Origin of the sequence: Stenotrophomonas maltophilia, assembly GCF_047497515.2 — a bacterium.
In the GTDB taxonomy this organism is placed as follows: Bacteria; Pseudomonadota; Gammaproteobacteria; order Xanthomonadales; family Xanthomonadaceae; genus Stenotrophomonas.
Map to the genome: position 1 here is coordinate 1 of NZ_JAXAXL020000019.1, position 56,268 is coordinate 56,268.

Consider the following 56,268-nt stretch of genomic DNA (forward strand, 5'->3'; position numbering starts at 1 on the left):
ATGCAGTAGATCCACGCCACGCGTGGATGAGCGCGTCAGATCCACGCAATGCAGTAGATCCACGCCACGCGTGGATGGGCGCGTCAAACCCACGTCACGCGTGGCCGCCGTCCATCAATGCTCGAACAACGTCGGCGTGGCCTCGAACCGGCGCGCATAGGCGCGTTCTTCCGCCACCCGGGCGACCTCGTCGTCAGCCATGTCGGGCGCACCGTACACCGCGTACGCAACGCTGCCGTCGGCGCCATGGCCGACCTGGTGCAGCCGGTAGCGCGAGTGGCCGCCGCCGGTGTCCTCGGGGTAATGCACGGGCGGATGGCTGCCTTCCAGGTCCATTTCACTGTTGTCGACCACGCCACCGACGAACAAGGCTCGCATGCAGGTTCTCCTGGGTTTCCGGGGGGAGCCCCTACCCTGACCGTTTCAATGTTGCTGGCACATCAAGGCCCCGTTCGGGTTTCGCAAAGTGGCCGGCCGGGGCCCGAGCGGCCAAGCCGGTACAATGGACGGCCCTCACGCTTGAAGTACCCGCGCCGATGGCCTCCAGCGACGACGCCCCCCTGCAGACCCTGTTCCTGCCGTTCTCCCAAGGTGCCCTGCGCTGGCCCGAGGGCCCGGTGGCCTTCCTGCGTGCCCGCGATGGCTGGCCGCTGCGCGAAGCCGCCGGCAACCGCGAGGTGCACTGCGAACAGAGCTTCGCCCCGTTCGCGCAGCCGCTGCAGCAGGCCGCCGGCTGGACCGTCAGCGGCCAGCTGGACGACGTGGCCGGCAAGGGCCGCTACCCGCTGGTGCTGGTGCTGCCACCCCGCCAGCGCGAAGAGGCCCGTGCGCTGTTCGCCCGCGCGCTGGCGCTGGTCGCCGACGGCGGCCGCATCGTGGCCTGCCAGTCCAACAATGAGGGTGCGCGCTCCGGCGAAGGCGACCTCAAGCAGCTGACCGGCCTCGGTGGCAGCCTGACCAAGAACCACTGCCGCGTGTACTGGACCGCGCCGCTGCAGGGCCAGCACGATGCCGACCTGGCCAAGCGCTGGTCGGCGCTGGATGCGGTGCGCCCGATCGTCGGCGGCCGTTTCCTCAGCCGCCCGGGCGTGTTCGCCTGGGACCGCATCGATCCGGCCTCGGCATTGCTGGCCGAACACCTGCCGGCCGACCTGGCCGGGCGTGCCGCCGATCTCGGCGCCGGCTACGGCTACCTGTCGCGCGAGCTGCTGGAGCGCTGCCCGAAGATCACCGCACTGGACCTGTACGAGGCCGAGCAGCGCGCCCTGGCGCTGGCCGAACTGAACCTAGCGCCGCCGCCGCGCCCGCTGCCGCTGCGCTTCCTGTGGCGTGACGTCACCGCCGGCATCGAGCCGGGCTACGACGTCATCATCAGCAACCCGCCGTTCCACACGCCCTCGCGCGCCGACCGCCCGGATATCGGCCAGCGCTTCATCGCCGTGGCCGCGCAGGCGCTGCGCCCGGGCGGACGCCTGTACGTGGTGGCCAACCGCCACCTGCCGTACGAGTACACCCTCAACGAGAGCTTCGGCGCGGTGCGTGTGATTGCCGAGCGCGACGGTTTCAAGCTGGTTGAAGCGGTAAAGGGGAAGGGCCGATGAAGCTGGTCAAGCACATCGCCAACCTGGGCTATGGCAGCCGCAAGCAGGTGCAGTGGATGTTCCGCGAGGGCCGCGTGACCGATGCCGACGGCGAAGTGCTGTACGCCGACGACCAGGTGCCGCATGAGGCCATCCGCGTTGACGGCGAGCCGCTGGACCCGCCGGTGGGGCTGTCGATCGCGCTGCACAAGCCGGCCGGCTACACCTGTTCGACCAAGGACACCGGCCGCCTGATCTACGACCTGCTGCCGCCGCGCTTCCGCGACCGCGACCCGGTGCTGTCCACGGTCGGCCGCCTCGACCGCGAGACGAGTGGCCTGCTGCTGCTGACCGACGACGGTGGCCTGCTGCACCGGATCATCTCGCCGAAGTCGAAGCTGCCCAAGGTCTACGAGGTCGAGTTGAGCGAGGACCTGCGCGGCGACGAAGTGGCGCTGTTCGCCAGTGGCACGCTGATGCTGGAGTCCGAGAAGACGCCCCTGCTGCCGGCTGAACTCGAGGTGCTGGACGCGCGCCGCGCGCGCCTGGTGCTGCACGAAGGCCGCTACCATCAGGTACGCCGCATGTTCGCCGCCACCGGCAACCACGTGCAGGCCCTGCACCGCAGCCGCGTTGGCGGACTGGACCTGCAGGGGCTGGACGAGGGCCAATGGCGGCAGCTCACTTCCACTGACCTGGATACGTTGTTCGCTCCATGACCACCCTCGCCGCGCTGCCGTTCCTGCCCGACGCTGTCATCTTCGACATGGACGGCCTGATGATCGACAGCGAGCGGGTGGCGCTGGCCTGCTGGAGCGAGGCCGCCGACGAATTCGGGCTGGGCCTGGACGAAGCGGTGTTCCTGCGCATGGTCGGCCTCGGTGACCGTGACACGCACGCACTGCTGCGCGCGCAGGGCATCGAAGACAGCGTGATCGAGGCGGTGGCGGCACGCTGCCATGACCTGTATGAAGCACGCACGCAGACGGGCCTGCCGCTGCGGCCGGGCATCCTGGAGCTGCTGGAACTGCTGAAGGCGCACGCGATTCCGCGCGCGGTGGCGACCACCACGCGGCAGCCGCGCGCCAACCGCAAGCTGGCCGCGGCCGGCCTGCTGGCGTACTTCGATGCGGTGATCACCAGTGGTGACGTGGAGCGGCCGAAGCCGGCGCCGGATATCTACCTGCTGGCCGCGCAGCGGCTGGGCCAGGCACCGGAGCGCTGCCTGGCGCTGGAGGATTCACCGGCCGGTACGCGTGCCGCATTGGCGGCCGGCATGACCGTGATCCAGGTGCCGGACCTGGTGCACCCGGATGAGGAACTGCGCGCGCTCGGCCACCGCATCGTCGGCTCGCTGGTGGACGCACACGCGCTGCTGCTTCCCTTGTTGCCTAAATAAGGTGGGTGCCAACCGCCCCTGACGGTGGGTGCCAACCTTGGTTGGCACACCCCAATGCCCCGGTGGGTGCCGACCGTTGGTCGGCACACCTTCCCCTTACACCCGCCCGAACACCAGCGCGGCGTTGGTGCCACCGAAGCCAAAGCTGTTGGACATCACCGTATCCAGCTTCTGCTCGCGGCTTTCGCGCAGGATCGGGAAGCTCTCCACCTTCGGGTCCAGCTCGGCGATGTTGGCCGAACCGGCAACGAAACCGTCGCGCATCATCAGCAGGCAGTAGATCGCCTCGTGCACGCTGGCCGCGCCCAGCGAGTGGCCGGACAGTGCCTTGGTCGAGGACAGCGGCGGCACCGCATCGCCGAACACTTCCCGGATCGCGTTGAGCTCGGTGACGTCGCCCAGCGGGGTCGAGGTGCCGTGGGTGTTGAGGTAGTCCAGCGGGCGATCGATGCCCTGCAGCGCCATCTTCATGCAGCGCACGGCGCCTTCGCCAGACGGCGCCACCATGTCGGCACCGTCGGAGGTCACGCCGTAGCCGATCAGTTCGGCATGGATGTGCGCACCGCGTGCGACGGCGTGGTCGTAGTCTTCCAGCACCAGCATGCCGCCGCCGCCGGCGATGACGAAGCCGTCGCGGTCCTTGTCATAGGGGCGCGAGGCGCTGGCCGGGGTTTCGTTGAAGCTGGTCGACAGCGCGCCCATCGCATCGAACATCACGCTCATCGACCAGTGCAGGTCTTCGCCGCCACCGGCGAACATGATGTCCTGCGCGCCGTGGCGGATCATGTCCGCGGCTGCGCCGATGCAGTGCGCCGAGGTCGCGCAGGCGGCCGACAGCGAGTAGCTGACGCCCTTGATCTGGTAGGCGGTGGCCAGGCAGGCCGAGACCGTCGAGCACATCGTGCGCGGCACCATGTACGGGCCGACCTTGCGCACGCCACGTTCGCGCAGCAGGTCGACCGCGCCGATCTGCCATTCGCTGGAGCCGCCACCGGAACCGGCGATCAGGCCGGTGCGCAGGTTGCTGACCTGCTCGGGGCTGAGCCCGGCATCGGCGATGGCATCGCGCATGGACAGGTAGGCAAAGGCCGCCGCATCGCTCATGAAGCGCTTCTGCTTGCGGTCGATCAGCGCGTCCAGGTCGAGGTCGACACGGCCACCGACCTGGCTGCGCAGCCCGGCTTCGGCGTGGTCGGCCAGCGCGGTGATGCCCGAGCGGCCTTCGCGCAGCGCGGCCGAAACGGTATCCAGATCATTGCCAAGGCAGGACGTGATGCCCATGCCGGTGATGACGACGCGACGCATCAGAAGCTCCCGGTTTCAGTGAACAGGCCGACGCGCAGGTCGCGCGCGCTGTAGATTTCGCGGTCATCCACGTACATGCGGGCGTCCGACTGGGCCATCACCAGCTTGCGGTTGATGACCCGGCTGATGTCGATCTCGTAGCGCACGAGCTTGGCATCCGGCAGCACCTGGCCGGTGAACTTCACTTCACCGCAGCCCAGCGCGCGGCCCTTGCCGGGCGCGCCCAGCCAGGTCAGGAAGAAGCCGGTCAGCTGCCACATGGCATCCAGCCCCAGGCAGCCGGGCATCACCGGGTCGCCGATGAAATGGCAGCCGAAGAACCACAGGTCCGGGCGGATATCCAGTTCGGCGCGCACCATGCCTTTGCCATGCGGTCCGCCGTCCTCGCGGATTTCGGTGATGCGGTCGAACATCAGCATCGGATCGTTGGGCAGACGGCCGGCGGCGGCGCCGAACAGTTCACCGCGTGCGCTGGCCAGCAGCTGGTCGCGGTTGAACGCGTGGAGACGAGTCATGGAAAGCGCAATCCTGGAAGCGAAAACGGGGCAACAAGTCGCCGAGGATGCACGACGGTTGCAACGGGAATCAAACCGCCGCACCGTACGCGTGCGTAGTGTTTTCCCCCCAAGTCGCGCATCCCGTTGATGCACAACGACCATACTTCGCCGTCTGGACCGGTACGGTGCGGGTATGATGTCGGCCAACCATGAACGCACTGCGCAAGATCATCCACGTCGACATGGACGCCTTCTACGCGTCGGTGGAGCAGCGCGACGATCCGTCACTGCGCGGCAAGCCGGTGGTCGTGGCATGGCGCGGTGCCCGTTCGGTGGTGTGCGCTGCCTCCTACGAGGCCCGCGTATTCGGGGTGCGTTCGGCGATGCCGGCGCTGCGTGCCGAACGCCTGTGTCCGGATGCGATCTTCGTGCCGCCGGACTTCGCACGTTACAAAGCGGTATCACGCCAGGTGCGCGAGATCTTCCTGCGGCATACCGACCTGGTCGAGCCGCTGTCGCTGGACGAGGCCTACCTGGATGTGACCGAACCGAAGAGTGGCATCGAACTGGCCACTGACATCGCCCGCACCATCCGCACGCAGATCCGTGAAGAGACCCAGCTGACTGCTTCAGCCGGGATCGCGCCGAACAAGTTCCTGGCCAAGATCGCGTCGGACTGGCGCAAGCCGGACGGCCAGTTCGTGATTCCACCGCAGCGTGTGGAAGCGTTCCTTACGCCGCTGCCGGTGAACCGGGTGCCCGGCGTGGGCAAGGTGATGGAAGGCAAGCTGGCCGCGCGCGGCATCGTCACCTGCGGCGACCTGCGGCAGTGGGCGCTGATCGATCTGGAAGAGGCGTTCGGCAGCTTCGGCCGCAGCCTGTACAACCGCGCACGCGGTGTGGACGAGCGGCCGGTGGAACCCGACCAGCAGGTGCAGTCGATTTCTTCGGAGGACACCTTCGCCGAGGACCTGCTGCTGGAAGACCTGGGCGAGGCGATCGTGCAGCTGGCGGAAAAGACCTGGAATGCCACGCGCAAGACCGAGCGCGTCGGCCACACCGTGGTGCTGAAACTGAAGACCGCCCAGTTCCGCATCCTCACCCGCAGCTTCACCCCCGAACGGCCGCCCGAGTCGATGCAGGAACTGCGCGACATCGCCCTGGCCCTGCGCGCCCGCGTCGACCTGCCGGCCGAAACCCGCTACCGTCTGGTCGGTGTCGGGCTGGGCGGTTTCCGCGAAAAGGAGCCGGTGGTGCAGGGCGAGTTGTTCGAGCACACCCAGACCGATCATCCCTGATCGTTCATCCACGCATGGCGTGGATCTACGTGTCGACCAAGGTCGACACCCGCCAAGAGCGGGTCATGCCATCCAGACAGGTTGCGGACCCATCCCGCCCACTCTCAGGAAACCAGCTTCTGCTCCGGCTGTTGCCGGCCAGCGGCCGGCACTACCGCGGGTGCAGGGCGAAGCCCTGCAAAAGAAAACCCCCTACCTCATGGCCACTGCATCTCGCCCTTGGCCACTTTCGCACTCAGCTCCAGCGACTCCACGCCGGCCAGCTTCGGGTAACGCGCCTGCATTGCCTTTACCAGCGCTGCACTGTCCTTGGCCTTTGCCGTCTCGGCATCGAAGGCGCGAATGTAATCCGCGGTGAAGCGCAGGGCACTGGTATCCAGCGCCGCACCGGGGGCGTAGTGCCCCGGCACCACCACCTTCGGCTTCAGCGCCTGCAGCCGCCGCAGCATCTGCAACCAATCAGCGTGCGATTCCGGCGTCTGCGTATCGGCCATCCACACATGCTCGCCCGCCACCACCGGAATGCCGCCGACGATCGCGCGCAGCGACGGCACCCACAGCACGCTGCGGTCCGGGGTCGGGCCATCCAGGCCGATCAGCGGCAGGCGTTCACCTTCCAACTGCAGCGCTCCGCCCTCGAGCACCTGCGGCATCACGATGCGCTTGGGCACGTCTGTCCCCATCTTCGGGCCCCAGTAGGCCAGCTTGCCGGCCTGGGTCTGCCGGATGTGGGCCACGGTCTGCGCGGTGGCGACGATGCGCGCCTTCGGGAACGCATCCTGCAGCGTGGCCAGGCCGAAGTAGTAGTCCGGATCGCCATGGCTGATGTAGATCGTGGTCAGCTGCTTGCCGCTGGCGCGGATCAGGTCCACCAGCTTGCGTGCATCGCTGGCGCCGAACTGCGCATCGACCAGGATCGCGTCATGGCGGCCTTCGATCAGCACCGAGGACACCGAAAACATCGCCTGCGGGCCGGGATGGAAGGTCTGCAGGTGCAGCTGGGTTTTCGTTGCCGTGGCCGCCGCCGGGGAGGGGGCCGGTGCAGCCAGCAACGGAGCGCTGGCGAAGCTGGAGGCCAGGGCGAGGGGAAGCAACAGGGCAGCGGTACGCATGGGGGATTCCTTGTGTCGGATGGGGAGCCGAGCGTGGGCTATGCCGGGCGTCCTTGCCCGGCACCTACGGGCCGTCGCAAGCGACGTTGGCAACGGCTCCTGCCGCTGCCTTCGGCTGTACAGGGCAGGCGCGTCGATCAGTACGCTGCCGTGATGATCTGCTTCGGGTACTGGTGCGCTTCCAGCTCGGCGACGAAGGCGGCGCCATAGTCGGCGTAGCTGATGCGGCTGTGGCCGCTGGCGTCGGCCAGGAACGCCTTGGGCTGCACGCGGTACTGGCCGCGCTCTTCACCCGGGCCGATTTCGGCGGCCGGCGAGAAGAAGGTCCAGTCCAGGTCCTCCACCGCCTGCAGGCGCTTGAAGGCTTCGCGGTGGGCCAGCGCGTACGGCTTGTAGGCGTCCGGGAAGTCCGGGGTATCGACCAGCTGCACGCCCGGCGCGACTTCCAGGCTGCCGGCGCCGCCGACCACCACCAGGCGCGGCACGCCGGCCTTGCGCGCGGCCGCGGCCAGCTGCGCGGCGACGTCGCCGACGCGGCCGATGTCATCGCCCGGACGCGGGCCGTAGGCGCTGGCCAGCACGTCGTGGCCGGCGATGGCGGCAACCAGTGCGTGCTGGTCATCCAGCGAAGCGATCACCGGATGGGCGCCGGCCAGCTCGGCCGGAAGATCCTGCGCGCTGCGCACGATGACGGTGAGTTGGTGGCCGTGGGCCAGCGCGTGGCGGGCGATCTGGCGGCCGATATTGCCGGTGGAACCGACGAGGGCGATCTTCATGGCAGGACTCCGTGGAGCGGTGTGGGGTGGGAATGGGGCCACTCTAGGTCGCTGCAGTCGCTCGAAAAACAGCGTATAACGCGCTTGTTTGTTGCAGAAATCGAGCAGATGGACCGATTGACCGCCATGACCGTGTTCGTCGAGGTGGCCGAACGCGGCAGCCTCACCGCCGCCGCCGAGGTGCTGGACATGTCACGGGCGATGGTCACCCGCTACCTGGCCGAGGTTGAGGGCTGGCTGGGCGCGCGCCTGCTGCACCGGACCACCCGCCGGGTCAGCCTGACCGGTCCCGGCGAGGCGGCGCTGGCGCGCTTCCGGCAGATGCTGGCGATCGGCGAGGAACTGCAGGGTGAACTGGCCAGCGATGATCCCGAACCGCACGGCACGCTGCGGGTGACCGCCAGCGTGTCGTTTGGGCAGAGTCACCTGGCGCGCGCGGTGGCCGGCTTCGTCGCGCGCCACCCGGCGGCACGCATCGAGCTGTTGCTGGTCGACCGCACGGTGAACCTGGTGGAAGAGCGCGTCGATCTCGCGGTGCGCATCGCCCGCCAGATCGATCCCAGCCTGATCGCACGGCGGTTGGCCACCTGCCGCTCGGTGCTGTGCGCGACGCCATCGTACCTGCAGGCACGTGGCACGCCGACCGCGCCGGAACACCTGGCGGCACACAACTGCCTGACCCATCACTACGTCGGCAAGAGCCTGTGGCAGCTGCACCGCGATGGCCGTTCGCTGTCGGTGGCGGTGGGCGGCAACATCAGCGCCAACGAAGCCTCGCTGCTGCTGGAAGCGGTGCGTGCCGGCGCCGGCATCGCGATGCTGCCGACCTACCAGGTGGCGCCGCTGCTGCGCAGTGGTGAACTGATCGAGCTGCTGCCCGAATTCGGCCTGGACGAACTCGGCATTCATGCCGTGTACGCATCGCGGCGCCAGCAGCCCGCTATCATGCGGCGATTCCTGGATTTCCTGGGCGAGTGTTTTGCCAGCCCGGCCTTCCAGGATCTGGATTGGCGCCCACCCGGCAAGGAGCACACATGAACCATGGACAGGCTTTGATCGACCACAACCGTGCTGCCTGGAACCGCCAGGCCAGCGAGGTGCGCGAATGGTCGCGCCCGGTTGAAAGCTCAACCATCGCCGCCGCGCGCGAAGGGCGCTGGCAGGTGCATCTGACGCCGCGTGCACTGCCGCTGGACTGGCTGGGCGATGTGCGCGGCCGCCGCATCCTGTGCCTGGCTTCGGGCGGTGGACAGCAGGCGCCGGTGATGGCCGCGGCCGGCGCTGATGTCACCGTGTTCGACCTGTCCGACGGGCAGCTGGAGCAGGACCGCCAGGTCGCGGCGCGCGATGGCCTGCGGCTGCGCACGGTGCAGGGCGACATGCGCGATCTGCACGCCTTCGCCAACGGCAGTTTCGATGTGGTGTTCCAGCCGATCTCGAACCTGTACGTGCCCGACGTGCGCCCGGTGTGGAGCGAGTGCCACCGCGTGCTCGCGCGCGACGGCATGCTGATGGCCAGCTTCTACAACCCGGTGCTGTTTGTCGGTGCGCGCGATCCGCAGCTCGATACGCAGGGTTTGATCCGGCCGCAGTACGCCATTCCCTATTCGGACCTGGAAGACCTGTCGCCGGCCGAACGCGAGGCCAAGCTGGCGCGCGGCGATGCACTCACCTTCGGCCATAGCCTGACCGAACTGATCGGTGGCCAGCTCGACGCCGGCTTCGTCATCGATCGCTTCATGGAAGACTGGCAGCCGCAGCCGCGCTTCCTGATCGACCGCTATCTGCCTACGTTCCTGGCCACCCGCGCGCGCAGGATCGGCTGAGGCGGGCCTGCAGAAAAGCAGGGCGACGTACAATGGACGGCCCCACGTCGCACAGGTGCCGTCCCTTGTCGTATCCCTATCCGCTGGTCGTGTTCGACCTCGATGGCACGCTGGTCGACAGCGCGGCTGATATCGCCGAAGCACTGAACCGCACGCTGGAGGACATCGGTGTCGCGCGGGTGCCGGAAACCACGGTGCTGGGCTGGATCGGCGATGGCGTGCGTCGCTTGGTAGAGCAGGCCGTGCATGCTGCCGGCCGCGAGGTCGACCTGGCTGAAGTGATGCCGGTGTTCATGGTGCACTACCGTGAGTGCCTGCTGCGCAGCCCCCGCCTGTTCGATGGCGTGGCCGAGGCGTTGGCACAGCTGCGTGCGCGCAACGTGCCGCTGGCGATCTGCACCAACAAGCCCGAAGCGCTGGTGCCGCCGCTGCTGCAGCACCTGGGCATCGGTGATGCGTTCGCGCTGGTGCTGGGGGGCGATTCGCTGCCGCAGCGCAAGCCCAGCGGCGAACCACTGCGCCACATCGCCGCGCACTTCGGCCTGGCGGTGGATGCCTGCCTGATGGTCGGTGATTCGCTGACCGACTATCGCGCCGCTGAAGCGGCCGGCATGCCGATCGTGCTGGTGCGCTACGGCTATCCGCGTGGCCTGGACCTGGCCACCGCACATGCGGTGGCCGTGATCGACGACCTGCGTGAACTGCCCGGGTTGCAGCGCTGATGCAACGGATAACGCCGGTCGCCGGGCGGTAGCCCTGGCCGACGCAATGGGTAGTGCCGGCCGCTGGCCGGCAACCTGGGATGCGCAGCCGAAGGTCATGATGCTGCCGGCCAGCGGCCGGCACACCCATGACCGTTGCGGTCATTTCGGCTGGTAACGCATGCTCAGCTGGTACTCGCGGCCGGGCTGGTTGTACCACGCCACGGTCTCGTACCTGCGGTCGAACACGTTGGCCGCACGCGCCAGCAGCGACCAGGACGGCGTCAGCGCGTACTCGGCGCGCAGGTCCAGCGTGCCGTAGCCGCCGATCTTCACCGTGTTGGCGGCATCGTCGTAGCGCTTGCCCGCACCCTGCACGGTCAACCCGGCGCGGAAATCACCGAAGCGACGATCGATGTCCATCCGCGCGGTCTGCTGCGCACGACGTGGCAGTTCGTTGTCGAACTGGCTGCTGCCGCGGGTGCGATTGCGCGGGTCGGTGTAGCTCAGCTGCGCGTTGATGTCGAAGCCGGCCAACAGCACGCCACCGGTCAGCTCGGCGCCACGGATGCGCGCCTTCTCCACCTGCTGCATTTTCATCGTGAGCGCATCGTAGGTGATCAGGTCATCGATGCGGGTTTCGTACACGTCCAGGCCCCAATGCCAGCCCTGGCCCTGCTGCGACACACCGAGGTTGGCGCTCTTGGATTTCTCCGGCTTCAACGTCGGCACGCCGCTCCATGGGTCGTACAGGTCGCTGAAGGTCGGTGCCTTGAACGCGGTGCCGTAGCTGGCGTTGATGCGCAGGCCGTGGTCCAGCTGCATCGCCCAGCCGAGGCTGCCGGTGGCGTGGTTGCCGAATTGCTGGTTGTCGTCGTTGCGCGCGCTGGCCTGCAGCTGGTGGCGGCCGAAGCGGCCCTGGTACTGCACGAACACGCCAGTGTTGCGGCGGCTGTCAACGAGGTAGCCCGCGCTGCTGCCATCCAGGTTGTCTTCACTCCAGTCCACGCCGGCGCTCAGCAGCTGGCCCTCGGCCAGGCCGAAATCACCCTGCAGCGAGGCGCTGTTGCGGTGGGTCTGCGCGCTGCCGCGGGCACCGAAGTCGCCGAAGTTGTCCGACTCGTTGTCGCTGCGGCCGACGTTGGCAGTGAACGCCATGCGTTCGGAGGGGGTGTAGCGCACCTTGCCGGCCAGCACCTGCTGGCGGGTTTCCGAATAGTTGTAGTAACCGTCGTAGTGGTTCTTGCCGTCGGCGCGCAATGCGCTGCCTTCCACGTTCCACTGGTCGTTGAAGGTGTAGCCGCCACGCAGGCTCTTGGACAGGTTGCGGTAGCCGTCACGATCAGGCTCGTCGGCGAAGCAGCCGGCAAACAGCGTGGCCGAGCCGCGGCAGGCATCGATGCCATCGGAATGCTGGTAGGCGATGTCGGCTCCGAACCAGCCGCGTTCGGTACCGCCGCCGATGCCACCGCTGGCCTCACGCAGGCCATTGCTGCCGCCACCGAGCTGGAAGTGCGGAGCAAAATCGCCCTGGTTGCGGCGGGTGAAGATCTGGATCACGCCACCGATGGCGTCGGCGCCGTACAGGCTGGACTGTGGGCCGCGCACGATTTCCACGCGCTCGATCTGCGCCAGCGGCAGATCCTGGTACATGGCCAGGCCGAGGTCGGCGCTGTTGATGCGCACGCCATCGACCAGCACCACGGTGTGGCCGGAGTTGGTGCCGCGCAGGAACAGCGAGCTCTGCTTGCCGAGGCCGCCGGCGTTGGTCAGGTTGATGCCGGCGCGGCCGCGCAGCAGTTCCTGCAGCGAGGTGGCCTGGCTGGCTTCGATCTGCGCATGGTCGATCACCTGGGCCGGTGCGATGCTGTCCTGCAGGGCGATCGGGGTGCGGGTGGCAGTGACCAGGATCTGGTCGAGTGCGGTGGTGTCCTGGTTGGCATGGGCCAACGCGGGCAGGGCGACCAGCACGGCCAGGGACAGCATTCGGGACTGCAGCTTCATCGGGGGACTCCAGGTGCCACGCACGCCCGCGCAGCGAAGGGGAGGAGTCGCGAAGACAGGCAGCGCCGATGCCGCAGGCAGGCCACGGGCATCCAGCGCCATGCCCACCGCATCGCGACCTGAGGCTTCCGGGCCGGTCTCCGGGCTTGCCGCCAGGTGGCGCGAGGCCACCGTCCAGGCGCCTTCCCATGCCTGCGGCACAGTGGCGTTGTTGCCTGGAACTGACGTGCTTACCGTTGCGGGGGCAGCGCCGGCCTGGCGTGGAATCACGCGTCACCGGCTTCCCGTTTCAACCTGCCGGCCAAGGCCGCAGGTCACCTGGAAGTGCGCGCAGTCTACGGCATCGCAGGCACGCGCAGCGTCGAGCCTGCTCGACTGCCCTTAGAATGGCCCCTCAGATCCCGTGGTGCCGTTGCCGATGTCCGCCCGTTTTCCGCTGTTCCCGCGTTGCCTGTACGGGACGCACGCATGATCCTCGACCTGGTCCGCCATGCCGGCAACGGTCGCGATGAGTTCCTCGATGGCCGCACCGATCCACCGCAGCTGGCTCCGCTGCCACAGGAACTGGTCGACGCCTACGCCGCGCAGTCGTGGGAGCGGGTGATCAGTTCGCCGCGGCTGCGATCGCTGCACACCGCGATGGCATTGGCCACGCCGCGCGGGCTGGACGTGGAGGCGGACGAGGAATGGGAAGAACTGGATTTCGGCGACTGGGACGGCCAGTCCCTGTTCGATCTGCCGGAAGACGCGTTGGCGGCGTTCCATGCCGACCCGCATGCGTATCCGCCGCCGAATGGTGAGAGCTGGGGCCACTTCGAGCGGCGCATCGCGCGCGCGATGGATCGCCTGCTTGATGACGATGACCCGCTGCCGACGCTGGTGGTCAGCCACGGCGGCCCGTTGCGCATGGTGCTGTCGCAGGTGTGCGGCCTGCCGATGTCATTGTGCTGGGCGCTGCGCATCGACCACGGCACCCGCCTGCGGGTGCGGCTGGAGCGCGGTGAAGCAGGCCTGGTGGGCGAACTGCTGGAACTGCAGCAGCCCTGAGCGCACCCGCCGGGCATGGCCTGGCGCTACCGGTCCCGCATCACAGTGGTCGTGCCGGCCGCTGGCCGGCATCCCCAGGAACGCGGAGGCCTCAATCCTCGTCGGCGTGCTCGGCGACGCTGTCTTCCGCATCATCGTCGGCATCGAAGCGCAGCTCATGCACCGGGCCCGAAGCCGGGCCGGCTGCCTTCAATGGATGCGCGGCGATGCGTGCTTCGTAATCCTGCACCAGCGCTTCGCGCTGCGGCTCGCTCAGTTCCTGCCAGTGGCAGTCCAGCAACGCGCCTTCCAGCGAGTACAGCAGGTTCAGGCTGGGCTTGAAGCCGGCGCGCTTGACCTTGACGAACGCACCGACCGCACCGATCGCGGCCAGGTCGTCGCGGCTGCGCAGGCCGACCTGGCGCAGCCACGCTGCACTTTTCGGGCCGATGTTGCGCAGCTTCGGTGCGCTCATCCCAGGGCCTCGACGAACACGCGGGCGATGGCCTCCAGCCCGGCCTGGTCCTCGGCATCGAAGCGGCCAACCTTCGGGCTGTCGATGTCGAACACACCGATCAGTTCATCACCGCGCAGCAGCGGCACCACCAGTTCCGAACGCGAGGCCGAGTCGCAGGCGATATGGCCGGGGAAGGCGTCAACGTCGTCCACGCGCTGGGTCACGCGCTGGCTGGCGGCGGCACCGCACACGCCCTTGTCCAGCGGGATGCGCACGCAGGCCGGCAGGCCCTGGAACGGGCCGACCACCAGTTCCTTGCCGTCGTAGAGGTAGAAGCCGACCCAGTTCAGGTCGGGCAGGGCATGGTAGACCAGCGCGGAGAGGTTGGCCGCGTTGGCGATGCGGTCGGACTCGCCGTAGACCAGGCCTCGGGCCTGTTCCAGCAGCTGGGCGTATTGTTCCGGCTTGCTGCCGGAGAGCGAGGCATTGGCGAACATGCCCGCAGTCTAGCAAGCGTGCGGGGCCGGCGATAATGCACGCTCTGTTGCCCTGCTGGAGCCCATCAATGCCATTGCCCGCTACGCTGCCGCCCGCCCTGTTCGTGACCGGCACCGATACCGAGATCGGCAAGACCGCGGCCAGTACCGCGCTGCTGCATGCGCTGCGCCGCCGTGGCCTGCGCGCGGTCGGCATGAAGCCGGTGGCCAGCGGCAGCGAGGATCTGGGGCAGGGCCTGCGCAACGAGGACGCGCTGGCCCTGCAGGCGGCCAGCTGGCCGGTACCGGACTATGCCGACCTGAACCCGTATGCGCTGCGGCAGCCGCTGGCACCGGAGCTGGCGGCCGCTGAGGATGGCGTGCGGGTGGAACTGGCGCCCATCGTGGCCGCGTTTGAGCGCCTGCGTGCGCAGGCCGATGTCGTGGTGGTGGAGGGCGTTGGCGGCTGGTTGGCGCCGGTCTCGGCCACGCTGGACCAGTTGGACCTGGTGCGCGCGCTGCAGCTACCGGTGCTGCTGGTGGTGGGCATGCGGCTGGGCTGCGTCAACCATGCGCGGCTGACCGCGCAGTCGCTGCAGGCCAGCGGTGTGGCGTGCCTGGGCTGGTTGGGCAATCACATCGACCCGGCGATGCAGCGCCAGGACGAGAACATCGCCACGTTGCGGCAGCGCCTGCCGATGCCGTGCTGGGGGCGTTTGCCGCACCTGCCGCGTGCGGATGGCCAGATCCTGAGCACGCACCTGCTCGATTGACCTGGGGTAGTGCCGGCCGCTGGCCGGCAACCTCGATGTATTCACCTGCGTGCAGTTTCCGGCCAGCGGCCGGCACTACCGTGCTGCAGCCGCCAGCTCCTTCGCGAGCGCACCCAGCCGTTCCACTGCGCCAGTGAAGCGCGCATCCAGGGTCTGGCAGCATGACAACCGCAGGCAATGCCGGTAGCGGGCGCCGCGCGAATAGACCTGGCCAGGCATGAACACGATGTCCTCCTGCAGCGCACGCTCGAACAGTTCGCGCGTATCCACGCCCGGCAGCTCCAGCCACAGCAGGAACCCGCCCTGCGGCTCGGTGGCGCGCGTGCCGACCGGGAAGTGCTCGGCCACCAGCTGGCGCAGCCGCCCCACCTGCTCGCGGTACAGGCGCCGCATGCGGTGCAGATGGTGTTCGTAGCTGCCTGCCTCCAGATAGGCCGCCACGGCGTCGCCGAGCAGTTGCGGTTCGCCGCCGGTGGACTGGAATTTCAGCAGCGCGATGCGCTCGGCGAAGCGGCCACCCTCCAGCCAGCCGATGCGGTAGTCCGGCGCCAGCGTCTTGGAAAACCCACCGACCACCATCACCCAGCCGTCGCGATCAAAGGCCTTGAGCAAGGGCGCGGGCGGTTCGCAGAACTGCAGCTCGGCGTACACCGCATCTTCGATGAGCGGCAGTTGGCGTGCATTGACCAGCTCGGCCAGGCGCTGCTTGGCGGATGTCGGCATGGTGCAGCCCAGCGGGTTGTGCACGGTCGGCATCACCACCAGCGCGGCCAGCGGTGTGTGTTCCAGCAAGGCGTCCAGCGCGTCGACGTCCAGCCCCTGCTGCGGATGGGTGGGCAGTTCGATGGCCTGCAGGCCGAGGGTGGCCAGCAGGGGATACAGGTTGAAGTAGGAGGGCGCCTCGATGCCAACCGCATCGCCGGGCTGGGTGACGGCACGCAGCGCCAGCTGCAGCGCTTCCATCGCGCCATGGGTCAGCAGCAGGCGGTCGCTGTGGGTGTGCAGGCCCATGCGCGGGCCGCGGCGCACGATCTGCGCGAGCAGTCGTGGCGAGCCGTTCGGGCGCGCATAGGTCTCCACGGTCTGCTGGCCGTGACGCAGCACCTGCGCGGTGTATTTGGCCAGCTGCGCACCGGGGTAGAACTGGCGGCCGCGCGGACCGGCGAAGGCCAGGTCGATCACGCCGGGGCGACGCTGCGCCTCCAGCACGCGGGCCATCAGCACCTGCTGCAGTGGTGCGGTGGGCGCCGAGGGAACATCGCGCAGCGAACGTTCCGGCACCGACAGCCGGGGCGCCACCTCGAAGCCTGCCTTGGGCCGCGGAATCACCAGGCCGGCATCTTCCAGCTGCCGATAGGCGGCGATCACCGTGTTCAGGCTGAGCCGTCGCTGTAGCGCCATCTGCCGCAGCGACGGCAGGCGGCTGCCAACGGGCAGCCGGCCACCGTGGATGGCCTCGGCCAGCTCATCGGACAGCCGCTGGTAGCGGGGAGGGATCATCGCGCTCTGGTCATCTGTATCCATCGAAATTCCCGCCAACTGGAGCTGTACCCCTGACCTTGGCGAGCCTAGCATGTCGTTGTCGGGCGGGCCTGATCGGGGCGCGGCCGATACTTCCCAAGCGCACGGCGGGATCGCCGTGCGTCTTTTTATGCGTGGGAATTGCCGGCGGTTACCGCATCGGCACCCGCACCGCATCGCGCCGGTACAGTGCCGGGAACTGCTTGCCGAGCGCGGCCAGCTTGGGTGCGTCGTAGTAGCGGATGTAGGCCGCTTGCGGGTAGTTCGTCATGTAGTTCTGGTGGTACCCCTCGGCCGGATAGAAACGCTGGCCGCTGACCAGCTGGGTGACGATCGGTGCGCGGTAGCTGCCGGCCTGGCCGAGCTGGGCGATGTAGGCGCGGCTGGCCGCCTGCTGGCGGGCGTCGTCGCTGAAGATCGCCGACCGGTATTGGCTGCCGTGATCCGGCCCCTGGCGGTTGAGCTGGGTCGGATCATGCACCACCGAGAAGAACACCTGCATCAGCTGCCCGTAGCTGACCTGGCGCGGGTCGTAGTCGATCTTCACCGCCTCTGCGTGGCCGGTCTGGCCGCTGCTGACCCGCTCGTAGTGCGCGTTGTCGGCGCTGCCACCGATGTAGCCGGATACCGCATTGCTCACGCCTTTGACGTGCTGGAACACGCCCTGCACGCCCCAGAAGCAGCCGCCGGCGAACACCACGCTGGCGTGGGTGGCGTCATCGCGGAAGGCGGCATCGCCGGTCGGCGCCGGCAGTGCCTTGGCCTGCGCGCTGGGTTCGACCGGTGCCGCAATCGCGCCGTGGTCGACCAGCAGCACACCGGCAAGGAGTGCCGTGGCCACCAGTCCGGCAACACCGGCGGCAATACCCTGTTCAAAGGAGAGTTTCATCATGTCCTCCCGGTTCAACCGAAGGTGAAGGCATAGGCCTGCACGCCCGCGTCGAGGAACTCGATCTCGAAGCGATGCGGGCCGACCGTGCCGCGTTGACGCACCAGCTGGTACAGGCGGTGTTCGTCGACCACGCCGCTGCCATCGGCGCCGACATCGCTACCGGCGTCGGTGGCCGGCAGCGGCTTGCCGTCCAGCCACACGCGGAAGCGCACCGGCTTGCCGTCCTGGCGCGGTGCCAGCACCAGGTGCAGGTCGCGGGCATGGAACTGGAAGGCGATGCGACCGCCGGCCTGCTGCAGCTGCGCGGCTTCGTCGGTGACGGTCCAGCGCCCGGACAGGCCCCATTGGTTCAGCGCCAGGCGCGCCGGCAGCGCGTAATCGAAGGCGGCGTCGCTGCGCTGACCGCCGGGCGACGCGAACTGCTCGGCACGGGCATGGCCCAGATAGGTTTCCGGCGAGCGCAGGTTGCCCATGTCGGCCTGCGCGGCCACACCCTGCAGTTCGGCGGCGGCGGGATCGGCCGGCGGCGGCAGATCGCGCTGGCCAGCTTCGGTCAGCAGGCGACGGATCACCTGTTCCGAGCGTGCGTAGTTGCCCTCGCCGAACTGGTGGCCGCGGATGTTGCCCTGCGCGTCGACGAAGTACTGCGCCGGCCAGTAGCGGTTGTTGAACGCGCGCCAGATCGTGTACTGGTTGTCCAGCGCCACCGGGTACGCGACCTTCAGCTGCTGCACCGCCTTCATCACGTTGCGTGGGTCGCGTTCGAAGGCGAATTCCGGCGTGTGCACGCCGATCACCACCAGGCCGTGGTCGCGGTAGCGGCGCTCCCACTCATGCACGAACGGCATCGCGCGCAGGCAGTTGATGCAGGAGTACGTCCAGAAGTCGACCAGCACCACCTTGCCGCGCAGCTGCTGGGCGGTCAGCGGTGGGCTGTTGAGCCAGCCGGTGGCGCCGTCCAGCGCGGGCAGGGTGCCTTCCACCGGCAACGGTGCATCGGCGCCGGCATTGGCGCCCGCCATCATCATCGGCGGTGCCGCCGGCTGCGTGCCGGGCACCGCATCCAGCAGGCCCTGCTCGATGCGCGCGGTGCTGACCGTGGACAGGCGGGTCAGCAGGCCCGTGTCCCAACCGAGGCCGATCGCCACCACCGCCAGCAGCGCGGCCACGCCCAGTACCTTGCGCAGCACATCGCCGAGGCCAAGCCGGGCCTGCAGGGCACGAAATACGCGGCCACCGACCCAGACCGCCAGCGCCAGCGCGGTGATCGCGCCCAGCGCATAGGCCAGCAGCAGCGCAGTGGTGCCGACGCTGGCGCCGTGCAGGGCCGCACCGGTCAGCACCAGGCCAAGGATTGGCCCGGCGCAGGGCGCCCACAGCAGGCCGGTGGCGATGCCGATCAGCAGCGAGGTCCACGCGCCGCCATGACCTGCGGCATCAGCGGCATCGGCGCGTGCGCTCAAGCGTGCACCCACGCGCTGGAACGGTGCCAGCAGATGGTCGGCCAGCCGCGGCCACAGCAATGCCAGCGCGAACAGCGCCATCAACACCAGGGCGATCCAGCGTCCGATCTGGTTGGCCTGTGCCACCCACTGGCTGCCCACCGCCGCCAGGCTGGCGACCACGGTGAAGGTGAGTGCCATGCCCAGCAGCAGCGGCAGCGTGCTGCGCGCGAAGGAACGGTCGGCGCGCGCAAACACGAAGGGCAGCACCGGCAGGATGCACGGGCTGAGCAGGGTCAGCGCGCCCCCCAGGTAGGCAAGCAGCAACAGCAGCATGGTCAGGCTCCAGAAGTAGGGGACGAACCGACCGGCACGCGCCAGCCGTCGGCGGTGCCATCACCGGCACCGGGAACGAACACCAGTGCCGCACCGTTCATGCAGTAGCGCAGCCCGGTCGGGCGCGGGCCATCGTCGAACACATGGCCGAGATGGCCGCCGCAGCGGCGGCAGTGCACCTCCACCCGCAGCATGCCGAAGGTGACGTCACGGTCTTCGCCGATGGCGTTGTGCAGCGGCGCCCAGAAGCTCGGCCAGCCGGTACCGCTCTCGAACTTGGTGGAGGAGGAGAACAGTGGCAGCGCACAGCCGGCGCAGGCGAAGGTGCCCTGCCGGTGTTCCTTGTTGAGCGGGCTGCTGTAGGGCCGTTCGGTGGCCTGCTGGCGCAGCACCGCGTACTGCGCCGGGGTCAGCTGCTGGCGCCACTGCGCGTCGCTGTGCATGACCTCGAACTGGCGCGCCGGACGTGCTTCGGCGGCGGCCGGGGCGGCGCGGCTGCACGCCCCGAGGCCGAACAGGCCGGCGGCGGTGGCAACACCGCCCAGGCCCAGCAGATGGCGGCGGGTGAGGCGCATGGCGGACTCCGGGAAGGGGCGACGGGGCCATGCTGCGCCCCCCCAGGTCAACGAATCCTCACGCAGGATTCAATTTTTCGTGAGGTATCGGCGGCCATCCCGCGCCACAATGCGGGCAGCCTCCCCACTGGCCCCGAGCTGCCGATGTCCACCAAACGCGTGCTGATCGTTGAAGACGATGCCCACATCGCCGACCTGCTGCGCATGCACCTGGCCGACGAGGGCTACGACGTTGCCCACGCGGCCAGCGGCGACGCCGGGCTGCGCCTGCTCGAGCAGGATGGCCCGTGGGATGCGCTGGTGCTGGACGTGATGCTGCCGGGCGTGGATGGCCTGCAGGTGTGCCAGCGTGCACGCGCGATGGCGCGTTATGTGCCGATCATCATCATCAGCGCGCGCGGCAGTGAAACCCAGCGCATCGTCGGCCTCGAGCTGGGCGCGGACGACTACCTGGCCAAGCCCTTCTCGATGCCGGAACTGGTGGCACGGGTGCGCGCGCTGCTGCGCCGGGCCGAGGCGATGGCGCAGAGCGCACGCATCGATGCCGGGGCGATCGAGCTGGGCGGGCTGCAGCTGGACCCGGTTGCACGTACTGCATCGGTGGAGGGCACTGCGTTGGAACTGACTCCGCGCGAGTTCGACCTGCTGCTGTTCTTCGCCCGTCATCCTGACCAGGTGTTCGCGCGCATGGAGCTGCTCAACCAGGTCTGGGGCTACCAGCACGATGGCTACGAGCACACGGTCAACACCCACATCAACCGGCTGCGCAGCAAGATCGAAACCGACCCGGCCAATCCGCGGCGGCTGCTGACGGTGTGGGGGCGCGGCTACAAGCTGGTCGATCCGGCCGGGGCGGCGGCATGATCAGGCCGAACCTGTGGCAGAAGCTGGCGGCGGTGATCGCCGCGCTGATGCTGATGTGCTGCATGGCACTGCTGGCGCTGCAGATGCGTGCCAACACCCGCCACGAGCAGGAAGTGGTACAGCGGTTGTCGCTGGGCCTGGCCGAGCACATCGCCCAGCGCAGCGAGCTGATGGACACCAGCGGCATGCGCGACGCCGCGGTGCGCGCGCTGTTCGGCCAGCTGATGGCAGTCAATCCCAGCGTCGAGGTGTATCTGCTGGACGACCAGGGCCGCATCCTCGGCCACGATGCGCCCAGCGGCCATCTGGTGCGCAACCGGGTGGACGTGACGCCACTGCGCCGGCTGCTGGCCGGTGCACCGCTGCCGATTCTTGGCGATGACCCGCGGAGTGCCGATGGCCGCAAGGTGTTCAGTGCCGCGCCGCTGATCGTGCAGGGCCGCCAGGCCGGCTACGTGTACGTGGTGCTGGTCGGCGAACACCGGCAGATGCTGTCCGACGACCTTGCCGCCAGCAGCCAATGGAACACCACGCTGTGGTCGGTGATGCTGGTCGGCAGCCTCGGCCTGCTGGCCGGGCTGGTGGCGTTCTACTGGGTGACCCGCCCGCTGCGGCGGCTGACCCGGCGCATCCAGGCATTCGACATCGACGCGCCCACGCCTTTGCCACCGCCGGAACCGCTGCGTCCCGGCGAGCGCGACGAGCTGGTGATCCTTGAACACGCGCACGCGCAGATGGCGCAGCGGTTGGGCGAGCAATGGCAGCAGCTGCGCCAGCAGGACCTGCAGCGGCGCGAACTGGCGGCCAACATCTCGCATGATCTGCGTACGCCACTGTCGTCGCTGCATGGCTATCTGGAAACGCTGGCGTTGAAGGATGCAACGCTGGCGCCGGACGAACGCCGCCGCTACCTCGGCATCGCGCTGGCGCAGAGTGCCAAGGTCGGTCGATTGGCGCGCGCACTGTTCGAGTTGGCACGGCTGGAGCACGGCGAAGTACGGTTGGAGTGGGAGGTGTTCGCACTGCCGGAGCTGCTGCAGGACGTGCTGCAGAAATTCGAGCTTGCCGCGCAGGCGCGCAACCAGCGCCTGCGTGCCGACTTCCCGCCGGGCCTGCCGCTGGTGCGCGCCGACCTGGGCCTGGTCGAACGCGTGCTGACCAATCTGCTCGACAACGCGTTGCGCCACGCACCTGAGGGCGGCCAGATCAACGTGAGCCTGCGCGCGACGCCTGACAGTGTGCAGGTGAGCGTGGCCGACGACGGTCCTGGTGTCGCCCCGGCACTGCGCAGCCAGCTGTTCCAGGCGCCGGCCGCGCTGGGTGCGCGACGGGGTGAGAACGGTGGCCTCGGCCTGTTGATCGTGCAGCGCATTGTGCAGCTGCATGGCCGCCGCATCGAACTGCGTGACAGCGAGCGTGGCGCGCTGTTCGTGTTCGCGTTGCCGCGCGCGGAACCGGCGGCCTAACAGGCCGGCTCGCACTCCACCACGCCGCCGCTGTCCAGCGGCAGGTGCAGGCGGATGCAGGCGCCGCCCAGCTCGGAATCGGTCACCTCGACATGGCCGCCATGCTTGTCGGCCACGACCTGCACCAGCGCCAGGCCAAGCCCGAAGCCGGGGCTGCCGGGGTCCAGCCGCACGTACGGCTGCAGCACCTGGCCGCGCAGCTCCGGCGCAATGCCCGGGCCGTCATCCTCCACCTGCAGGCACAGCCAGCCATCGTTGACCGTGCTGGCGATGCGGATCTGCCGGCGTGCGTAGCGCAGGGCGTTGCCGAGCAGGTTGCGCAGCGCCAGTTCCAGCATGTGCCGGTTGACGTTGACCAGGCCGGCCGGCGACAGCGCCTGCTGCACCGGCATCGGCAACGGTGCGAACTGCGCGATCACGCCGCGCACCAGTGCCGCCAGCTGCAGGCGCTGGCGGGTCAGCTGATGGCAACGGCCGAGCGCGGCGTACTCGACGCCGGCGTCGGTGAGGTGCTGCAACCGATCGACATCGGTGCGCAGCCCGCCCAGCGCATCGCGCTGGATCTCGTCCAGCGCGGTGTCTTCCAGATCGGCCAGGCCGAACCGCATCCGTGCCAGCGGCGTACGTACCTCGTGCGCTACGGCCTGTGCCAGCACGCGCTGGCTTTCCAGCAGCTGCTGCAGCTGCTCGGCCATATGGTTGAAGGCATTGGCCAGCGGCCGCACCAACGCGGTACCGGCGCGCGGCGCACGCGTGTCCAGCTGGCCGTCGCGCATCTGCCGCGCCGCCTTGGCCAGCTGCGAAACGTCGCGCCACAGGCGGTAGACCATCACGTACATCGGCAACGCCACGGCCACCATCAGGATCAGCAGCAGGATCGCCACCCCGGACACGTCACTGTCCTGCCAACCCTCATCGGGTAGCGCCTCATCCAGCGGACCCAGCATCACCGCGTAGTCGCTGTCGCCAATGCGCTGCAGGCTGCGCATGTGCTCCAGGTCGATCTGCAGCCGGCCATTGTTGAACGACGGACGCTGGCTGGCCGGCAGTTCCTTTACCGCTTCGGCCAACGGCACCATGCGCAGCGCGTAGGCAAAGTCGGCGTCGAGTTCGCGCGCCAGCGTCGGCCACTGCTGGCGCGGGGTCTCGGCAAAGCGGTGCTGCAGCAGCGCATGGGTGCCGCGCATTTCGGCCTGCAGGCCGGCTTCGGTGCGGTCTTCCAGCAGGGCGTCCCAGGCCCACAGGCCGAGCACGATCAGCAGCAGGTGGGCGACCAGGAAGCCGATGCCATAGCGCAGGAAGTGGAAGGCGTGGCCGCGCATCGCCGAGGGCGTGCGCTTCATCCCCATGCCGATCGGCTGAACAGGTAGCCACGGCCACGCACGGTCTTGATCCGTTCCGGTTGTTCCGGGTTGTCGCCCAGCTTGCGGCGCAGGCGCGAGATGCGGGCATCGATCGAGCGGTCCAGGCCATCGAAGGCGATCCCGCGCAGGCCACGCAGCAGCGCGTCGCGGTCGAGGATCTGGCCGGCGTTGCTGGCCAGCAGGAACAGCAGGTCGAACTCGGCGGTGGTCAGTTCCAGCAGGGCGCCCTGCAGGTGCACGTTGCGGGTGGACGGGTCGATGTTCAGCTCACCGAAGCGCAGGCTGCCGTCGCGTGGCTCGACCCGGCGGTGGCGGCGCAGGTGGGCGCGCAGGCGGGCCAGCAGCACCCGCGGTTCGATCGGCTTGCCGATGTAGTCGTCGGCGCCCAGCTCCAGCCCCAGCACCTGGTCGATGTTGTCGGTGCGGGCGGTCAGGACGCAGATGATGCCGTCATAGTGGGGCCGTATCTGCCGACACACTTCGAAACCATCCTGGTCGGGCAGGCCGACATCGAGCAGGACCAGGGCCGGCTTTTCGGCCAGGATCCGGGTCACGGCGCGCTCGCCGCTGCGCTCGTGGGCCACCTGGTAACCATGCCGCTGCAGATAGTCACTGACCATCGTGCCCAGGCGGGCATCGTCTTCAACCAGTACGATATCCAGCATTTTCAAGGCCTCCGTGGACGCAAACGTACCGCCACGGCACGAGCGCGGCGATGCTATCCCAGCTATCGGGCCGCCCGGGTCCAGGGGGCGGGCGCCATTCAGCCGGGGTTGCTGGCGCGCGGGCCGGGTCTCAGCCCCGGCAACAACTTGGCGCCAAGCATAGCCGGTTGCCGTTACAAAACGTTACGTTCGTCACACGACTGGTGACGATCGCTGACAGCAACGCGACTGACGCGGGGCGGGGGTCGGGCCGAGCATGGAGTCTCCTCCGTTCCGCGTGCCGTTCCCATGTCGCCCGCCAATCCGCGCCTGCCGAACCTGTCCCACCACCGCCGCCGCTGCGGAGGTGCCCGATGAGCGGCGTGGTCGGGGCGTGGCTGCCGCCTGCCGATGACGAGCACCTGCTGCAGCAGCTGGCGCCGATGCTGCGCGCGCTGCAGCAGCGTGGCAGGGGTCGCATCGGCTACTGGACCGACGCCGAGTCCGGCCTGGCGCTGGGCCATTGCCGGGCCCCGACCGATACGCCGCTGCAGCCGCTGAGCTCGGATTGCGGCCGCTACGTGCTGTGCCTGGACGGACGCCTGTACAACCGCGCCGACCTGCAGGCGCAGCTGCGCGATCTGCCGCGCAACTGCAGCGACGCCCGCCTGCTGCTGCAGGCGATCGTCGAGTGGGGCGTCGAGCGAGCCCTGTCGCGCATCGAGGGTGCGTTTGGTTTCAGCGTGTGGGACCGCGAGACGCGCGCGCTGTGGCTGGCCCGCGACCCGGTGGGTGAGCGGCCGCTGTACTACGGCTGGTACCAGGGCAGGTTCCTGTTCGCCTCGGAGCTGAAGGCGCTGCAGGCCTTTGACGGTTTCTCGCCGAGCATCGACCAGGATGCGCTGAGCCTGCTGCTGCGGCATGACTACGTGCCGGCACCGCACACCATCTACCGTGGCATCCACAAGCTGGTGGCCGGCGCGATGCTGCGCATCGACCTCAATGATCATGCTGCGGGGCGCTCCAGTACGGCCGCGCAGGGCGGTTCGCGCTACTGGTGTGCACGCGACGCAATGCACAGTGCGCTGCAGGAACCCCTGCAACCGGTACCGAGCCTGGAACAGGCCACCGACCAGCTTGAGGCCGTGCTGCAGAAGGCCATCGCCGCACGCATGCACTCGCCGCTGGCCTGTGGTGCATTCCTGTCCGGTGGCACCGATTCCTCGCTGGTGACGGCGATGATGCAGGCACAGTCGACCCTGCCGATCGAAGCATGGACGGTCGGCTTCGACGATCCAGGCCACGACGAGAGCGACTGGGCTTCGCAGGTGGCGCGCCACCTGGGGGTGCAGCACCACCTGCACCGGATGGACGCGCGCCAGGGACTGGACCTGCTGCAGCGGCTGCCGCAGGTCTGGTGCGAGCCATTCGCCGACGCCTCGCAGCTGCCGACCCTGCTGGCCAGTGAACTGCTGGGTGCGCGCAAGCCGGTGGCGTTGACCGGTGACGGCGGCGACGAGCTGTTTTTCGGCCATCCCAGCTATGGCCGTGCGCTGCGCAATGCGCGGCTGTGCGGCGGCCTGCCGGACTGGGTGCGTGACCTGGCGCGGCGCAGCGGCAACCGCATGAACGTCGAGCGGGGCCGCCTCGGTGGCTGGCGTGCGCTGGTGGCCGAGGTCGCCGCCAATGATGTGGAAGGCCACTACCTGCAGCGGGTGACCCGCTGGCGGCAGCCGGCGCAGGTGGTGCTGGGCGCGCGCGAGCCGGTGACGATCTTCCAGCAGCAGGACACGGCGCTGCCGGCCGAGGCGCGCATCCAGCTGCTGGATTTCCGCATGGACCTGGCCGAGGGCATCCTCGCCAAGGTCGATCGCGCGGGCATGGCGGCGGGCGTGGAAACGCGCGCGCCGCTGCTGGACATGGAGGTGGTGCGCCTGGCCTGGCGCTTGCCGCAGCACCTGAAGTACCACGATGGCGAGCACAAGCTGATCCTGAAGCACCTGCTGGCGCGCTACCTGCCCGAGCCGCTGGTGTACCGCCCCAAGCGTGGCTTCGGTCCGCCGATGGCGCGCTGGCTGGCCGGTCCGCTGCGCGATTGGGCGGAGGCGCTGCTGGATCCGCAGCTGCTGCGCAACCAGGGCTGCTTCGATGCGGCGCGCGTGCGCGGCATCTGGGAGGCGTTCCTGCGGGGTGAGCGCAAGTGGCACACGCACCTGTGGAACGTGCTGATGTTCCAGGCGTGGCACCAGCACTGGCACGGTGGTCGCGGGCGCTGAGGCGTTTCTGCATTGCGTGCGGCGGATTCATTCTGCATGGCGCAGGGCGGAGGCCCTCGCGTACGAATGTCCTCCGGCGCCGGCCGTTGGCCGTCACCTCCTCCTTTACTTCGTACGCAAGGGCCTCCGCCCTGCGTTCGGAGTTCGTCGGCGCCTCGTTGAAAGGTTGCCGCGAGCACTGTGTTTTACCTGCCGCAAGCCGAGCCTCGTCGGGGTGGGCAGGGGTTTGGACAAAGTAAAGGGGGAGGTGACGGCCAACGGCCGGCGCCGGGGGACATTTGCCCAGGCCCCTGCCTGCCCCGGCGGGGCCCTTCAGTTCGCAGAGGGTCCAAACGAAGAAGTGCCGCGGAATCCAAACGTCAGACAAAAAAAGACCCGGCAGAGGGAGGGATCTGCCGGGTCCGGATTGCATGGGGGGAGGGACCCATGCAATGAGCGTTGCGTCGCGTCAGTGACTGTTCGCGTCCGCCGTTGATGCGTTGTAACCCTGTGCCAGCTCAGACCAGGCCTTGCTGGCCTGCAGCCCAAGCCCAACCATGTCCTGCTGGGCCTGGCCCAGCCGCTGCAGGTTGTCCTGCCACAGCTGCGTGCCCTTGCTGAGCATTCCGGCCGCGTCATCGCTGCGGGCCAGTTCACCCAGCCAGCCACCGGTTGCGGTCAGGTTGCGCTCCAGTACCTTCAGCTGCACACCGAACACGCTCTCTGCGTTCTCCAACGCCAACCGGTTCGCGCGCGTTGCCGCGGCGGCGAGCTGGCGGGTGGCATCACTGAAGCGATCGCTGAAGGCGGCGGCCATGGGGCATCAGGGAGTGTCTTGATGCATTGCAGCATACGCCGTTGATGCCGCATTGCAACAAAAATAACAAAGGCGCCCATGGCGCCTTCGGAAAACCTTACAGATCAATGGCTTGATCAGGCGGTCGGGCCGCGGTAGCGGCAGCCGGAGGTGCAGGTTTCGTGCACGGTGATCTCGCTCAGCGCCGGCAGGCTGGGCTTGAGCTCGTTCCAGATCCACACCGCCAGGTTCTCGCTGGTCGGGTTCTCCAGGCCGGGGATATCGTTGAGGTAGTGATGGTCCAGGCGTTCGTAGATCGGCTGGAAAGCCGCCTTCACATCGCCGAAATCCATGATCCAGCCGGTCTGCGCGCCGGGCTCGCCCTCGACCTTCAGTTCCACCCGGAACGAGTGGCCATGCAGGCGCGCGCACTTGTGCCCCGGCGGCACGTTGGGGAGGCGATGCGCCGCCTCGAGCATGAAGACTTTGAAGATTTCCATGGCGCAATTGTACGCCGCGACTGTCGTCTCCGACCGTTGAGGTGTTGGCTGCTCGTGAAGAAATTCTTTCCATCCGGATGAAGAGATGTTAGTTTCTCTTATATCCGTATGAAGAGATGTTATTGGTCGCGCACCGGCCAGGCATGGACTACTGCGGAACTTACGTCGTCCTTCCACTACCTCCCCCACATCGTCATGCCCCAGCACACCCTGCTCGTGGCGGCCCTGGCCGCCGCTCTGGCCGCGCCTTTGTCTGCCGCCGCCGAAACCTCCGCCGACGCCAGTGGCGACGCCAGCACCCTGGCCGCCGTGCGCGTCACCGGTTCCAACATCAAGCGCGCCGATACCGAGGCTTCCAACCCGGTGCAGGTGATCGGCCGCCAGCAGCTGGAACAGACCGGCAAGGCCACCGTCGCCGACGTGCTGCGCTCGATCTCGGCCAACACCGGCAATGCCAGCAACGAAACCACCAACAACGGCTGGGCGTCCGGCTCGGCCGGCATCGGCCTGCGTGGCCTCTCGCAGAAGAACACGCTGGTGCTGCTCAACGGCCGCCGCCTGGCCAACTACGGTTTCCCGGCCGGTGGCCTGTCCGACACCTTCGTCGACCTCAACGCGCTGCCACTGGTCGCAGTGGAGCGCATCGAAGTGCTCAAGGACGGCGCCTCGGCCGTCTATGGCTCCGATGCGGTGGCCGGCGTGGTCAACATCATCACCCGGCAGAACTTCGAAGGCGCCGAGATCGGCGGCAGCTTCGGCGGTGCTGACCAGGGCGGCCTGCACGAGCAGAACCTGAAGTTCGTCGGCGGCCTCGGTGATCTCGACACCGATGGCTACAACATCCTCTTCAGCCTGCAGGGCTACAACCGCGAGCGCCTGGACCAGGACGAACGCAACCTGACCAGGAGCGGCATCTACACCGACAAGCCGGGCGGCCGCTGGAACGGCTGGTCGGCCAAGGGCGCGCGCTACCTGGTGAACGGCGTATCGGTGCCGATGCTCGATGCCAACGGCAACTGCCCGACCGGTACCACCCGCGTTGCCAGCGCGCCGATCGATGGCCTGGCCGGCGATACCTGCGGCTTCAACCAGGCACCGTTCACCACGTTGATTCCGTCGACCAAGCGCTACCAGGCCTACGCCAACGGTACCTTCCGCCTGAACGACAACGTCGAAGCGTTCGGCGAAGTGCTGTACAGCCAGATCAAGAGCACCGCGTGGTTCGGCAGCAGCCCGTATTTCACCCTGGAAAGTGGTCGCTTCGCGTTGAACGCGGACAGCGGCCTGGCCGAGCCGGTGTCGTCGCTGCTGCCGGCCAACAATCCGTACAACCCGTACGGCCGCGCGATCCCGATCGAATACACCTTCTTCGACCTTGGCGGCACCCTCAAGACCAATCGCTCCACCGCCTATCGCGGCGTGTTCGGCCTGCGCGGCACCACCGCGAACTGGGACTGGGAAGTGGCCGCATTCGGTGCGCGCAGCAGCGAGCGCGAGAGCGTGTCCGGTGGCTTCGCCAACCGCTGGGCGCTGGCCGATGCACTGGCCACCGGCAGCTACAACCTGCTGAATCCGGCTGCAACACCGCAGTCGGTGCGCGATGCGATCAACATCGCCACGCTGCGTCCGGCCGAATCCAAGCTGCAGGGCATCGACGCGAAGATTTCCGGCAGCCTGGGCCACACCTGGGCCGGCGAGATCGGTTTCGCCGCCGGTGCCGAGTGGCGCCGCGAGAAGCTGGATTCCAACAACCCGTGGCAGATCGATGCCGGCCTGCAGGTGCGCCCGGCCATCGCCGAAGTGCATGGCCAGCGCCAGGTCAGCGCCGCCTACGCCGAAGTGAACGTGCCGCTGGCCTCGACGCTGGAGTTGTCGGCGGCCGCGCGCGCGGATCACTACGACGATTTCGGCAACGCGTTCTCGCCGAAGCTCGGCCTGCGCTGGCAGCCGCTGGACGTCCTGCTGGTGCGTGCTTCGGCCTCGAAGGGCTTCCGCGCGCCGTCGCTGTCGGAGAACTCCAACAGCACCAGCATCGCCTACGGCAGCGTGGTCGACCCGCGTGACCCCGACGTGCCCGGTTCGCGCCAGAATCCGACCTTCTTCACCGTCGGCAACAACTCACTGAAGCCCGAGCGCACCAGGAGCGTGAACTTCGGCGTGGTGCTGTCGCCGTGGGCCAACACCAACCTGAGCGTGGATTACTACCGTATCCAGCTGGACAACCTGGTCGGCACCAACAACACCCAGACCCTGGTCAACGACAACGTGGCCGGTGCCGTGCAGCGCGACGAGCGCGGCAAGCTGCAGGCGGTGTACAACCGCTACCAGAACCTGAGCGAACTGAAGACTTCGGGCATCGACGTCGAACTGCGCCAGCGCATCCCGACTGCCAAGCTCGGCGACTTCACCGTGTCCTCGGCCTACACCCACGTGCGTGACTACCGTCGCCCGACCGTGGTCGGCGGCCCGCTGGTCGACTACGCCGGCAGCAACCTCGGCGCGACCCTGCCCAAGGACAAGGCCACCACCACGCTGGACTGGAAGCATGGCGACTTCAACGCGGCCGTGACCTGGTACTACACCAGCGGCTACCGCCAGGAAGCCAGCACCGCGGCCAAGGCCGTGCAGCAGCGCGTCGGCAGCTACAGCCAGTACGACCTGTACCTGGCCTACACCGGCGTTGACAAGCTGACCGTATACGCCAAGGTGCAGAACCTGGCCGACAAGACGCCGCCGTACGACGCATCGTTCCCGGGCATCCGCGCGCCGTACGACTTCAGCCAGTACGACCTGCGCGGGCGCTACTTCACGCTGGGCTTTGATTACCGCTTCTGATCCATCCACCGCGGCCGGCCACCCAAAGGTGCCGGCCGCGCGACTGTCTGCCGTTGAGTTCCTGGGGAGTCACCGTGTCCTTGCATCGCCGTGCCGTTCTTCCGTTGCTGATCGCCGCCGCCATCGCGTTGTCCTCGCCGCAGCCGGCGCAGGCACAGAGTGCCTACTTCTTCCCGCAGGCCACCGACGCGGCCGCATTCGATACGTCCATTCCCACGCCGGAACAGTTCCTCGGCTACCCGATCGGTAGTCGCTACACCCGGCATGACCAGCTGGTGGCGTACTTCCAGGAACTGGCGAAGCGCTCGCATGCGATCAACGTGCGCGAGATCGGCCGCAGTTACGAGGGCCGTCCGCTGTTGATCGCCACCGTTACCTCTGCGGGCAACCACGCGCGACTGGAACAGATCCGCCAGCAGCACGCGACGCTGGTCGATCCGGCGCAGCCACGCAGCGCGGCCGGCGACAGCCCGGTGGTGGTGTGGCTGGGCTACAGCGTGCACGGCAACGAGACCTCCAGTGCCGAAGCCGCGATGCTGACCGCGTACTACCTGGTAGCCAACCAGAGTGCCGAAACCCGGCAATGGCTGCAGCAGGCAGTGGTGTTGTTCGACCCGGCGCAGAATCCGGATGGCCGTGATCGTGCCGCCAACTGGCACAACGCCTGGGCCTCGGACCCGGCTTCGGCCGATCCGGCCGACAAGGAACACGTCGAGCCGTTCCCGCAGGGCCGCACCAACCACTACTTCACCGACCTCAACCGCGACTGGCTGGCACTGACCCAGCAGGATTCGCGGCCGAAGGTGGAGGTGTTCCATCAGTGGTATCCGAACGTGCAGATCGACTTCCACGAGATGGGCAAGGACAGCACGTACTACTTCGAGCCTTCGCCGAAGAGCATGCACAGTCCGCTGATTCCGGCGGCATCGTATGAATTCAACAAGACCCTGGCCAAGTACCACGCACAGGCGCTGGATGCGCTGGGTTCGCTGTACTACACCGGCGAGAACTTCGACAACTTCTCGCCGGTGTATGGCTCGACCTATCCGGACTTCCATGGCGCGGTCGGCGTCACTGTCGAGCAGGCCAGTTCGCGAGGCCGCGTGCAGGAATCGGTGAATGGCCTGCTGACGTTCCCGTTCACCATCCGCAACCAGGTCGCTACGGGGCTGGGCACGGTGCGTGGCGCGGTCGCCGAGCGCAGTGGCCTGTTCGACCTGCAGAAGCAGTTCTTCCAGAGCGCGCTGAAACAGGCCGCGCAGCAGCCGGTGAAGAGCTTCGTGTTCGGCGATGTGCATGACCCGGCATTGACCCGGCGCCTGCTGGAGCTGTTGCTGCTGCATCGCATCGAGGTGCGCACGCTGGATCGCGCGGTCACCGTCGATGGGCAGCGCTTCGATCCGGGCATCGCCTACGTGGTGCCGGTGCAGCAGGCGCAGTTCCGGCTGGTGCATTCGATCTTCGCGGAGACGCCGCCGATCAAGGGCGACGTGTTCTACGGCAGCACCAGCTACGCGATCGCACCGGCCTACGGCGTGGCCTTCGCCGGCAGCCGCAGCCGCATCGACGGTGGTGCCCGCGTGGCCGCGTTGCCAGCGGAGCAGGGCGCGGTGCCGGGCGGCCAGGCCGGCTTCGCCTATGTCATCGACTGGCGCGATTACAACGCCGCGCGCGCGCTGGCGGTGCTGCAGGGCAGGGGCCTGAGCACGCGTGCAACGTTCCAGGCGTTCACTGCCGCCACCGCACACGGCGAGGCGGGCTTCGCCGCCGGCAGCATCGTCATTCCGGTGGCCGGGCAACCGCTGCAGGGCGTGGCGCTGCTGGAGGCGGTAAGCGCGGCCGCACGCGATGCAGGCGTGCAGGTGCAAGCGCTGTCCAGTGGCCGCAGCCTCGAAGGCATCGACCTCGGCAGTGATGGCGTCAAAGCGCTGCGCAAGCCAACGGTCGCACTGGTGATGGGCGAGGGCGTGGCCGCCACCGAAATCGGCTCGGCGTGGTTCCTGCTCGATCAGCAGCTGCGGCTGCCGGCCAGCAAGCTGGACCCACAGCAGCTGGGCAAGGTGCCGCTGGATCGCTACACCACGATCGTGCTGTCCGGCGGCACCTATACCGGCGTCGATGCCACCGCGGTGGCTGCACTGAAGCGCTGGATACAGGCCGGTGGTTCACTGGTGACCTACGGCAGTGCCTCGAAGTGGGCGATCGAACAGAAGCTGGCCGACGGCGAGACGATGGGCAAGGAGGAAGAGGCGGCCGATGCAGGACGTCGCGCGTTCGGTGATCAGCGCGATATCGCCGCAATCGAACGGGTCAGCGGCAACATCCTCAGTGCCGACGTGGATACCAGTCATCCGCTGGCGTTCGGCGTGCCGCGTCGTCAGCTGGCGATCAACAAGGAGAACACGGTGACCCTGCAGCCCAGCGCGAATCCGTTCTCGACGGTGGTGCGCATCGACACCACGCCGCGGGTAAATGGCTACCTGTCAGAGCGCAACCGCGCGCGGGTGGCGGGCAGCGCGTGGCTGCTGGTGTCGGCGCAGGGGCAGGGTAACGTGGTGCTGTTTGCCGATGACCCGGCGCATCGCAAGTATTGGCACGGCACGGATCGACTGCTGATCAACGCGATCTTCTTCGGGAATCTGGTGAATCCGGCGAAAGCGCGGGGGTGAGCCTGCACGCATCGGCTGATGCACGAGCACGGTAGTGCGGGCCGCTGGCCGGCAACAAAAAAAGGACGGCGCGCCAGCGCCGTCCCTCGATAGCCCCCGCGGAGCGGGAAGCATCCTTCATGTCAGCTGGGATCAGCCGGCGCGACCGCCGCCGTTGCCACCCTGGCCGCGGCCACGGCCGCCCCCATTGCCGCCACCGCCACGACGCTGGCCCTGACCCGCGCCCGCACCGGCACGCTGCTGGCCATTGCCACCGCCCTCGCGACGGCCACCGCCGGCCTTCTTCGGGCCCGCGTGCGCATGGCGCGGCGCATCACCGTGCGGACGGCGCGCGTGGCTCTTGCGCGGCGCGCGCTCGCCAGTATCGTGCTCGGCCTTGCCCGGTGCGCTGTTGCCCCAGCGGATCGGCGTCTGCAGCTCGAAGCCCGGTACATCGCGGATGTCCATGTCGCGGCCCAGCAGGCGGGTGATCGCACGCAGCAGCTTCACTTCGTCCTGCGCCACCAGCGAAATCGCCTGGCCGGTGGCACCGTTACGGCCGGTACGGCCGATGCGGTGCACGTAGTCTTCGGCCACCATCGGCAGGTCGAAGTTGATCACCTTCGGCAGCTCGTTGATGTCGATGCCGCGCGCGGCGATGTCGGTGGCCACCAGCACGGTCACGCGGCCGGCCTTGAAGTCACCCAGGGCACGCAGGCGCTGGCCCTGGCTCTTGTTGCCGTGGATCGCCGCGGTCTTGATGCCGGACTTTTCCAGGAACGTGGCCAGCTTGTCGCTGCCGTGCTTGGTGCGGGCAAACACCAGGGTCTGCTCGCGGCTGTCCTGCGCCAGCAGGTGCAGCAGCAGGTCGCGCTTGCGGCTGCCATCGACCGGGTGCACGCGGTGGGTGATGGTCTCGGCGACGGTGTTCTTCGGCGTCACCTGGATCTGCTCCGGGTTGCGCATGAACTCCAGCGCCAGCTGGCGGATGTTGTCCTCGAAGGTGGCCGAGAACAGCAGGGTCTGGCGGTTCTGCTTCGGCAGCTTGGCCAGGATGCGCTTGATCGACGGCAGGAAGCCCATGTCGAGCATGCGGTCGGCTTCGTCCAGCACCAGCAGTTCAATGCCGGACAGGTCGATGCTGCGGCGCTCCAGGTGGTCGATCAGTCGGCCCGGGCAGGCCACCAGCAGGTCCACGCCGCGGCGCAGGATGTCCAGCTGGTTGCCCATGCCGACGCCGCCGTAGATGCAGGCGCTGGGGATGCGCAGGTACTTGCTGTAACCGCGCAGGCTGTCATGCACCTGGGTGGCCAGCTCGCGGGTCGGGGCCAGGATCAGCGCGCGCGGCTTGCGCGGGCCGCTGCGTACTTCCTGCGATGCGGTGCCCAGGTGCTGCAGCAGCGGCAGGCCGAAGGCGGCAGTCTTGCCGGTACCCGTCTGAGCGCCGGCCAGCAGGTCGCGGCCGGCCAGCGCGAGGGGGATGGCCTGCTGCTGGATCGGGGTCGGGTTTTCGTAGCCCTGCTCGGCAAGCGCGCGCAGCAGGAAGGGCGCCAGGCCCAGCGATTCAAAAGACATTGAGTTTGCTCCAAGTACAAGAAACGCCTGTCCGACTGGACAGACGGGGGCAGATCAAACTGATCGGCTGACTCGGAGCGTTCCCGTGAACCGCGCTGCGAGAATTGGGTGCAGCCGGCACGAAGCGCAGGCTGGAATGCGTGACGAACGGCGTCGGAGTGGGGGCGGGCGAAGAGGGCGGACCCAGGTCGCCGGCGATCCCGGAGGGAAACGGACGGCCGCTGCAGACTCCGCAAGTCTAAACGATGTTTGAGACTTCACGCAAAAAGGCCTGTTCAGGTAAGGGTTCTGCCTGCAGGGCTTGCAGCCCTGCACCTGCTGAAAGCCACGTCAACGGCCGGAGCAACGGCAAAAGCTTGCTTCCTGAGGGTTGCCGGGGTGGGTCCGGTTGAGGGGGACGCCGTAAACCCGTCCATGGGGGCTTGGTCGCGCCATCCATGGCGCTCACACCCCCTCAACCGGACCCACCCCGCCTTCGACAGTTTCCAGCGATCTGTCGGAACGGCGTATTGATCTGGAAGGTGTCGACCTTGGTCGACACGGATGAATTCATTCGTTATCTGACAGTTGTGTCGACCAAGGTCGACACCTACCAACAGCCGCCGACCAACTGTCGAGGGCGGGGCACTGTGGGTTTGCGGGGTGTGAGCCGCATGGACGCGGCGACCAAGCCCCCATGGATGGGTTCACGGCGTCCCCGCAAACCCACAGTGCCCCGCCATCCTACGGAATGCAGGCTTTTGACGTTGCCGTTGCCGTTGCCGTTGCATCGAGCAGGTGCAGGGCGCAGCCCTGCCCAACCCCCCACTGCGGTAGGGTGGGCCGATGCCGCGCTGCAGCTTGGCGTCGCCGCATATTTGATTACACTTGAAACTTGTTTGCCCACGACTCCGGACACCCACCCATGAAGCTTGGTTCTTTGAAGGAAGGCGGCCGCGACGGCACCCTGATCGTCGTCTCGCGCGACCTGCGCCACGGCGTGCGCGCCACCGGCATTGCCGCCACCCTGCAGCAGGCCCTGGAGGACTGGAGCCACATCGCGCCGCGCCTGAACGCCCTGTACGAATCGCTCAACGCCGGCGATGCCGATGGCGTGTTCGACCTGGATGTGCAGGCACTGGCCGCGCCGATGCCGCGCGCCTATGAATTCGTTGACGGCAGCGCCTACCTGCCGCACGTCGAGCGCGTGCGCCGCGCCCGTGGTGCCGAGGTGCCGGAGAGCTTCTACACCGATCCGCTGATGTACCAGGCCACCAGCGCCGGCTTCTACGGCCCGCGCGATGCGGTCAAGGTGGTCAGCGAGGACTACGGCATCGACCTGGAAGCGGAGATCGTGGTCATCACCGATGACGTGCCGATGGCGGCAACGCCGGAACAGGCGGCGGGCCACATCCAGCTGGTCGGCCTGGTCAATGACGTTTCGCTGCGCAACCTGATTCCGGGTGAGCTGGCCAAGGGCTTCGGCTTCCTGCAGTCCAAGCCGCGTTCGGCGCTGTCGCCGGTGTTCGTCACCCCCGACGAGCTGGGCGCCGCCTGGCAGGACAGCAAGGTGCACCTGCCGCTGCTGACCCACATCAACGGCCAGTGGTTCGGCGCGCCGGAAGCGGGCGTGGACATGCAGTTCAACTTCGCCCAGCTGGTCGCGCATGCGGCCAAGACCCGCCCGCTGAGCGCCGGCACCATCGTCGGCTCCGGCACCATCGCCAACGAGGACACCAGCAAGGGCGCCTCGTGCTTTGCCGAGCAGCGCGTCGTGGAAACGCTGCGCGACGGCAAGCCGAGCACGCCGTTCATGTCCTTCGGCGACGTGGTCCGCATTGAGATGCTCGATGCCGCTGGCAACAGCATCTTCGGTGCGATCGAGCAGCGCATCGAGCAGGCGGCCAAGCCCTGAGCATGGAGGCGGCAATGGAGATCCCGGTCGACGACGGCATCGTGCTGTACACCTACTGGCGATCCAGCGCCGCCTACCGCGTGCGCATCGCACTCGAGCTGAAGGGCCTGGCCTGGCAGGCGCGGCCGGTGCACCTGGTGCGCGAGGGCGGCGAGCAGCATCTCGACGCCTATCGCGCGCTCAATCCGCAGCAACTGGTGCCATCGCTGCTGCACGATGGGCACACGCTGACCCAGTCGTTGGCGATCGTCGAGTATCTGGACGAGCGCTTCCCGCAGGTGCCGCTGCTGCCGGCCGATGCCGCCGGCCGTGCGCGGGTGCGTGCACTGGCCCAATTGGTGGCCTGCGATATCCATCCGATCAACAACCTGCGGGTGATGCAGTACCTGGAACGCAACCTGCAGCTTCCGGCCGACGCCCGCACGCAGTGGACTCTGCACTGGATCGCCGAAGGCTTTGCGGCGATGGAAGCGATGCTGGCCAACAGCCGCGACACCGGCACCTTCTGCCACGGCGACCGCCCGGGCCTGGCTGACCTCTGCCTGCTGCCGCAGCTGTACAACGCCCACCGCTTCGGACTGGACCTGACGCCGTACCCGACCCTGCGCCGTATCGAGGCAGCGTGCCAGGCGTTGGATGCCTTCGACCGCGCCCGCCCGGAAAACCAACCCGACGCCGCCTGACAAAAAAGGGGACGGAGGGAATTAAGGCGTTTGTGCCACAAACGCCTTAATTCCCTCCGTCCCCTTTTTGCTGCAATCGGGCCAGGTCATCGCGGAACAACCGATAGGCCGCCTCGCGGCGTACGTCATCGCCCTGCCGCAGTACCCACGCCGGGTGCACGGTGGCGTAGCCCTGGGTGCCGTCCTCCAGCGTCTGCCAGCGTCCACGGTCCCGCGACAGGTTGAAATCGCGGCCGAACACCGAGGCTGCCGCGGTTGCGCCGAGGCAGACGATGACCTGCGGCCGCACCCGCGCGATCTCGCCCATCAGCCACGGCCGGCAGGCCTGGATGTGGCGGCTTTCCGGACGCTTGTGCAGCCGGATCTTGCCGCGACGCTCATGGTGGAAGTGCTTCACCGCGTTGGTCAGGTACAACGTGGCGCGATCGATGCCCAGTTCGGCCAGGGCGCGGTCCAGCAGCTGCCCGGCCGGACCGGCGAACGGCAGGCCACGCAGATCCTCGGTATCACCGGGCTGCTCGCCGATCACCATCACCCGTGCATCGGCCGGCCCCTGGCCAAACACCGTCTGCGTAGCGGTCTCCCACAACGGGCACTGGCGGCAGGCGCTGGCCTGTTGCCGCAGATTCTGCAGGCTGCGGGTATCGGGGGGCGATATCGCGGCCTCCCCACGCACGGGAATCCTGCGCTGCGGCGCCTGTGACGGCCGATCGTGCATTTCCTGCACGCGATCGCCCGCATCGCGTACCAGGCGCGGCAGCAGCTGCGCCTCGGGCAGGTGCCGCCAGTACTTGGCCGGCATCTCCTGCATCATCATCCGTGTATTGAGCCGTGCCGGATTGAAGATGCTGGCGTAGTAGGTCTGCCACAGCGCCTCGCGCGCGTCCTCGGCCGGGGCGTCCTCCCGCCGTGCCCCTGCGCCGAAGGCAAGTGCCTGCCCGTCCCATGCGACGCTGCGCGACGGCGTCAGGATGGCCCAGCGCATGCCAGTGAAGCGGCGCGCGAAGAAGGGTGCCACCCGATCGACGATGTGGTGCTGGGGTTCGAACCACGCGATGAACGCTTCGGGCTGGCCCGGAACCTCGCGAAAGCGCACGAATGCCTTCATCTTGTGCGTGTCACGGCGAACGGCCTGGGCCAAGGCCATCGCACGCAGCACATCGGCATCGGCCGGATTGGTCAGCACCGCGCGCTCGCCATGGGTGATCCGCCACAGCAGCCGGTACAGCAGTGACAGGCGCTGCGGTTCGCTATGGCACAGGCAGGTGGCGGCCAGCTCCAGGAATTCGCGCGGGACGCCGGGAACGCTAGCGTTTGCCGGCACCGGTGCCTGCTGCACCGGTGGCGCATCCAGCAGCGAAGCCTCGCTGCCTTCCAACCAATCCAGCTGCTCGGGCCGCACGCCGCGCAGCAACGCATCGCGCGCGCCGTCGCGCCAGGCCTGCAGCGACCACGCCGGGTCCACCCGCTGTGACCAGCGCTGCGCGTCAGGCTGCCGGCGGTGCATCGAACAGCGATCCCTGGCGCGGAGGCGGGGCCAGCTGCGCACGCAGCGCGGCCGGATCATCCAGCGCCTTGCGCGGGTGATGGTCGGCCAGCAGCACGAACGGCAGCAGTTTGCTCATCGGCGCCTTCAGGCGGGCGATGTCGGCCACGCGCAGGCGCCCATGGCGGCGGGCCATCAGCACGCGCTTGGTATTGCGCACCCCCAGCCCGGGCACCCGCAGCAGCATTTCCTTCGGTGCACGGTTCAGGTCGACCGGGAAGCGCTCGGGATGGCGGATCGCCCAGGCCATCTTCGGATCGATATCCAGATCGAGCATTCCGCCCTGCGTGGTGTCGGTGATCTCGTCCACGCCGTAGCCATAGAAGCGCAACAGCCAGTCGGCCTGGTACAGCCGGTGTTCGCGCTGCAAGGGCGGCGGCTGCAGTGGCAGTTGCCGGCTGGCATCGGGAATCGGGCTGAACGCGGAATAGTAGACCCGGCGCATGCGGTAGTTGCCGTACAGGCTGTCGGCGCTGGTCAGGATCTGCTGGTCGCTGGCGCCATCGGCACCGACGATCATCTGCGTGCTCTGGCCGGCCGGCGCGAAACGGGGCGGCTTCGGCCGCGCGCTGCGGGTGACTGCCGGTGCCAACGCGGACGGGGCCTTGCGTGCCTCCTGCGCTTCCTCGATCCGCCAGCGCAGCTCGCCCATCGCACCGCGGATCGAATGAACGGTCTTCTCCGGCGCCAACGCGCTCAGCCCGGCCTCGGTGGGCAGTTCCACGTTGATCGACAGGCGGTCGGCGTGGCGGCCGGCACTGGCCAGCAGTTCCGGCGACGCTTCGGGAATGGTCTTGAGGTGGATGTAGCCGGCAAAGCGGTGCTCCTCGCGCAGCCGCCGGGCGACCTCCACCATCTGCTCCATCGTGTAGTCCGCATTGCGGATGATGCCGCTGGAGAGGAACAGCCCTTCGATGTAGTTGCGCTTGTAGAAGTCCAGGGTCAGCGCGACCACTTCGTCCACGCTGAAGCGCGCCCGGGCCACGTTGCTGGAAACGCGGTTCACGCAGTAGGCGCAGTCGTAGATGCAGAAGTTGGTCAGCAGGATCTTCAGCAGCGATACGCAACGGCCATCCGGCGTATAGCTGTGGCAGATGCCCATGCCCTCGGTGCTGCCGATGCCGCCGCTGGCGCGCGAATCGCGCTTTCCCGAACCGCTGGAGGCGCAGGAGGCGTCGTACTTGGCGGCGTCGGCCAGGATGGCCAGCTTGCGGATGGTTTCCATTGCGGAAACCTACGGATGGGCGGTCTCATTGGATGAGACCGCCCCTGAACTCTTCAGGAAAACGGGACGGAGGGGTCAGAAGCCGTGGGTGATGCTGGGTGCGCCGGCCGAGAAATCGGCGTACGGGTCGTGCTCGCCGTTGCTGCCTTCGGACAGGCGGAATTTCAGCGCAAGCCCGTCGCGCGAGTCGGCCGCGCGCAGCGCTTCCTCCTGCTCGATGGTGCCGGCCTTGGCCAGCCGGAACAGGCACTGGTCGAAGCTCTCCATGCCTTCCTCCAGCGAGGCTTCCATCGCCGCCTTGATCTCGTGCACCTGGCCGCGGCGCAGCAGGTCGCGGATCATCGGCGTGTTGAGCAGCACCTCGGTGGCCGGCAGGCGGCGGCCCTCCTTGTTCTTCACCAGGCGCTGGCTGATCACCGCACGCAGGTTCAGCGCCAGGTTCATCAGCACGTTCTTGTGGGCGCTTTCCGGGAAGAAGTTGAGGATGCGCTCGATGGTCTGGTCGGCGTTGTTGGAGTGCAGGGTGGCCAGGCACAGGTGGCCGGTCTCGGCGAAGGCGATCGCCGCCTCCATCGTCTCGGCATCCAGGATCTCGCCGATCAGGATCACGTCGGGCGCTTCACGCATCGCGTTCTTCAACGCGTTGTGGAAGGCATGGGTGTCCAGCCCGACCTCGCGCTGGTTGACGATCGACATCTTGTGCTTGTGCAGGTACTCGATCGGGTCCTCGATGGTGAGGATGTGCCCGGTGGTGGTGCTGTTGCGGTGGTCGATCATCGACGCCAGCGAAGTGGACTTGCCGGAACCGGTGGACCCCACCACCAGCACCAGCCCGCGCGGGGTCATGATGACGTCCTTCAGCACCTGCGGCAGGTTCAGCTCCTCGATGCTCGGAATCCGGCTGCGGATGGCGCGGATGACCATGCCGACCTCGCCCCGCTGCTTGAACACGTTGACGCGGAAGCGACCGGCATCGGGCAGGGCGATGGCCATGTTGAGCTCCAGCTCGCGCTCGAACTGCGGCACCTGGCCTTCGTCCATCAGCGAGTAGGCGATCTTCTTGACCATGCCCGGCGGCAGGCCGGTGTTGCCCAGCGGATAAAGCTTCCCCTCGATCTTGATGTAGACCGGTGCCCCGGTGGTCAGAAACATGTCCGAAGCGTTCTTTTCGGTCATCAGCTTCAGGAAGTAGCCGATATCCATTGCGAATTTTCCCCAACGAAACGGCCGACGCCCGTTGCCAGCACGGTGTCGGCTTGACGACAATGGCCGTGAACCGACAACCGGTACGGCCTCCCCAATGAAACGACTTAGCTTCGCACGAATTCGCCATGGCCTGTATGTGATGGCGTTTGCATTCGCACTGTCTGCCCCCGCCTGGGCGCAGGACGCCGCGCTGGAACTGGCGCAGGCCCGGCAGGCGGTGGACAAGGCCACCCAGGCCGACGCCGACCAGTACGCCCCGGACCTGATCGGGCTGGCCCGGCAGGGGCTGGAGCAGGCCCAGCGCGCCGCCGGTGACCGCCGCGAGCGCAAGAACGCCCCGGCGATGGCCCTGCGCGCCGCCGCCGATGCCGACCTGGCCCGCGCCCGCAGCGAGGAAGCCACCGTCACCGCACAGCTGCAGCTGCGCCGCAATGAGGTCAACCAGCTGCAACGCCAGCTGTCGACCGGGGAGGATCGCCGGTGAAGCCGATGACCGCCGCAACCCTGGCCGCGCTGCTGGCGCTGCCGACCCTGGCCGTGGCCGCCGAGAACCCGATGGTGGCGCAGCTCAGCCAGCGCCTGATGGCCATCCAGGCCAACCCCGACACCGCCGAGCTGGGTGCCTTCGAGCGCATGCAGGCCCAGCAGGCCATCGCCACCCTGGACAAGGCCAAGCGCCGCGACCAGGAACTGGCGACCTATCTGGCCGAGCGCCGGGTCGAGATCGCTGAAACCGCCGTGCGCACCGCACTGGCCACGCGTGAGGTCGACCGCCTGGAGCGCACCCGCGGCGACCTGCTGATCGAGGCCAGCCGCCGTGATGCCGCCCGTGCCCGCCAGGAGGCCGAACAGCTGCGCATGCAGGCACAGATGCAGGCCGAGGAGGCCGAGCGCCTGCGCCAGGCTGCCGAGGCCGAGACCCTGGCCCGCCAGGATGCCGAGAACGCCCTGACCAGCGTGGCCGGCAAGCAGCAGCAGCGGCTCAGCGCCGCCCAGCAGAACGCCGCCAAGCTGGCCCGCGAGGAAGCCGAGCTGGTGTCCGGGCAGAAGCTGCCGGCTTCGAAGTTCGATGGCCGCGGTGAAGTCTTCACCTTCAATGGTGACGCGTTCGCCGCGGGTGCCTCCAGCCTGTCCGGCGGCGCCCGCAACCAGGCCAAGGCGCTGGCCGAGTACCTGAACATCGGCAAGAAGGGCCGCCTGCGCATCGAGGCCTATGACGCCGCCAACGGCGTGGGCCAGAAGCGTGCCGAGGCGCTGCGTGACGCCCTGGTCGCGGCCGGTGTCGCCAGCAACCGGATCCAGGTCAGCGGCAAGAAGGCGGCCTCCACCAAGGCGCGCTCGGCCGAGGTCATCATCGCTCCGTAATCCATTGATATTGTTTGTTTTTCGTTGTGATGAGCATTCAGCCTGAACCCCGCCCCGGCGGGGTTCGGTCTTTTTGCCGCAGGGGTCTTGTACCCCGCCTTGAGCAGGCGTAGGGTGAATCGTCCGGGACGCAATGCCGCGGACCGGACGATGGGAGGGCCGGGCCGATGCAAGCAGGGCGCGAACCGCAGCAGACCGACGTGCGCAGGCCAGTGCCGCAGGTCGTTGTGGGCACCCATGTGGCCATTGACCGGCGCTCCTCCATGAACAACGCCCCGTGCCTTGCGGCCGGGGCGTTCGTGTATCTGTCGAAGGAGGTCCATCATGTTTGAAGATCAGCCCCAGAGCGAGATCGACGCCCGTCGCGCGCGTGATCCGGAGTTCAGGGCACTCCATGACCAGCACCGCAAGTTGAACAAGAAGTGCATGGACGCGGAGTTGGGTGTACTCCCGATCGATGATGTCACCCTGGGTCGCATGAAGCGTGAGAAGCTGCTGGCCAAGCAACGACTTCTGCGAATGTACGAAACGCCGCTCGCAAGCACGTCCCCCATGCTTTGACGCATGCCGTCACGCCCGGAATGGCGTGACCCGGCCATTGATGGCCCCGCCGGGCGTTCCGCCCGGCATCGCGGTACCGCCGATGAGGCGGCCGCGCCAAGGCACCACAGGCGGTGGTGCCTTGGCCTGCAGGCACAACTCACCGATGCGGGCGGTACCGGTCTCCTCGTCGATCCGGGGCCGTCCGCATCCCTTTTTGCGGGCTTCGGGCCCGGCTCCGCGCCGACCTGACATTCATCGCCATCCGACGGATAATCATCGGTCCGGCCCTCTGTGGCGCGAATCGAAAGTCTTCCGAATGCCCATTCATTCTTCCGTCCTCGAACTCATCGGCCAGACCCCGATCGTCAAGGCCCAGCGGCTGGATGCCGGCGTCTGCGAGCTCTACCTGAAGCTCGAAAGTGCCAACCCGGGCGGATCGATCAAGGATCGCATCGGCCTGTCGATGATCGAGGCGGCGGAGAAGCGCGGCGACCTGAAGCCGGGCGCGACCCTGGTCGAGGGCACCGCGGGCAACACCGGCCTGGGCCTGGCCCTGGTCGCGCAGCAGAAGGGCTACAAGCTGATCCTTGTCGTTCCCGACAAGATGAGCCGCGAGAAGATCTTCAACCTGAAGGCGATGGGGGCCGAAGTGCGCCTGACCCGTTCGGACGTGGCCAAGGGTCACCCCGACTACTACCAGGACCTGGCCAAGACCATCGCCGAGCAGACCCCGGGCGCGTACTTCATCAACCAGTTCGGCAACCCGGACAACCCGGCCGCGCACGAATTCGGTACCGGTCCGGAGATCCTGGAGCAGATGGGCGGCGATCTGGACGCGATCGTGTTCGGCTGCGGCAGCTCCGGCACCATGACCGGCCTGTCGCGTGCCTTCGCCACCCTGTCGCCGAAGACCGAGCTGGTGCTGGCCGATCCGGTCGGCTCGATCCTGGCCGAATACATCAATGACGGCGTGCTCAACGACAAGTCGGGCAGCTGGCTGGTGGAGGGCATCGGCGAGGACTTCCTGCCGTCGATCTCCGACTTCAGCCGCGTCACCAAGGCCTATGCCATCAGCGACGCCGAGAGCTTCCACACCGCGCGCGAGCTGCTGGGCAAGGAAGGCATCCTCGGCGGTTCGTCCACCGGTACCCTGCTGGCCGCAGCGCTGAAGTACTGCAAGGAACAGACCACGCCGAAGAAGGTGCTGGTGCTGGTGTGTGATACCGGCAACAAGTACCTGTCGAAGATGTACAACGACTACTGGATGCTGGACAACGGCTTCCTGCAGCGCCCGCAGCACGGCGACCTGCGCGACCTGATCCTGCGCCCGTACGGCCAGCGCGACACCGTGGTGATCGGCCCGAACGACCTGCTGACCACCGCCTACCAGCGCATGAAGCTGTACGACGTGTCGCAGCTGCCGGTGATGGACGGCGACCAGCTGGTCGGTATCGTCGACGAAAGCGACGTGCTGCTGCACGTCTACGGCGATGAAGCGCGTTTCCGCGACCCGGTGGCGACCGCAATGGTCAGCAAGCTGGACCGGCTGGACGTGAAGTCGCCGATCGAGGCGTTGCTGCCGGTGTTCGACCGCGGCCAGGTGGCGATCGTGATGGACGGTGATGTGTTCCTGGGCCTGATCACCCGCATCGACCTGCTGAACTATCTGCGCCGCCGCGTGCAGTAAGCCGCTGATCGCTGCAGATCGCTGCTGAATTCCGGTTTATTTGCGTCAAAGCTTGTTAAGGCTGCGCTGATAGACTCCCGATCCTTTGACGGCGCCGTACGTCGGCGCCATTCAGGAAACGACATGTCCAACTCCTCTTCGCCCGACCGCGCGCTGGCTCTGGCCACGCTGGCCATCCACGGCGGCCAGTCGCCCGATCCGAGCACCGGCGCGGTGATGCCGCCGATCTACGCCACCTCGACCTATGCCCAGTCCAGCCCGGGCGAGCACCAGGGCTTCGAGTACTCGCGTACCCACAACCCGACCCGCTTCGCCTACGAGCGTTGCGTGGCGTCGCTGGAAGGCGGTACCCGCGGCTTCGCCTTCGCCTCGGGCATGGCCGCCAGCTCCACCGTGATCGAGCTGCTGGATGCCGGCAGCCACGTGGTGGCGATGGATGACATCTACGGTGGCAGCTTCCGCCTGTTCGAGCGTGTGCGCCGGCGCACCGCCGGGCTGGACTTCAGCTTCGTCGACCTGACCGATCTGGCGGCATTCGAAGCGTCCATCACGTCGAAGACGAAGATGGTGTGGATCGAGACCCCGACCAACCCGATGCTGAAGATCGTCGACATCGCCGCGATCACCGCCATCGCCAAGCGCCATGGCCTGATCGTGGTGGTCGACAACACCTTCGCCTCGCCGATGCTGCAGCGTCCGCTGGAACTGGGCGCGGACCTGGTCCTGCACTCGGCCACCAAGTACCTCAACGGCCACTCGGACATGGTTGGTGGCATGGTGGTGGTCGGCGACAACGCCGAACTGGCCGAGCAGATGGCCTTCCTGCAGAACTCGGTGGGTGGCGTGCAGGGCCCGTTCGACAGCTTCCTGGCCCTGCGTGGCCTGAAGACCCTGCCGCTGCGCATGAAGGCGCACTGCGCCAACGCGCTGGCCCTCGCCCAGTGGCTGGAAAAGCACCCGGCGGTAGAGAAGGTGATCTACCCGGGCCTGCCGTCGCACCCGCAGCACGAACTGGCCGGCAAGCAGATGGCCGGCTACGGCGGCATCGTCTCGATCGTGCTCAAGGGCGGTTTCGAGGCGGCCAAGCGCTTCTGCGAGAAGACCGAGTTGTTCACCCTGGCCGAGTCGCTGGGCGGCGTGGAAAGCCTGGTCAACCACCCGGCGGTGATGACGCATGCGTCGATCCCGGTCGCGCGCCGCGAGCAGCTGGGCATCAGCGATGCGCTGGTGCGGCTGAGCGTGGGCGTGGAGGATCTGGGCGATCTGCAGGTGGACCTGGAGAGGGCGCTGGTGTGAACGAACTTCTTCTGGAAACTGCTACGCCCCGTTGTTCTGTTCAAGTCCGCCGCGCGAACCCAATACGAATTCATGACTGACATGCATACCCAATCAGCAGGGCCCGGCGCTCTTCTGGCCTCGTTGGCAAAACACGGTTCGTTGATCTATCAATTGGCCAAGCGTGAAGTCATCGCCCGGTATCGTGGTTCTTTGGCTGGAGTTGCGTGGTCGTTCTTCAATCCGCTATTGATGCTCGCGGTCTACACGCTGGTGTTTTCCTCGATATTCAAGGTCCGCTGGGCAGGTGGTGCGGCGCAATCCACGGGTGAGTTTGCCCTGATCCTGTTCGTTGGCTTGATGATTCACGGGTTCTTCGCCGATTGCATCAATCGCGCGCCGTCCTTGATCCTGTCCAATGTCAGCTACGTGAAAAAGGTTGTCTTCCCGCTGGAAATCCTTCCATGGGTTTCCGTTGCCTCGGCGCTTTTCCACCTTTCAATCAGCGTTGTCGTGCTGTTGGTGGTGCAGTTCGCCATGGTCCAGTATTTGCCCTGGACTGCGCTCCTGCTGCCGGTGCTGCTGCTGCCCCTCCTGCTGATGACGGTGGCATTCACCTATCTCTTCGCCGCCATCGGTGTCTATCTTCGGGACATCGGCCAGTTGACGGTGATGATCACTACGGTGCTCTTCTTCCTGTCTCCCATCGTGTACCCCACCTCGAGCCTGCCGGAGCAGTTCCGCGCCTGGATCCGGTTCAGTCCCATCACCTATCCGGTGGAGCAGGCGCGCAAGCTGCTGATTTTCGGTGAAATTCCGGAGCTCTCAGGGTGGTTCATCACGATGGCGGCTGCGTTGGTACTTTTGAGCGTAGCTTTCTATGTCTACCAGAAAACCCGACGAGGATTTGCAGATGTCCTCTGACGCCAATGCAACGGGCAATGTGCAAGCGCCGCAAGAGCGGCCTGTGGCCATCCACGTGGAGTCGCTCTCCAAGCTTTACCAGATCTATGAGCATCCGCGCGATCGACTGAAACAGTTCATCCTTCCGCGTTTCTCGGGACTTATGGGTCGGGCACGACGTGACTATTTCCGTGAATACTGGGCATTGCGGGACGTCAGCTTTGACGTGCGTCGGGGGGAAGCTGTCGGCATCGTCGGCCGCAACGGCGCGGGAAAATCAACGCTTCTGCAGCTCATCTGCGGGACGCTGACGCCGACGACCGGAAGTGCCCATATTCACGGACGCGTAGCAGCACTGCTTGAGCTGGGTGCCGGCTTCAATCCTGAGTTCACCGGCCGCGAAAACGTCTACATGAGTGCCACTCTGCTGGGCCTTACGCGCCAGGAGATCGACGACCGCTACGAGGACATTCTTGCGTTCGCCGATATCGGTGATTTCGTCAACCAGCCGGTGAAGGTGTACTCAAGCGGCATGTATGTGAGGCTTGCCTTTGCGGTAATTGCCCATGTCGATGCCGACATCATGATCGTAGACGAGGCGCTGGCTGTTGGCGACAGCGTGTTCGTGCAGAAATGCATGCGCTTCCTGCGCTCCTTCCGCGAGCGTGGAACCTTGTTGTTTGTGAGCCACGATACCGGATCGGTCCTGAACTTCTGTGACCGCGCCATCTGGCTGGATAAGGGTCACGTGCGCATGCACGCATCGGCGCAGGATGTTGTGACTGAGTACATCGAGTATTGCGCGCAGGAAGTCTATGGCGAAGCAGTAAAGCTCAAGAGCATCAAGGGCGAGCGACCCAAGGAGCAGGTGGCTCCCGAGCGCAGGGAGGCAAGCCAGGTTGAGGAAGAAACCAAGCTCACATTGTTCTCCAACATCCACAATTCCGATGGTTGGACGTCCGAGGCGGCCCGCATCGAATCGGTCGAGCTGCTGGACCGTGGTCTGAGCCCGCTGAACGTATTCCGTGGGGGCGAACAGGTAACGCTGCGGATACGGGCGTCGGCGGTACGTGCACTCGAAAGCACCATCATCGGTTTCTTCGTCAAGGATCGCCTGGGGCAGTCCCTTTTCGGTGAGCACACCTATACGTACGTCCCTCAGCCTTGCTCCATGGCCGCAGGAGAAACGCTGGAAGCCGAGTTCGATTTCACCATTCCGCTTCTGCCTGACGGTGACTACTCGATGACGGTCTCGATCGCGGAAGGCAATCCCTGGGACAATGTCCAGCATCATTGGCTGCACGATGCCGTGCTGATAAAGGTGGCATCGACCAAGCTGCGTTATGGTCTGGTTGGCGTCCCATTCGAGCGTGTGGCCGTCAAGTCGCTGGGCACCAGCGGGGAGTCCGCATGACCGGTTCCCTTATTCCTGAAACGGTGGTTCACGATCCGCGCATCCAGATCGGTCGGTTCACCTATGGCAGCCCGAATTTCCGCATATGGGCTGAGCATGAATCGATCAGCATTGGTGCGTTCTGTTCCATTGCCGACGAGGTTGCGATCTTTGGCGGCGGCGAGCACAACGCGCAGTGGGTCACGACGTTTCCCTTGCGGATCGCGCTTGGCCATCCGGAAGCGCATGCCGACGGTCATCCGGCCACGCGTGGCCCGACCCGCATCGGCAACGACGTCTGGATAGGACATGGCGCCACGATCATGTCAGGAGTGACTGTAGGCAATGGCGCCATCATCGGCGCGAGGGCTGTTGTGGCGAAGGACGTGCCGCCTTTCGCTGTAGTGGTGGGCAATCCGGCCCGAGTGGTGCGTTACCGCTTCGACGATGCCCAGATCCAGGCTCTGCAGCGGATCGAGTGGTGGAACTGGCCGCTTGAAAAGATTTCCGAAATGGTCCCATTGCTCTGCGGTGGGTCCGTAGAGCAGTTCATTGCCAGCGCGCAGAGCAAAGAAGAACAGGAGAACGGACGATGATCGAACTGAACAACTCTGCCTTCATCAGGCCGTTGAAGCTGCCGCCGAGCGCCTGGCACGGTCACATTCCCTTCGCTGGCTGGATAGTCGAGGTACTGCGTCCGGCGATGTTCGTTGAGCTGGGTACCCACTATGGCGCGTCCTATCTCAGCTTCTGCCAGACGATCCAGGAACTGGGCCTTGGCACGCGCGCGTATGCCGTGGACACGTGGGAGGGCGATGAGCACGCTGCGTTCTATGGAAACTCGGTCCATGCAGGGCTGAGTGAATACCATGATGGAAAGTACAACGACTTCTCCAAGCTGCTGCGCTGCACGTTTGATCAGGCGCTGGAAAAGTTCGACGACGGCAGTGTCGATCTGCTGCATATTGATGGCCTCCATACCTACGAGGCGGTGCGTCACGACTTTGAAAGCTGGATGCCGAAGCTGTCCAACCGTGCCGTGGTCCTGTTCCATGACACGCAGGAGCGGCAGGGCGATTTCGGGGTCTGGCGCCTGTGGGCTGAGCTCTCTTCCCAGTACCCGTCCTTTGAGTTCAGCCACTCTCATGGGCTGGGTGTCCTGGTGGTCGGTGAGAACGCTCCGGAAGGGGTAAAGAGGCTCGGAGCGCTTGATGGCGATCAGCGCAACCTCGTTGCCCACCTGTTCGCAGCGCTGGGTCATGCCGTGGCGCTGGCCTACGCGCGGGACTGGTGGCAGAACGAGGTGCATGTGCTTGGCGGCAAGGTGGCCAACCTTGAGGGCGACCTTGCCTATGTGCGCGCGGAGCACGAGCGCAGCATCGTCACAGTGAACGAAAAAAGCCAACAGTTGCATCACGCCAATGAGCAGCTGGTGGCACTGCAGAGCGCCGTCGAGGACTCCCATGGGCGGCATGAACTGGCAACTGCCGTTGCCGCACTGGAGGCGGAACTGGAGAGTGCCGAATCAGAGCGGGAGGTGCTGCGGCTGAAGGCAGATGAGATCTCGCATGAACTCGGCAAGGAACGTGAGCGGACCATGGCCGCTCAGGTCGAGCGTCGCGCAGCGGTGACGGCATTGGCTGCGCTTGAAGCGGAGCAGGTTTCAGCTCGGGCTGCCATGGAAGCGGAGATCGCTCACGAGCGTGAATTGCGTACTGCGGTCGTCGCTAGCCTTGAGGCCGAGCGCGCTGCCCACCAGCGTTCGATCACGGCTCACGAAAGCGAGTCGGCCCTGCGCTTGCAGGAGCGCGAGCAGGGGCTGCTGGAAGTGGGCCTTCGCCGCCAGCTGCTGATGGGCGACATCAAGGATCGCGACGATCTTATTGCTGCGCTGACACGGGATCTGTACCAGGCGCAGCAGCGGTCTGAGACCATTGGCGCCAAAGCAGGGCGCGCCTTCGAGCGTATCTACCAGCGTTGGAATGCTCAGGGAGGCTTGCGCGCGCGCGCGCTGAACTGGGGTATCCGCAAGGCTGAAGCGCGTCATGCCCGTGCATTGGGCCGTCAGCAGCGCTCTGTCGAAGGAATTGCATTGACCCGGCCGCAGGCAGGTTTCAATCCTGCACTGCGTGCGGATTGTCAGGATCTGGCCGACTACATCGCTGTAACCGAGTTGTCTCCGCAGGCACTGGCCGAGCAGGCCTCTGCCGTGCAGGCGTTCAGCTACCGCCCGCAGGTGTCGCTGATCATTCCAATCTACAAGGTTCCGCGCGAAGTACTGGAGGAGACACTGCAGAGTGTCGAACTGCAGACTTACGGTGAGTGGGAAACCTGCCTGGCGTGGGCCGATGTGGACGACCTGGAAGGATGGAAATGGCTGAAGCAGCGCTGTGCCTCCGACCCGCGTCACAAGGCGATACTCTTGGCCGCCAACGGCGGTATTTCAGAGAACTCCAATGCCGCGCTCGAACACGCGGAGGGTGAGTTCGTCGCGTTGCTCGATCACGACGATACGATCACGCCCTGGGCGCTGTTCGACATGGTAGCGGCGATGCAGGAGGGGGGCGCCGAAGTCGATTTCCTGTACTCGGACAAGGACTCCATCAACGCTGACGGCACCTGCCGGATGAATGCACTGTTCAAGCCGCAGTGGAGTCCGGAGATGCTGCATTCGGTCAACTATCTGACCCATCTGAACCTCATGCGGACCTCGGTGGTCCGCCAGGTAGGTGCATGGAACAGGGACACCGATGGCGCCCAGGATTGGGACATCTTCTTCCGCGTGACTTCTGCGGCACGCCGGATCCTGCATGTTCCGTCCATTCACTACCATTGGCGCATCCTGCCGACGTCGACCGCATCCGGGCTGCAGACCAAGCCGTACGCGATCATGGGCCAGTTGCGCGCGCAGAAGAACTATTTCGCAAGCCGCGGGCTGCCTGCGCAGGTGAAGCGAACCGATCAGGGGTTGTTCCACATCTCTTGGCCGCCGCTTGCATCGGCTTCCGAGGTGGTTGTGATCCAGACCGGTACCACGCAGCAGCTCGTGCATACGCTGAACCTTCTTCTGGTCTCCGACCTTTCCAGCATCAAGCGCATTCATGCTGTTCACGTGGGTGAGGCGAGCGCCGAACTGCAGGCATTTGCGAATCTGCCCGACAGCCGGTTCATGCTCCGCCGGCAGGATGCGTTTAGCTGGTTGGCCGTGGCCGATTTGCTGGATGCTGCATCGGCAGGCGTCGTTCTGATTGATGGCCGGGCTCTAGGCTTGTCGGAAGGACTGCTGAATGAACTGCTGGGATGGGTTCACCACCATCCGGATATCGCCTGGACTTCCGCGTTGGCGGTCCGTGAGGACGGTCGGGTGGAAGAGGCTGGGCGGGTTGTCGCCGCTGACGGTAGCAGTGCGCCACTGCTTCACGGCGCTCATCCAAACGAGTATGGCTGGTTTGGCGGTGCGCAGTGGTACCGAAACATGCGAGCTGCCTCACCGTTTGCGATTGCGTTTAAGATGACTAAGTTCCAAACTGTGTCACGTTTTCCTTGCGGAGACGTGGAAATGCAGCAGGCATTCACGCGTATCTGCACCGGGAGCATCGAATCGGGCGGCGGAAGAGGCTTGATCGATCCCTTTGCTGTGGTCTACATGCCTTCTGGCACGCAGGCTGCCTGGTCTAACGACGGCGAAAAGTATCGAGCTGATCCGTACTTCAATCCGGCGTTCCGCCAAGTCAGTCCCCTGAGGCTCAACAAATGAAAAAAAGGATTCTTTCGGCCGTTCGCGCACTCCGTGGTGATCGTGTCGTCCCCGCCAATGCTTCCATCTGGGCGGGCTACACCAGTGATGCATTGGCCTTGGCCCAGATCATCGATCTCGATGTGGCAAGCCTGTCGCAACCGCAGCAGCACCCCGAGCGGGTTGCTGCCGACCCTGCCCAACGGGTCTGTGCCTGGTATCTGCCCTACTTCGACAATCCATTCTATGGCGGGGTGATGACCATTCTCCGCCTGGCCGAGAGCCTGCACCGCAGATCGGGGATGAAACAGCGATTCCTGATCTGCGGCCAGGCTGATCCGGTGGCCATGCAGGAAAGCCTGGGCAAGGCATTCCCGGGGCTGGCGAATTCGGAAGTGATCGTGCTCGACAGTGGCGAGAAGATCGCCCAGATACCGCCTGCGGACTATTCCGTGGCGACTCTGTGGACCACCGCCTATGTGTTGGTGGGTGTGCAGAACACCGGGTTGAAGTTCTACATGATGCAGGACTTCGAGCCGGCCTTTTATCCGGCGGGCAGCACCTACGCACAAGCTGAATTTACCTACAGCTTCGGATTCCTGGGCATCTGCAACACGCAGACCCTCAAGGAAATCTACGAGCAGCAGTACGGTGGTTCGGCGGTCCTGCTGCAGCCAAGCGTGGATACGACGGTATTCCACCCGGGCACGGGTGAGCGCGACGACCACGCATCGGTGAAGCGCCTGTTCTACTACGCACGCCCGGGCACGCCCCGCAACGCGTTCGAACTCGCTGCTGCTGCGCTGCGCAAGGTAAAGGCGCGAATGGGCGATCGCGTGCAGATCATCTGTGCAGGTACGGGCTGGGATCCGGCTGAATTCGATCTGGTTGGGGTGGTGGAAAGCGTGGGCCTTCTGCCCTATCGCGAGACCGGTAACCTCTACCGCAGTTGCCATGCAGGCTTCGTCATGATGATGACGAAGCATCCCTCGTATCTGCCGTTCGAGTTGATGGCCTGCGGTACTACCGTGGTGACCAACCACAACGAGGCCAATACGTGGCTGTTGCGTGATGGCAGCAATTGCCTGCTTTCACCGCCCACCGCCAATTGCCTGGCGCAGACGCTGGTTTACGCTCTGGAGAACCATGCAAGCCTCGAGGGAATGCGCAGAATTGCCGCGGATGAAATGAAGGCGCGCTCGGGCTGGGATGAAAGCCTTGCCCGCGTTGCCAGCTTCATGGATGCGCCGGTCTTCGCGCCGCCTGCTGCATCGATCGGTAGTCAGTTCCATGCGTTGGCAAATCGCTGAGTTGATCGATTCAAGTGCGTTCGAAAAACACTATCAAAGGGGACAAGTTCGATGAATCAGTTTAGGAATGGAGTTGTTGTTCTGGCTATTGCACTGGGTCTTGCCGCGTGCGGCAAGTCTCCGGCTGAGCGGGCGGCCGCCGGAGGCCAGCCGGCCCCGGCCGCGGAAAGTCCGGCTGCAGAGTCTGCACCGGCAGCCGTCAACCCGGTTGCTGAAAAGTACGAGGGCAAAATCGTGCGCCGGCCTGCCAGTGATGGCGGTAAAGAGGATGGTTGGTTCTTCGTTGAGCAGGGCAAGCGTCGATGGATCAGCAATGGCGCTTGGCTGGCCGAGCACGGTCGTAGTCCGGCCGAAGTAATGGAGATCCCTGCGGCCGAGCTCGCCCAGATTCCGGAGGATCCGAGTCCGCTGGGGCAGTAACGGGTCCGCTGCTGTTTGGGGGGGCGGGGGCAACATCTGCTTCATGTTCCCCAGCATGCGGTTGTTTGAAAAATCACCGAGGCGCTCAGCCTCGGTTCTTTCTATTCGTTTCAGTTCAGCAGCGCGGCAGATATGAAGAGTCTATCGACAAAAAACAAGAACGTACTCCGGCTGATCGGGATGACGTTGCTCTTCATTGCAGCATTCACGCTGTTCTGCCTGCGAAATGTGGATCCCATCACCTATCCATCATTGTATGCCGAGGATGGCACCTGGTTTGGGGATCTGTTGACCCGTGGCTTCTATGACACTGCGTTCGATACCAGGGTCTTTCCGATCGTTGGTTTCATCATATTTCTGCAGATTGCAAGTTGGATAATCGACGTATTCCTGGGGGGCAATCTCTACTATCTGCCTCTTGTGTTGTTCGTGTTGTCGAACATGTTCAGTGCAGGCATGGTGCTGGTGGCTGTGCGCGTATTCCGCGGTCACCTGCCGTTCTGGGGAGTGGCCGCCATCGTGCTTTCAATCGCGCTTCTGCCCGTGGGCGGAGATGCGAATGAGATCTATGGACGGATCCTCAACTTGGGATTCATGTTCCCTTATCTGCAGACACTGCTGCTGCTGCCATTGTTCTTGCCCGGCAGTCGCCGTCGTGTAGGTGTCGCCGCAGGCCTCGTATTTTCCTTGATATCGGGGCTCACTTTCCCAGTTGGGATCGGTGTGGCGGGCGTAGCCTGCGGGTTGTTGTTGCTGAGATTCATGCATGAACGCCGTCGTGGCGATCTGGTCGCGGCCATGCTGGTGGGGCTTACCGCGCTGCTGCCGTTGCTGATGTTGACCAGTCAGACCTTCAGCGATACAGGCGCTGCCTCCATGCCGATCAAGGTTGAGGCGTGGGTAGAGTTCGCAATGGCCCGATCGCTCCTGTATCCGATTGTTTTCTGGTTCTATTCTTCGCTGACAGATGCCTCCGTACTGCTCATGGTGGTGGCAGTTGCGGTTGCGGTAGCTGCGCAGTTGTGGCGGACGCGCAAGTCTGCAGAGCTGCCGGCAGTTTCAGCGGGCTATCCTCTCTACCTGTTCTGGGGAGCGACGCTGGTCAATCTGGCCGCCATGCTGGTCATGCGGTCCGGCTTGTCGGCGATCTTTGATGGTTACAACAGCACATTCCCGGACCGCTACTTCACTGGATTGAATCTGCTGTTCTTCACCAGCCTGGTGCTGACGGCCTGTCGCAGCAGGTGGGGGCAAGCGGTCGCAGCTGCATTGGCAGTTCCGTTGCTGGCGACCTCCGCCGGACGGTTCGAGTTGACCAGTCCATCCATGCATTGGCACTCCGTTCCAACGTGGACGAAGAGTATCTGCGAAACCGCGAGGCGCGATGGTCCGCGCGCCTTCATTCCAATTGCGCCTGAGGGCTTTTCAACCGAAGTGCCGAAGGAAGAACTGACTGCTGCGCTGCTTGCGCGCTGCGCGGAGACCGGAACCAGGGCCTATGCCGACCTTCCGTTGATTTCGGCAGTTGTGTCGGATGATCTTGACAAGCCTGCGTCGGAGGCAGCCATCCGTTACGAAGGCCAAGTTGTGCGCCGTCCGGCGCAGAGTGGCGGCAAGGACGATGGATGGTTCTATGTGTCCGAAGGCAAGCGACGTTGGATACTGGACGGCAAGTGGTTGGAAACGCAGGGGCTTACAACGGCTGATGTTGTGCAGATCAGTGCGGCCGAGCTGGCGACTATTGCGGAGAATCCCAGCCCGATCACCGCCGACACAGGACCCATTGCGTCCAACGGCAGGGCCGTCCGCACTGCTGATCTCTACGACGGGCAGGTCGTGCGCCGAGCACCGCTGGACGGAAGCCGACAGGATGGATGGTTCTATGTCAAGGACGGCAAGCGTCGCTGGATCGCGGACGGAGCGTGGTTGAAGGGAGCCGGACTGGAAGCCAAGGACGTCCGGGCGATTCCTGCGGAGACGCTGAGCGCGATTCCGGAGGATCCTGAACCGCTTGGTGCGGGTGAGCCCCTGGAGAGCAACTGATGAAGCTGCCTTGGCCGCCGTGGCATGAAGCCCGGCGCGCGCTCGGCTTTGTGCTGTTCTCCGGCTTCGGATGGTGCTTGGACATGTGCCTGTTCT

General features: G+C 66.4%; 49 protein-coding genes and 1 riboswitch (1 of these 50 only partly in view). Of the genes, 29 read left to right on the forward strand and 20 right to left on the reverse strand.

The features are described from left to right. Window positions 1-114: 114 nt before the first annotated feature. A complete protein-coding gene (locus ACMZPQ_RS19605) occupies window positions 115-378 on the reverse strand; it encodes a hypothetical protein (RefSeq protein ID WP_197580414.1) in 264 nt (87 codons plus the stop codon). Between the two features lie 158 nt (window positions 379-536). Between ACMZPQ_RS19605 and ACMZPQ_RS19610 the strand changes: the two genes are divergently transcribed. Genes ACMZPQ_RS19610 through ACMZPQ_RS19620 form a run of 3 tightly spaced genes read left to right on the forward strand, consistent with a single transcriptional unit; the run spans window position 537 to window position 2,979 of the window. Next, window positions 537-1,601: a class I SAM-dependent methyltransferase gene (locus ACMZPQ_RS19610; protein WP_197580413.1), complete on the forward strand. Its 1,065-nt coding sequence runs from the start codon at window positions 537-539 to the stop codon at window positions 1,599-1,601. Then, a complete protein-coding gene (locus tag ACMZPQ_RS19615) occupies window positions 1,598-2,299 on the forward strand; it encodes a pseudouridine synthase (RefSeq protein WP_008265578.1) in 702 nt (233 codons plus the stop codon). The genes ACMZPQ_RS19610 and ACMZPQ_RS19615 overlap by 4 nt, the downstream gene beginning before the upstream one ends. Then, window positions 2,296-2,979, forward strand: a complete 684-nt coding sequence (locus tag ACMZPQ_RS19620; RefSeq protein WP_197580412.1) for an HAD family hydrolase — start codon at window positions 2,296-2,298, stop codon at window positions 2,977-2,979. The genes ACMZPQ_RS19615 and ACMZPQ_RS19620 overlap by 4 nt, the downstream gene beginning before the upstream one ends. 96 nt (window positions 2,980-3,075) lie before the next feature. On the opposite strand, the gene fabB is transcribed toward ACMZPQ_RS19620, so the two are convergent. Continuing rightward, a complete protein-coding gene (gene fabB, locus ACMZPQ_RS19625) occupies window positions 3,076-4,284 on the reverse strand; it encodes a beta-ketoacyl-ACP synthase I (RefSeq protein WP_197580411.1) in 1,209 nt (402 codons plus the stop codon). After that, the gene (gene fabA / locus ACMZPQ_RS19630; protein ID WP_004154008.1) at window positions 4,284-4,799 is read right to left on the reverse strand and encodes a 3-hydroxyacyl-[acyl-carrier-protein] dehydratase FabA; all 516 of its coding nucleotides are present in this window, start codon (window positions 4,797-4,799) and stop codon (window positions 4,284-4,286) included. The genes fabB and fabA overlap by 1 nt, the downstream gene beginning before the upstream one ends. 191 nt (window positions 4,800-4,990) lie before the next feature. Here fabA and dinB point away from each other — a divergent pair, with 191 nt between their 5' ends. Next, a complete protein-coding gene (dinB, locus tag ACMZPQ_RS19635; RefSeq protein WP_197580410.1) occupies window positions 4,991-6,079 on the forward strand; it encodes a DNA polymerase IV in 1,089 nt (362 codons plus the stop codon). 197 nt (window positions 6,080-6,276) lie between these two features. Here dinB and ACMZPQ_RS19640 read toward each other — a convergent pair whose 3' ends face one another. Both ACMZPQ_RS19640 and ACMZPQ_RS19645 read right to left on the reverse strand, forming a co-directional pair. Continuing rightward, the gene (locus ACMZPQ_RS19640) at window positions 6,277-7,191 is read right to left on the reverse strand and encodes an MBL fold metallo-hydrolase (RefSeq protein ID WP_197580409.1); all 915 of its coding nucleotides are present in this window, start codon (window positions 7,189-7,191) and stop codon (window positions 6,277-6,279) included. 137 nt (window positions 7,192-7,328) lie between these two features. Continuing rightward, window positions 7,329-7,967, reverse strand: a complete 639-nt coding sequence (locus ACMZPQ_RS19645) for an NAD(P)-dependent oxidoreductase (RefSeq protein WP_197580408.1) — start codon at window positions 7,965-7,967, stop codon at window positions 7,329-7,331. Window positions 7,968-8,075: 108 nt separating this feature from the next. On the opposite strand from ACMZPQ_RS19645, the gene ACMZPQ_RS19650 reads away from it, so the two are divergent. From ACMZPQ_RS19650 to gph, 3 genes are all read left to right on the forward strand, one after another. Next, window positions 8,076-9,005 carry a LysR family transcriptional regulator gene (locus tag ACMZPQ_RS19650; protein WP_197580407.1) on the forward strand — a complete coding sequence of 310 codons (930 nt, stop codon included), beginning with the start codon at window positions 8,076-8,078 and terminating at the stop codon, window positions 9,003-9,005. Next, window positions 9,002-9,793, forward strand: coding sequence for a methyltransferase domain-containing protein (locus ACMZPQ_RS19655; protein WP_197580406.1), 792 nt, complete (start codon window positions 9,002-9,004; stop codon window positions 9,791-9,793). The genes ACMZPQ_RS19650 and ACMZPQ_RS19655 overlap by 4 nt, the downstream gene beginning before the upstream one ends. A 65-nt stretch (window positions 9,794-9,858) precedes the next feature. Continuing rightward, window positions 9,859-10,515: a phosphoglycolate phosphatase gene (gene gph / locus ACMZPQ_RS19660; RefSeq protein ID WP_197580405.1), complete on the forward strand. Its 657-nt coding sequence runs from the start codon at window positions 9,859-9,861 to the stop codon at window positions 10,513-10,515. 141 nt (window positions 10,516-10,656) lie between these two features. Here gph and btuB read toward each other — a convergent pair whose 3' ends face one another. Continuing rightward, entirely contained in the window at window positions 10,657-12,498 is a 1,842-nt protein-coding gene (gene btuB / locus ACMZPQ_RS19665; RefSeq protein ID WP_197580404.1) for a TonB-dependent vitamin B12 receptor, read from the reverse strand. 114 nt (window positions 12,499-12,612) lie between these two features. Further along, a riboswitch (cobalamin riboswitch) is annotated at window positions 12,613-12,835 on the reverse strand. Window positions 12,836-12,966: 131 nt separating this feature from the next. Here btuB and ACMZPQ_RS19670 point away from each other — a divergent pair. Then, on the forward strand, window positions 12,967-13,545 hold the full coding sequence (locus tag ACMZPQ_RS19670; protein ID WP_197580403.1) for a histidine phosphatase family protein: 579 nt from the start codon (window positions 12,967-12,969) through the stop codon (window positions 13,543-13,545). A 91-nt stretch (window positions 13,546-13,636) separates the two neighbouring features. Here ACMZPQ_RS19670 and ACMZPQ_RS19675 read toward each other — a convergent pair whose 3' ends face one another. Continuing rightward, entirely contained in the window at window positions 13,637-13,999 is a 363-nt protein-coding gene (locus ACMZPQ_RS19675; protein ID WP_197580402.1) for a TfoX/Sxy family DNA transformation protein, read from the reverse strand. Then, the gene (gene msrC, locus ACMZPQ_RS19680) at window positions 13,996-14,478 is read right to left on the reverse strand and encodes a free L-methionine (R)-S-oxide reductase MsrC (RefSeq protein ID WP_197580401.1); all 483 of its coding nucleotides are present in this window, start codon (window positions 14,476-14,478) and stop codon (window positions 13,996-13,998) included. The genes ACMZPQ_RS19675 and msrC overlap by 4 nt, the downstream gene beginning before the upstream one ends. Before the next feature lie 68 nt (window positions 14,479-14,546). On the opposite strand from msrC, the gene bioD reads away from it, so the two are divergent. After that, window positions 14,547-15,230 carry a dethiobiotin synthase gene (bioD, locus tag ACMZPQ_RS19685; protein WP_197580400.1) on the forward strand — a complete coding sequence of 228 codons (684 nt, stop codon included), beginning with the start codon at window positions 14,547-14,549 and terminating at the stop codon, window positions 15,228-15,230. Between the two features lie 75 nt (window positions 15,231-15,305). On the opposite strand, the gene ACMZPQ_RS19690 is transcribed toward bioD, so the two are convergent. From ACMZPQ_RS19690 to msrB, 4 genes are all read right to left on the reverse strand, one after another. Then, window positions 15,306-16,754, reverse strand: a complete 1,449-nt coding sequence (locus ACMZPQ_RS19690) for an aminotransferase class I/II-fold pyridoxal phosphate-dependent enzyme (RefSeq protein ID WP_197580399.1) — start codon at window positions 16,752-16,754, stop codon at window positions 15,306-15,308. Window positions 16,755-16,902: 148 nt separating this feature from the next. Next, the gene (gene msrA / locus ACMZPQ_RS19695) at window positions 16,903-17,640 is read right to left on the reverse strand and encodes a peptide-methionine (S)-S-oxide reductase MsrA (RefSeq protein WP_197580398.1); all 738 of its coding nucleotides are present in this window, start codon (window positions 17,638-17,640) and stop codon (window positions 16,903-16,905) included. Window positions 17,641-17,654: 14 nt separating this feature from the next. After that, window positions 17,655-19,421: a redoxin family protein gene (locus ACMZPQ_RS19700; protein ID WP_197580397.1), complete on the reverse strand. Its 1,767-nt coding sequence runs from the start codon at window positions 19,419-19,421 to the stop codon at window positions 17,655-17,657. 2 nt (window positions 19,422-19,423) lie between these two features. After that, window positions 19,424-19,996, reverse strand: a complete 573-nt coding sequence (gene msrB, locus ACMZPQ_RS19705; protein ID WP_197580396.1) for a peptide-methionine (R)-S-oxide reductase MsrB — start codon at window positions 19,994-19,996, stop codon at window positions 19,424-19,426. A gap of 144 nt (window positions 19,997-20,140) precedes the next feature. Between msrB and ACMZPQ_RS19710 the strand changes: the two genes are divergently transcribed. Together ACMZPQ_RS19710 and ACMZPQ_RS19715 are read left to right on the forward strand one after the other, a co-directional pair. Further along, window positions 20,141-20,860, forward strand: a complete 720-nt coding sequence (locus ACMZPQ_RS19710; RefSeq protein ID WP_197580395.1) for a response regulator transcription factor — start codon at window positions 20,141-20,143, stop codon at window positions 20,858-20,860. Beyond that, the gene (locus ACMZPQ_RS19715; RefSeq protein WP_197580394.1) at window positions 20,857-22,326 is read left to right on the forward strand and encodes a sensor histidine kinase; all 1,470 of its coding nucleotides are present in this window, start codon (window positions 20,857-20,859) and stop codon (window positions 22,324-22,326) included. The genes ACMZPQ_RS19710 and ACMZPQ_RS19715 overlap by 4 nt, the downstream gene beginning before the upstream one ends. Here ACMZPQ_RS19715 and ACMZPQ_RS19720 read toward each other — a convergent pair. Continuing rightward, a complete protein-coding gene (locus ACMZPQ_RS19720) occupies window positions 22,323-23,669 on the reverse strand; it encodes an ATP-binding protein (protein WP_197580393.1) in 1,347 nt (448 codons plus the stop codon). The genes ACMZPQ_RS19715 and ACMZPQ_RS19720 overlap by 4 nt on opposite strands. Beyond that, a complete protein-coding gene (locus tag ACMZPQ_RS19725; protein WP_004154050.1) occupies window positions 23,666-24,355 on the reverse strand; it encodes a winged helix-turn-helix domain-containing protein in 690 nt (229 codons plus the stop codon). The genes ACMZPQ_RS19720 and ACMZPQ_RS19725 overlap by 4 nt, the downstream gene beginning before the upstream one ends. 353 nt (window positions 24,356-24,708) lie before the next feature. Between ACMZPQ_RS19725 and asnB the strand changes: the two genes are divergently transcribed. After that, complete coding sequence (asnB, locus tag ACMZPQ_RS19730; RefSeq protein WP_197580391.1) at window positions 24,709-26,610, forward strand: asparagine synthase (glutamine-hydrolyzing); 1,902 nt, start codon at window positions 24,709-24,711, stop codon at window positions 26,608-26,610. Between the two features lie 448 nt (window positions 26,611-27,058). On the opposite strand, the gene ACMZPQ_RS19735 is transcribed toward asnB, so the two are convergent. Next, window positions 27,059-27,406, reverse strand: coding sequence for a phasin family protein (locus tag ACMZPQ_RS19735; RefSeq protein ID WP_197580390.1), 348 nt, complete (start codon window positions 27,404-27,406; stop codon window positions 27,059-27,061). Window positions 27,407-27,522: 116 nt separating this feature from the next. Continuing rightward, window positions 27,523-27,885 carry a 6-carboxytetrahydropterin synthase QueD gene (gene queD, locus ACMZPQ_RS19740; protein WP_008266092.1) on the reverse strand — a complete coding sequence of 121 codons (363 nt, stop codon included), beginning with the start codon at window positions 27,883-27,885 and terminating at the stop codon, window positions 27,523-27,525. Between the two features lie 195 nt (window positions 27,886-28,080). On the opposite strand from queD, the gene ACMZPQ_RS19745 reads away from it, so the two are divergent. Next, window positions 28,081-30,720 (forward strand): TonB-dependent receptor domain-containing protein, encoded by a 2,640-nt coding sequence (locus ACMZPQ_RS19745; RefSeq protein ID WP_197580389.1) that lies wholly within the window; start codon window positions 28,081-28,083, stop codon window positions 30,718-30,720. A gap of 74 nt (window positions 30,721-30,794) precedes the next feature. Next, window positions 30,795-33,389, forward strand: a complete 2,595-nt coding sequence (locus tag ACMZPQ_RS19750) for a M14 metallopeptidase family protein (RefSeq protein ID WP_197580388.1) — start codon at window positions 30,795-30,797, stop codon at window positions 33,387-33,389. Window positions 33,390-33,521: 132 nt separating this feature from the next. Here ACMZPQ_RS19750 and ACMZPQ_RS19755 read toward each other — a convergent pair whose 3' ends face one another. Beyond that, complete coding sequence (locus ACMZPQ_RS19755) at window positions 33,522-34,943, reverse strand: DEAD/DEAH box helicase (protein ID WP_099552598.1); 1,422 nt, start codon at window positions 34,941-34,943, stop codon at window positions 33,522-33,524. 904 nt (window positions 34,944-35,847) lie between these two features. Here ACMZPQ_RS19755 and ACMZPQ_RS19760 point away from each other — a divergent pair. Then, entirely contained in the window at window positions 35,848-36,837 is a 990-nt protein-coding gene (locus ACMZPQ_RS19760) for a fumarylacetoacetate hydrolase family protein (RefSeq protein ID WP_197580387.1), read from the forward strand. 14 nt (window positions 36,838-36,851) lie between these two features. Continuing rightward, window positions 36,852-37,520, forward strand: coding sequence for a maleylacetoacetate isomerase (gene maiA / locus ACMZPQ_RS19765; protein ID WP_197580386.1), 669 nt, complete (start codon window positions 36,852-36,854; stop codon window positions 37,518-37,520). Between the two features lie 46 nt (window positions 37,521-37,566). Here the strand turns inward: maiA and ACMZPQ_RS19770 are convergent, their stop codons facing one another. The 3 genes from ACMZPQ_RS19770 to ACMZPQ_RS19780 form a co-directional block, all read right to left on the reverse strand. Next, window positions 37,567-39,027, reverse strand: coding sequence for a UdgX family uracil-DNA binding protein (locus tag ACMZPQ_RS19770; protein ID WP_197580385.1), 1,461 nt, complete (start codon window positions 39,025-39,027; stop codon window positions 37,567-37,569). Next, window positions 39,008-40,291, reverse strand: a complete 1,284-nt coding sequence (locus ACMZPQ_RS19775) for a putative DNA modification/repair radical SAM protein (RefSeq protein ID WP_197580384.1) — start codon at window positions 40,289-40,291, stop codon at window positions 39,008-39,010. Before ACMZPQ_RS19775 ends, ACMZPQ_RS19770 begins: the two co-directional genes overlap by 20 nt. Window positions 40,292-40,366: 75 nt before the next feature. Continuing rightward, window positions 40,367-41,494, reverse strand: coding sequence for a PilT/PilU family type 4a pilus ATPase (locus ACMZPQ_RS19780; protein WP_099596198.1), 1,128 nt, complete (start codon window positions 41,492-41,494; stop codon window positions 40,367-40,369). Between the two features lie 97 nt (window positions 41,495-41,591). On the opposite strand from ACMZPQ_RS19780, the gene ACMZPQ_RS19785 reads away from it, so the two are divergent. The 13 genes from ACMZPQ_RS19785 to ACMZPQ_RS19845 form a co-directional block, all read left to right on the forward strand. Then, a complete protein-coding gene (locus ACMZPQ_RS19785) occupies window positions 41,592-41,981 on the forward strand; it encodes a DUF4398 domain-containing protein (RefSeq protein ID WP_197580382.1) in 390 nt (129 codons plus the stop codon). Continuing rightward, window positions 41,978-42,862 (forward strand): OmpA family protein, encoded by an 885-nt coding sequence (locus ACMZPQ_RS19790; RefSeq protein WP_197580381.1) that lies wholly within the window; start codon window positions 41,978-41,980, stop codon window positions 42,860-42,862. Before ACMZPQ_RS19785 ends, ACMZPQ_RS19790 begins: the two co-directional genes overlap by 4 nt. A gap of 324 nt (window positions 42,863-43,186) precedes the next feature. Next, window positions 43,187-43,423: an HP1242/YdcH family protein gene (locus tag ACMZPQ_RS19795; RefSeq protein ID WP_197580380.1), complete on the forward strand. Its 237-nt coding sequence runs from the start codon at window positions 43,187-43,189 to the stop codon at window positions 43,421-43,423. Window positions 43,424-43,721: 298 nt separating this feature from the next. Then, on the forward strand, window positions 43,722-45,092 hold the full coding sequence (locus tag ACMZPQ_RS19800) for a pyridoxal-phosphate dependent enzyme (protein WP_197580379.1): 1,371 nt from the start codon (window positions 43,722-43,724) through the stop codon (window positions 45,090-45,092). Window positions 45,093-45,215: 123 nt separating this feature from the next. Further along, on the forward strand, window positions 45,216-46,388 hold the full coding sequence (locus ACMZPQ_RS19805; protein WP_197580378.1) for a cystathionine gamma-synthase: 1,173 nt from the start codon (window positions 45,216-45,218) through the stop codon (window positions 46,386-46,388). Window positions 46,389-46,460: 72 nt separating this feature from the next. Continuing rightward, window positions 46,461-47,291 carry an ABC transporter permease gene (locus ACMZPQ_RS19810; protein ID WP_312645411.1) on the forward strand — a complete coding sequence of 277 codons (831 nt, stop codon included), beginning with the start codon at window positions 46,461-46,463 and terminating at the stop codon, window positions 47,289-47,291. Beyond that, window positions 47,281-48,684, forward strand: coding sequence for an ABC transporter ATP-binding protein (locus ACMZPQ_RS19815; RefSeq protein ID WP_197580377.1), 1,404 nt, complete (start codon window positions 47,281-47,283; stop codon window positions 48,682-48,684). Before ACMZPQ_RS19810 ends, ACMZPQ_RS19815 begins: the two co-directional genes overlap by 11 nt. After that, the gene (locus tag ACMZPQ_RS19820) at window positions 48,681-49,259 is read left to right on the forward strand and encodes a CatB-related O-acetyltransferase (protein WP_197580376.1); all 579 of its coding nucleotides are present in this window, start codon (window positions 48,681-48,683) and stop codon (window positions 49,257-49,259) included. The genes ACMZPQ_RS19815 and ACMZPQ_RS19820 overlap by 4 nt, the downstream gene beginning before the upstream one ends. Continuing rightward, window positions 49,256-52,420 (forward strand): class I SAM-dependent methyltransferase, encoded by a 3,165-nt coding sequence (locus ACMZPQ_RS19825; RefSeq protein ID WP_197580375.1) that lies wholly within the window; start codon window positions 49,256-49,258, stop codon window positions 52,418-52,420. Before ACMZPQ_RS19820 ends, ACMZPQ_RS19825 begins: the two co-directional genes overlap by 4 nt. Further along, on the forward strand, window positions 52,417-53,709 hold the full coding sequence (locus ACMZPQ_RS19830) for a rhamnosyltransferase WsaF family glycosyltransferase (RefSeq protein ID WP_312645403.1): 1,293 nt from the start codon (window positions 52,417-52,419) through the stop codon (window positions 53,707-53,709). Before ACMZPQ_RS19825 ends, ACMZPQ_RS19830 begins: the two co-directional genes overlap by 4 nt. 51 nt (window positions 53,710-53,760) lie before the next feature. Next, the gene (locus ACMZPQ_RS19835; protein WP_197580373.1) at window positions 53,761-54,129 is read left to right on the forward strand and encodes a hypothetical protein; all 369 of its coding nucleotides are present in this window, start codon (window positions 53,761-53,763) and stop codon (window positions 54,127-54,129) included. A 132-nt stretch (window positions 54,130-54,261) separates the two neighbouring features. Further along, window positions 54,262-56,172 carry a hypothetical protein gene (locus tag ACMZPQ_RS19840; protein WP_197580372.1) on the forward strand — a complete coding sequence of 637 codons (1,911 nt, stop codon included), beginning with the start codon at window positions 54,262-54,264 and terminating at the stop codon, window positions 56,170-56,172. Next, window positions 56,172-56,268: the beginning of a GtrA family protein gene (locus ACMZPQ_RS19845; protein WP_197580371.1), read on the forward strand. It continues 338 nt past the right edge of the window; the window shows 97 of its 435 coding nt (coding positions 1-97); its start codon is at window positions 56,172-56,174; the stop codon falls past the right edge of the window. The genes ACMZPQ_RS19840 and ACMZPQ_RS19845 overlap by 1 nt, the downstream gene beginning before the upstream one ends.

Coding starts and splice junctions, on each gene's coding strand:
- ACMZPQ_RS19605 (WP_197580414.1), bottom strand. CDS start 378: ATGCGAGCCTTGTTCGTCGGTGGCGTGGTCGACAACAGTGAAATGGAC.
- ACMZPQ_RS19610 (WP_197580413.1), top strand. CDS start 537: ATGGCCTCCAGCGACGACGCCCCCCTGCAGACCCTGTTCCTGCCGTTC.
- ACMZPQ_RS19615 (WP_008265578.1), top strand. CDS start 1,598: ATGAAGCTGGTCAAGCACATCGCCAACCTGGGCTATGGCAGCCGCAAG.
- ACMZPQ_RS19620 (WP_197580412.1), top strand. CDS start 2,296: ATGACCACCCTCGCCGCGCTGCCGTTCCTGCCCGACGCTGTCATCTTC.
- fabB (WP_197580411.1), bottom strand. CDS start 4,284: ATGCGTCGCGTCGTCATCACCGGCATGGGCATCACGTCCTGCCTTGGC.
- fabA (WP_004154008.1), bottom strand. CDS start 4,799: ATGACTCGTCTCCACGCGTTCAACCGCGACCAGCTGCTGGCCAGCGCA.
- dinB (WP_197580410.1), top strand. CDS start 4,991: ATGAACGCACTGCGCAAGATCATCCACGTCGACATGGACGCCTTCTAC.
- ACMZPQ_RS19640 (WP_197580409.1), bottom strand. CDS start 7,191: ATGCGTACCGCTGCCCTGTTGCTTCCCCTCGCCCTGGCCTCCAGCTTC.
- ACMZPQ_RS19645 (WP_197580408.1), bottom strand. CDS start 7,967: ATGAAGATCGCCCTCGTCGGTTCCACCGGCAATATCGGCCGCCAGATC.
- ACMZPQ_RS19650 (WP_197580407.1), top strand. CDS start 8,076: ATGGACCGATTGACCGCCATGACCGTGTTCGTCGAGGTGGCCGAACGC.
- ACMZPQ_RS19655 (WP_197580406.1), top strand. CDS start 9,002: ATGAACCATGGACAGGCTTTGATCGACCACAACCGTGCTGCCTGGAAC.
- btuB (WP_197580404.1), bottom strand. CDS start 12,498: ATGAAGCTGCAGTCCCGAATGCTGTCCCTGGCCGTGCTGGTCGCCCTG.
- ACMZPQ_RS19670 (WP_197580403.1), top strand. CDS start 12,967: ATGATCCTCGACCTGGTCCGCCATGCCGGCAACGGTCGCGATGAGTTC.
- ACMZPQ_RS19675 (WP_197580402.1), bottom strand. CDS start 13,999: ATGAGCGCACCGAAGCTGCGCAACATCGGCCCGAAAAGTGCAGCGTGG.
- msrC (WP_197580401.1), bottom strand. CDS start 14,478: ATGTTCGCCAATGCCTCGCTCTCCGGCAGCAAGCCGGAACAATACGCC.
- bioD (WP_197580400.1), top strand. CDS start 14,547: ATGCCATTGCCCGCTACGCTGCCGCCCGCCCTGTTCGTGACCGGCACC.
- ACMZPQ_RS19690 (WP_197580399.1), bottom strand. CDS start 16,754: ATGGATACAGATGACCAGAGCGCGATGATCCCTCCCCGCTACCAGCGG.
- msrA (WP_197580398.1), bottom strand. CDS start 17,640: ATGAAACTCTCCTTTGAACAGGGTATTGCCGCCGGTGTTGCCGGACTG.
- ACMZPQ_RS19700 (WP_197580397.1), bottom strand. CDS start 19,421: ATGCTGCTGTTGCTGCTTGCCTACCTGGGGGGCGCGCTGACCCTGCTC.
- msrB (WP_197580396.1), bottom strand. CDS start 19,996: ATGCGCCTCACCCGCCGCCATCTGCTGGGCCTGGGCGGTGTTGCCACC.
- ACMZPQ_RS19710 (WP_197580395.1), top strand. CDS start 20,141: ATGTCCACCAAACGCGTGCTGATCGTTGAAGACGATGCCCACATCGCC.
- ACMZPQ_RS19715 (WP_197580394.1), top strand. CDS start 20,857: ATGATCAGGCCGAACCTGTGGCAGAAGCTGGCGGCGGTGATCGCCGCG.
- ACMZPQ_RS19720 (WP_197580393.1), bottom strand. CDS start 23,669: ATGAAGCGCACGCCCTCGGCGATGCGCGGCCACGCCTTCCACTTCCTG.
- ACMZPQ_RS19725 (WP_004154050.1), bottom strand. CDS start 24,355: ATGCTGGATATCGTACTGGTTGAAGACGATGCCCGCCTGGGCACGATG.
- asnB (WP_197580391.1), top strand. CDS start 24,709: ATGAGCGGCGTGGTCGGGGCGTGGCTGCCGCCTGCCGATGACGAGCAC.
- ACMZPQ_RS19735 (WP_197580390.1), bottom strand. CDS start 27,406: ATGGCCGCCGCCTTCAGCGATCGCTTCAGTGATGCCACCCGCCAGCTC.
- queD (WP_008266092.1), bottom strand. CDS start 27,885: ATGGAAATCTTCAAAGTCTTCATGCTCGAGGCGGCGCATCGCCTCCCC.
- ACMZPQ_RS19745 (WP_197580389.1), top strand. CDS start 28,081: ATGCCCCAGCACACCCTGCTCGTGGCGGCCCTGGCCGCCGCTCTGGCC.
- ACMZPQ_RS19755 (WP_099552598.1), bottom strand. CDS start 34,943: ATGTCTTTTGAATCGCTGGGCCTGGCGCCCTTCCTGCTGCGCGCGCTT.
- ACMZPQ_RS19760 (WP_197580387.1), top strand. CDS start 35,848: ATGAAGCTTGGTTCTTTGAAGGAAGGCGGCCGCGACGGCACCCTGATC.
- maiA (WP_197580386.1), top strand. CDS start 36,852: ATGGAGATCCCGGTCGACGACGGCATCGTGCTGTACACCTACTGGCGA.
- ACMZPQ_RS19770 (WP_197580385.1), bottom strand. CDS start 39,027: ATGCACCGCCGGCAGCCTGACGCGCAGCGCTGGTCACAGCGGGTGGAC.
- ACMZPQ_RS19775 (WP_197580384.1), bottom strand. CDS start 40,291: ATGGAAACCATCCGCAAGCTGGCCATCCTGGCCGACGCCGCCAAGTAC.
- ACMZPQ_RS19780 (WP_099596198.1), bottom strand. CDS start 41,494: ATGGATATCGGCTACTTCCTGAAGCTGATGACCGAAAAGAACGCTTCG.
- ACMZPQ_RS19785 (WP_197580382.1), top strand. CDS start 41,592: ATGAAACGACTTAGCTTCGCACGAATTCGCCATGGCCTGTATGTGATG.
- ACMZPQ_RS19795 (WP_197580380.1), top strand. CDS start 43,187: ATGTTTGAAGATCAGCCCCAGAGCGAGATCGACGCCCGTCGCGCGCGT.
- ACMZPQ_RS19800 (WP_197580379.1), top strand. CDS start 43,722: ATGCCCATTCATTCTTCCGTCCTCGAACTCATCGGCCAGACCCCGATC.
- ACMZPQ_RS19805 (WP_197580378.1), top strand. CDS start 45,216: ATGTCCAACTCCTCTTCGCCCGACCGCGCGCTGGCTCTGGCCACGCTG.
- ACMZPQ_RS19810 (WP_312645411.1), top strand. CDS start 46,461: ATGACTGACATGCATACCCAATCAGCAGGGCCCGGCGCTCTTCTGGCC.
- ACMZPQ_RS19815 (WP_197580377.1), top strand. CDS start 47,281: ATGTCCTCTGACGCCAATGCAACGGGCAATGTGCAAGCGCCGCAAGAG.
- ACMZPQ_RS19820 (WP_197580376.1), top strand. CDS start 48,681: ATGACCGGTTCCCTTATTCCTGAAACGGTGGTTCACGATCCGCGCATC.
- ACMZPQ_RS19825 (WP_197580375.1), top strand. CDS start 49,256: ATGATCGAACTGAACAACTCTGCCTTCATCAGGCCGTTGAAGCTGCCG.
- ACMZPQ_RS19830 (WP_312645403.1), top strand. CDS start 52,417: ATGAAAAAAAGGATTCTTTCGGCCGTTCGCGCACTCCGTGGTGATCGT.
- ACMZPQ_RS19835 (WP_197580373.1), top strand. CDS start 53,761: ATGAATCAGTTTAGGAATGGAGTTGTTGTTCTGGCTATTGCACTGGGT.
- ACMZPQ_RS19840 (WP_197580372.1), top strand. CDS start 54,262: ATGAAGAGTCTATCGACAAAAAACAAGAACGTACTCCGGCTGATCGGG.